This window comes from Pseudomonas sp. GCM10022186 (assembly GCF_042656385.1).
GTDB lineage: Bacteria > Pseudomonadota > Gammaproteobacteria > Pseudomonadales > Pseudomonadaceae > Metapseudomonas.
Genome location: NZ_JBHSOU010000064.1, coordinates 115,344 through 171,883 on the forward strand (window position 1 = coordinate 115,344; position 56,540 = coordinate 171,883).

General features: G+C 61.4%; 47 protein-coding genes and 9 pseudogenes (1 of these 56 only partly in view). 30 read left to right on the forward strand and 26 right to left on the reverse strand.

What is annotated here, in order from left to right:
• A protein-coding gene (locus ACFPU0_RS22885) for a class I adenylate-forming enzyme family protein (RefSeq protein ID WP_377695584.1) crosses the window boundary here: on the forward strand, positions 1-34 show its end. The gene continues 1,535 nt to the left of window position 1, outside the view; the window shows 34 of its 1,569 coding nt (coding positions 1,536-1,569); its start codon lies off the left edge, out of view; its stop codon occupies positions 32-34.
• Positions 35-199: 165 nt separating this feature from the next.
• Entirely contained in the window at positions 200-1,225 is a 1,026-nt protein-coding gene (locus ACFPU0_RS22890) for an AraC family transcriptional regulator (protein WP_377695585.1), read from the forward strand.
• Positions 1,226-1,270: 45 nt separating this feature from the next.
• Here ACFPU0_RS22890 and ACFPU0_RS22895 read toward each other — a convergent pair whose 3' ends face one another.
• On the reverse strand, positions 1,271-2,458 hold the full coding sequence (locus ACFPU0_RS22895) for a thiolase C-terminal domain-containing protein (protein WP_377695586.1): 1,188 nt from the start codon (positions 2,456-2,458) through the stop codon (positions 1,271-1,273).
• Between the two features lie 258 nt (positions 2,459-2,716).
• Here ACFPU0_RS22895 and ACFPU0_RS22900 point away from each other — a divergent pair, with 258 nt between their 5' ends.
• From ACFPU0_RS22900 to ACFPU0_RS22930, 7 genes are all read left to right on the forward strand, one after another.
• The gene (locus ACFPU0_RS22900) at positions 2,717-3,475 is read left to right on the forward strand and encodes an SDR family NAD(P)-dependent oxidoreductase (protein WP_377695587.1); all 759 of its coding nucleotides are present in this window, start codon (positions 2,717-2,719) and stop codon (positions 3,473-3,475) included.
• Between the two features lie 189 nt (positions 3,476-3,664).
• Positions 3,665-6,505: a helix-turn-helix transcriptional regulator gene (locus ACFPU0_RS22905; RefSeq protein WP_377695588.1), complete on the forward strand. Its 2,841-nt coding sequence runs from the start codon at positions 3,665-3,667 to the stop codon at positions 6,503-6,505.
• Between the two features lie 516 nt (positions 6,506-7,021).
• Positions 7,022-8,191, forward strand: coding sequence for a thiolase C-terminal domain-containing protein (locus tag ACFPU0_RS22910; RefSeq protein ID WP_377695589.1), 1,170 nt, complete (start codon positions 7,022-7,024; stop codon positions 8,189-8,191).
• Between the two features lie 59 nt (positions 8,192-8,250).
• Positions 8,251-10,089: a DUF1302 domain-containing protein gene (locus tag ACFPU0_RS22915; RefSeq protein WP_377695590.1), complete on the forward strand. Its 1,839-nt coding sequence runs from the start codon at positions 8,251-8,253 to the stop codon at positions 10,087-10,089.
• Positions 10,090-10,121: 32 nt separating this feature from the next.
• Positions 10,122-11,483, forward strand: a complete 1,362-nt coding sequence (locus tag ACFPU0_RS22920; RefSeq protein WP_377695591.1) for a DUF1329 domain-containing protein — start codon at positions 10,122-10,124, stop codon at positions 11,481-11,483.
• 74 nt (positions 11,484-11,557) lie between these two features.
• Positions 11,558-12,631, forward strand: coding sequence for a WD40/YVTN/BNR-like repeat-containing protein (locus ACFPU0_RS22925; protein ID WP_377695592.1), 1,074 nt, complete (start codon positions 11,558-11,560; stop codon positions 12,629-12,631).
• A gap of 30 nt (positions 12,632-12,661) precedes the next feature.
• Entirely contained in the window at positions 12,662-15,094 is a 2,433-nt protein-coding gene (locus ACFPU0_RS22930; RefSeq protein ID WP_377695593.1) for an efflux RND transporter permease subunit, read from the forward strand.
• 178 nt (positions 15,095-15,272) lie between these two features.
• On the opposite strand, the gene ACFPU0_RS22935 is transcribed toward ACFPU0_RS22930, so the two are convergent.
• The 7 genes from ACFPU0_RS22935 to ACFPU0_RS22965 form a co-directional block, all read right to left on the reverse strand.
• A complete protein-coding gene (locus tag ACFPU0_RS22935) occupies positions 15,273-16,547 on the reverse strand; it encodes an anaerobic sulfatase maturase (protein WP_377695594.1) in 1,275 nt (424 codons plus the stop codon).
• A 147-nt stretch (positions 16,548-16,694) separates the two neighbouring features.
• Positions 16,695-19,067, reverse strand: a complete 2,373-nt coding sequence (locus tag ACFPU0_RS22940; protein ID WP_377695595.1) for an arylsulfatase — start codon at positions 19,065-19,067, stop codon at positions 16,695-16,697.
• A 70-nt stretch (positions 19,068-19,137) separates the two neighbouring features.
• On the reverse strand, positions 19,138-19,614 hold the full coding sequence (locus tag ACFPU0_RS22945) for a 2,4'-dihydroxyacetophenone dioxygenase family protein (protein ID WP_377695596.1): 477 nt from the start codon (positions 19,612-19,614) through the stop codon (positions 19,138-19,140).
• 143 nt (positions 19,615-19,757) lie between these two features.
• Positions 19,758-20,162, reverse strand: coding sequence for a hypothetical protein (locus ACFPU0_RS22950; protein ID WP_377695597.1), 405 nt, complete (start codon positions 20,160-20,162; stop codon positions 19,758-19,760).
• Positions 20,163-20,218: 56 nt separating this feature from the next.
• Complete coding sequence (locus ACFPU0_RS22955) at positions 20,219-21,352, reverse strand: saccharopine dehydrogenase family protein (protein ID WP_377695598.1); 1,134 nt, start codon at positions 21,350-21,352, stop codon at positions 20,219-20,221.
• A 63-nt stretch (positions 21,353-21,415) separates the two neighbouring features.
• Positions 21,416-21,577 (reverse strand): hypothetical protein, encoded by a 162-nt coding sequence (locus ACFPU0_RS22960; protein ID WP_169720226.1) that lies wholly within the window; start codon positions 21,575-21,577, stop codon positions 21,416-21,418.
• Between the two features lie 228 nt (positions 21,578-21,805).
• Positions 21,806-22,828 carry a helix-turn-helix transcriptional regulator gene (locus ACFPU0_RS22965; RefSeq protein WP_377695599.1) on the reverse strand — a complete coding sequence of 341 codons (1,023 nt, stop codon included), beginning with the start codon at positions 22,826-22,828 and terminating at the stop codon, positions 21,806-21,808.
• A gap of 559 nt (positions 22,829-23,387) precedes the next feature.
• On the opposite strand from ACFPU0_RS22965, the gene ACFPU0_RS22970 reads away from it, so the two are divergent.
• From ACFPU0_RS22970 to ACFPU0_RS22985, 4 genes are all read left to right on the forward strand, one after another.
• On the forward strand, positions 23,388-24,656 hold the full coding sequence (locus ACFPU0_RS22970) for an OmpP1/FadL family transporter (RefSeq protein ID WP_377695649.1): 1,269 nt from the start codon (positions 23,388-23,390) through the stop codon (positions 24,654-24,656).
• Positions 24,657-24,753: 97 nt separating this feature from the next.
• Positions 24,754-25,416 (forward strand): DUF3313 domain-containing protein, encoded by a 663-nt coding sequence (locus ACFPU0_RS22975; protein ID WP_377695600.1) that lies wholly within the window; start codon positions 24,754-24,756, stop codon positions 25,414-25,416.
• Positions 25,417-25,513: 97 nt separating this feature from the next.
• The gene (locus tag ACFPU0_RS22980; protein ID WP_377695601.1) at positions 25,514-26,923 is read left to right on the forward strand and encodes a DUF1254 domain-containing protein; all 1,410 of its coding nucleotides are present in this window, start codon (positions 25,514-25,516) and stop codon (positions 26,921-26,923) included.
• Between the two features lie 427 nt (positions 26,924-27,350).
• Positions 27,351-28,913 carry a DUF1254 domain-containing protein gene (locus ACFPU0_RS22985; protein WP_377695603.1) on the forward strand — a complete coding sequence of 521 codons (1,563 nt, stop codon included), beginning with the start codon at positions 27,351-27,353 and terminating at the stop codon, positions 28,911-28,913.
• Between the two features lie 819 nt (positions 28,914-29,732).
• On the opposite strand, the pseudogene ACFPU0_RS22990 reads toward ACFPU0_RS22985, so the two are convergent.
• From ACFPU0_RS22990 to ACFPU0_RS23015, 6 genes and pseudogenes are all read right to left on the reverse strand, one after another.
• Positions 29,733-30,104 (reverse strand): annotated as a pseudogene (locus ACFPU0_RS22990) (amino acid ABC transporter ATP-binding protein); the annotation flags it as partial.
• 36 nt (positions 30,105-30,140) lie between these two features.
• Positions 30,141-30,905, reverse strand: coding sequence for an ABC transporter ATP-binding protein (locus ACFPU0_RS22995; protein WP_377695604.1), 765 nt, complete (start codon positions 30,903-30,905; stop codon positions 30,141-30,143).
• 16 nt (positions 30,906-30,921) lie between these two features.
• Complete coding sequence (locus ACFPU0_RS23000) at positions 30,922-31,632, reverse strand: ABC transporter permease (RefSeq protein ID WP_377695605.1); 711 nt, start codon at positions 31,630-31,632, stop codon at positions 30,922-30,924.
• On the reverse strand, positions 31,629-32,357 hold the full coding sequence (locus ACFPU0_RS23005; protein WP_377695606.1) for an ABC transporter permease: 729 nt from the start codon (positions 32,355-32,357) through the stop codon (positions 31,629-31,631). The genes ACFPU0_RS23000 and ACFPU0_RS23005 overlap by 4 nt, the downstream gene beginning before the upstream one ends.
• A 62-nt stretch (positions 32,358-32,419) precedes the next feature.
• Positions 32,420-33,202, reverse strand: coding sequence for a transporter substrate-binding domain-containing protein (locus ACFPU0_RS23010; RefSeq protein ID WP_377695607.1), 783 nt, complete (start codon positions 33,200-33,202; stop codon positions 32,420-32,422).
• 130 nt (positions 33,203-33,332) lie between these two features.
• The gene (locus ACFPU0_RS23015; protein ID WP_377695608.1) at positions 33,333-34,463 is read right to left on the reverse strand and encodes a succinylglutamate desuccinylase/aspartoacylase family protein; all 1,131 of its coding nucleotides are present in this window, start codon (positions 34,461-34,463) and stop codon (positions 33,333-33,335) included.
• Between the two features lie 218 nt (positions 34,464-34,681).
• Between ACFPU0_RS23015 and ACFPU0_RS23020 the strand changes: the two genes are divergently transcribed.
• On the forward strand, positions 34,682-36,052 hold the full coding sequence (locus tag ACFPU0_RS23020; protein WP_377695610.1) for a PLP-dependent aminotransferase family protein: 1,371 nt from the start codon (positions 34,682-34,684) through the stop codon (positions 36,050-36,052).
• A gap of 26 nt (positions 36,053-36,078) precedes the next feature.
• Here the strand turns inward: ACFPU0_RS23020 and ACFPU0_RS23025 are convergent.
• From ACFPU0_RS23025 to ACFPU0_RS23035, 3 pseudogenes are all read right to left on the reverse strand, one after another.
• A pseudogene (locus tag ACFPU0_RS23025) lies at positions 36,079-36,563 on the reverse strand (hydrolase or metal-binding protein); the annotation flags it as partial.
• Between the two features lie 88 nt (positions 36,564-36,651).
• Positions 36,652-36,900 (reverse strand): annotated as a pseudogene (locus ACFPU0_RS23030) (alkaline phosphatase); the annotation flags it as partial.
• A 109-nt stretch (positions 36,901-37,009) separates the two neighbouring features.
• Positions 37,010-37,465, reverse strand: a pseudogene (locus ACFPU0_RS23035) (IS66 family transposase); the annotation flags it as partial.
• A 197-nt stretch (positions 37,466-37,662) separates the two neighbouring features.
• Between ACFPU0_RS23035 and ACFPU0_RS23040 the strand changes: the two are divergent.
• From ACFPU0_RS23040 to ACFPU0_RS23055, 4 genes are all read left to right on the forward strand, one after another.
• Positions 37,663-38,463, forward strand: a complete 801-nt coding sequence (locus ACFPU0_RS23040) for a gamma-glutamyl-gamma-aminobutyrate hydrolase family protein (RefSeq protein ID WP_377695611.1) — start codon at positions 37,663-37,665, stop codon at positions 38,461-38,463.
• A 12-nt stretch (positions 38,464-38,475) separates the two neighbouring features.
• Positions 38,476-39,564 (forward strand): M14 family metallopeptidase, encoded by a 1,089-nt coding sequence (locus ACFPU0_RS23045; protein ID WP_377695612.1) that lies wholly within the window; start codon positions 38,476-38,478, stop codon positions 39,562-39,564.
• Positions 39,565-39,608: 44 nt separating this feature from the next.
• Positions 39,609-40,934 carry an MFS transporter gene (locus ACFPU0_RS23050; RefSeq protein WP_377695613.1) on the forward strand — a complete coding sequence of 442 codons (1,326 nt, stop codon included), beginning with the start codon at positions 39,609-39,611 and terminating at the stop codon, positions 40,932-40,934.
• Positions 40,935-41,200: 266 nt separating this feature from the next.
• The gene (locus ACFPU0_RS23055; RefSeq protein WP_377695614.1) at positions 41,201-42,559 is read left to right on the forward strand and encodes an OprD family outer membrane porin; all 1,359 of its coding nucleotides are present in this window, start codon (positions 41,201-41,203) and stop codon (positions 42,557-42,559) included.
• 331 nt (positions 42,560-42,890) lie between these two features.
• Here the strand turns inward: ACFPU0_RS23055 and ACFPU0_RS23060 are convergent, their stop codons facing one another.
• Together ACFPU0_RS23060 and ACFPU0_RS23065 are read right to left on the reverse strand one after the other, a co-directional pair.
• Positions 42,891-43,829 (reverse strand): LysR substrate-binding domain-containing protein, encoded by a 939-nt coding sequence (locus ACFPU0_RS23060; protein ID WP_377695615.1) that lies wholly within the window; start codon positions 43,827-43,829, stop codon positions 42,891-42,893.
• 356 nt (positions 43,830-44,185) lie between these two features.
• Positions 44,186-44,287: pseudogene (locus ACFPU0_RS23065) on the reverse strand (hypothetical protein); the annotation flags it as partial.
• A gap of 129 nt (positions 44,288-44,416) precedes the next feature.
• Here ACFPU0_RS23065 and ACFPU0_RS23070 point away from each other — a divergent pair.
• From ACFPU0_RS23070 to ACFPU0_RS23100, 7 genes and pseudogenes are all read left to right on the forward strand, one after another.
• Positions 44,417-44,650: pseudogene (locus ACFPU0_RS23070) on the forward strand (LysR family transcriptional regulator); the annotation flags it as partial.
• Between the two features lie 461 nt (positions 44,651-45,111).
• A complete protein-coding gene (locus ACFPU0_RS23075; protein ID WP_377695616.1) occupies positions 45,112-45,462 on the forward strand; it encodes a hypothetical protein in 351 nt (116 codons plus the stop codon).
• A gap of 105 nt (positions 45,463-45,567) precedes the next feature.
• A complete protein-coding gene (locus ACFPU0_RS23080; RefSeq protein WP_377695617.1) occupies positions 45,568-45,999 on the forward strand; it encodes a hypothetical protein in 432 nt (143 codons plus the stop codon).
• Positions 46,000-46,088: 89 nt separating this feature from the next.
• Entirely contained in the window at positions 46,089-46,340 is a 252-nt protein-coding gene (locus ACFPU0_RS23085; RefSeq protein WP_377695618.1) for a DUF2933 domain-containing protein, read from the forward strand.
• Positions 46,341-46,415: 75 nt separating this feature from the next.
• Positions 46,416-47,521 (forward strand): annotated as a pseudogene (locus ACFPU0_RS23090) (heavy metal-binding domain-containing protein).
• Between the two features lie 88 nt (positions 47,522-47,609).
• Positions 47,610-47,879 carry a heavy-metal-associated domain-containing protein gene (locus ACFPU0_RS23095; RefSeq protein ID WP_377695619.1) on the forward strand — a complete coding sequence of 90 codons (270 nt, stop codon included), beginning with the start codon at positions 47,610-47,612 and terminating at the stop codon, positions 47,877-47,879.
• Between the two features lie 34 nt (positions 47,880-47,913).
• A pseudogene (locus ACFPU0_RS23100) lies at positions 47,914-48,268 on the forward strand (DUF411 domain-containing protein).
• Here ACFPU0_RS23100 and ACFPU0_RS23105 read toward each other — a convergent pair.
• The 7 genes and pseudogenes from ACFPU0_RS23105 to ACFPU0_RS23135 form a co-directional block, all read right to left on the reverse strand.
• Positions 48,252-48,440: pseudogene (locus tag ACFPU0_RS23105) on the reverse strand (IS5/IS1182 family transposase); the annotation flags it as partial. The pseudogenes ACFPU0_RS23100 and ACFPU0_RS23105 overlap by 17 nt on opposite strands.
• Before the next feature lie 39 nt (positions 48,441-48,479).
• Positions 48,480-49,076 carry a cytochrome c3 family protein gene (locus ACFPU0_RS23110; RefSeq protein ID WP_377695620.1) on the reverse strand — a complete coding sequence of 199 codons (597 nt, stop codon included), beginning with the start codon at positions 49,074-49,076 and terminating at the stop codon, positions 48,480-48,482.
• A 7-nt stretch (positions 49,077-49,083) separates the two neighbouring features.
• Positions 49,084-49,560 (reverse strand): nitrate reductase cytochrome c-type subunit, encoded by a 477-nt coding sequence (locus ACFPU0_RS23115; protein WP_377695622.1) that lies wholly within the window; start codon positions 49,558-49,560, stop codon positions 49,084-49,086.
• Positions 49,561-49,571: 11 nt separating this feature from the next.
• Positions 49,572-52,076, reverse strand: a complete 2,505-nt coding sequence (gene napA, locus ACFPU0_RS23120; RefSeq protein WP_377695623.1) for a nitrate reductase catalytic subunit NapA — start codon at positions 52,074-52,076, stop codon at positions 49,572-49,574.
• On the reverse strand, positions 52,073-52,333 hold the full coding sequence (locus tag ACFPU0_RS23125; RefSeq protein ID WP_377695624.1) for a chaperone NapD: 261 nt from the start codon (positions 52,331-52,333) through the stop codon (positions 52,073-52,075). Before ACFPU0_RS23125 ends, napA begins: the two co-directional genes overlap by 4 nt.
• 17 nt (positions 52,334-52,350) lie before the next feature.
• On the reverse strand, positions 52,351-52,518 hold the full coding sequence (gene napE, locus ACFPU0_RS23130) for a periplasmic nitrate reductase, NapE protein (protein WP_377695625.1): 168 nt from the start codon (positions 52,516-52,518) through the stop codon (positions 52,351-52,353).
• A 223-nt stretch (positions 52,519-52,741) separates the two neighbouring features.
• Complete coding sequence (locus ACFPU0_RS23135) at positions 52,742-53,044, reverse strand: hypothetical protein (RefSeq protein ID WP_377695626.1); 303 nt, start codon at positions 53,042-53,044, stop codon at positions 52,742-52,744.
• A 133-nt stretch (positions 53,045-53,177) separates the two neighbouring features.
• Here ACFPU0_RS23135 and ACFPU0_RS23140 point away from each other — a divergent pair, with 133 nt between their 5' ends.
• The 5 genes from ACFPU0_RS23140 to ACFPU0_RS23160 all read left to right on the forward strand — a co-directional run bounded on the left by ACFPU0_RS23140 (position 53,178) and on the right by ACFPU0_RS23160 (position 56,485).
• A complete protein-coding gene (locus tag ACFPU0_RS23140) occupies positions 53,178-53,312 on the forward strand; it encodes a hypothetical protein (RefSeq protein ID WP_377695628.1) in 135 nt (44 codons plus the stop codon).
• A gap of 627 nt (positions 53,313-53,939) precedes the next feature.
• Positions 53,940-54,110, forward strand: a complete 171-nt coding sequence (locus ACFPU0_RS23145) for a YhfG family protein (protein ID WP_377695629.1) — start codon at positions 53,940-53,942, stop codon at positions 54,108-54,110.
• Positions 54,110-54,706, forward strand: coding sequence for a putative adenosine monophosphate-protein transferase Fic (locus ACFPU0_RS23150; protein ID WP_377695630.1), 597 nt, complete (start codon positions 54,110-54,112; stop codon positions 54,704-54,706). Before ACFPU0_RS23145 ends, ACFPU0_RS23150 begins: the two co-directional genes overlap by 1 nt.
• 262 nt (positions 54,707-54,968) lie before the next feature.
• Positions 54,969-55,991 (forward strand): MBL fold metallo-hydrolase, encoded by a 1,023-nt coding sequence (locus ACFPU0_RS23155; protein ID WP_377695631.1) that lies wholly within the window; start codon positions 54,969-54,971, stop codon positions 55,989-55,991.
• A 149-nt stretch (positions 55,992-56,140) separates the two neighbouring features.
• Positions 56,141-56,485: a hypothetical protein gene (locus ACFPU0_RS23160; protein WP_377695632.1), complete on the forward strand. Its 345-nt coding sequence runs from the start codon at positions 56,141-56,143 to the stop codon at positions 56,483-56,485.
• Positions 56,486-56,540 lie beyond the last annotated feature (55 nt).

Here is a 56,540-nt window from a genome sequence, read left to right on the forward strand (position 1 = left end):
GTACTGGTCGGGCAAGGCTCGCGCGGTGAATTGACCAGCCGCTCCGTCGCAGCCCCCCAGCCAAGGGGGGCTGCCTCCAGCCGCAGCTGACCTATGGTGGCGCCGACAACGCTGCGTCACCGGACCTGCTTCCCCAGCTTTCCCGGGCCCCATGCGCAGTGACTGATACTCGCACTGAGCACTGGCGGAGAGCAGCCGAATGAAAGAGGTCACGCACAACTCATCGATCATCGGCGCCTACGCCATCGCGATTGCCGAAGCCCTGGAAAACCTGGGTATCGTCGCCGAGGACATCTTCCACACCTGCGGCTTGTCATTGCCCACCACCACCGATCCCCTGGTCCGCATCGACAACCCGACTATCTCGCGACTCTACGCCGCTGCGGTGCAGGCCAGCGGCGATTCCGGTTTCGGCTTGCGAGTCGGAGAAACCATGCGTCCGGCCAATCTGCACGCCATGGGCTTCGCATTGCTGTCCAGCATCTCGATTCGAGATTTTGCCCAGCGCCTGAGTGCCTTCTACCGGGTCGTTTCGCAGAACGCCGATATCCGTTGTGAAGAACGCGGCGACCAGTTCCTGCTGATCAGTACCAGCACAAAAGGGGCAGGTACCTGTTTCGAGACGCAGGATGCCTACATTGCCCTGGTCACCAACCTGCTGCGAACCATCTCCGGCAATCGCTTCCAATTAAGGAGGCTCGAACTGACGCGGCCGCAGCCGGAAGGCCAGGCACAGAGGTATCGAGACTATTTCCAGTGCGATATCGAATTCGATCGGCCTGAGATCATCATGGTGATGGACGTCGCACAGGTGGACAAGCGGTTGCCCGGTGCCAACGAGGAGCTCGCCCTTGGCCATGATCGAACGGTGATGGAGTATCTGCAGCGGATTGACCGCAGCGACATCGTCAATCGCGTACGGTCGCTCATCAGCGAAGAGTTGCCCGTGCGGGCCCTGAACAAGGACCGGGTGGCCGAGCAGCTGCACATCAGCACCCGCAACCTGCAGTTGAAGCTGGCTGCGCGGGACACCAGCTTCCAGGAGATTCTCGATAGTACCCGCCGCACGCAGGCCCTGGCGATGATGTCGCGCAGCTCGGTTTCGGTAACCGAAGCGGCCTTCTCCCTCGGCTACACCGAAGTGAGCAATTTCACCCGCGCCTTCAAACGCTGGACAAACCAGTCGCCGCGACAGTACCGCCAAGGCCTCGGGCTGGAGCGCTGAGCCGGGTGGGCCGGGCGGCTCTGCGCTCCAGCCCGCCCCGGCAGGTCAGTACTTTTTCAGGATATGCACGAAGCCGGCGCTGCCCAGGCCGCCGTTGTGCTGCAGCGCGACCCGGGCCCCCGGCACCTGCCGTAGGCCGGCCTCACCGCGCAGCTGCCAGGTCAGCTCGGTCAGCTGGGCCAGTCCCGTCGCACCCAGCGGATGCCCCTTGGCCAGCAGGCCGCCCGAGGGGTTGATCACCCAGTCGCCGCCATAGGTGCCGCGCCCGGCTGCGACAAAAGCGTTCAGCTCGTCCTGCCGGCACAGCCCCAGCGCGACATAGGTGGCCAGCTCGTTGCTGGCGAAACAGTCGTGCAGTTCGATGACGTCGACATCTTCCGGGCCGATGCCGGCATCCTCGTAGGCTTTGTTCGCCGCATCGCGGCTCAGGGCCTGGAACATGACATCCATCACGCTGCCTTCGAAGAAACTGCTGCGGTCGCTGCTCCAGCCGCGCCCGGCCAGGCGTACGTCGGCGCGGACGCCATGGGCACGGGCGAACTCCGGGGTGCAGACGATCACTGCGGCGGCGCCGCAACTCGGCGGGCAGGCGTAGTTCTTGCGCAGCCCACGGAAGAGGGGCGGTGTGGAAAGTATCTCTTCGACCGTCAGTGGCGTGCGGAAGATGGCGTTTTCATTATGGGCGGCGTGCCTGCGGGAATTGACGCAAACCGCCGCCAGGGTCTGCTCGGTCACGCCCATTCCGAGCATGGCATCGACCTGTGCGCCGAACATGCCGACCGCCGGCGGCACGGCGCGCTCCTCGGGGCTCATGTCCATCATCCTGAAGATGGCCTGCTCATGCCGCGCGATCGGGCTTGGCTTGTCGGGGAAGAGCATGTTGATCGCCCCCGGCGCCATCTGCTCGAAGCCCAGCGCCAGCGCGCACTCCACCTGCTGCCCCTGGACTGCCTGGACAGCCAGGGCGAAGGCCGACGAGCCGCTGGCGCAGTTGTTGTTCACGTTGAAGATCGGGATGCCGCTGATATCCACCCGGTAGAGCGCCGCCTGCCCCGCGCAACTGTCGCCGTAGACGTAGCCGCAGAAGGCCTGCTCGACCAGTGCGTAGTCGATGCCGGCGTCCTTGAGCGCCGCGCGTGCGGCCTGTTCGCCCATGACGTCGTAGCTTTCCGATTGACCCGGCTTGCGGAAGGGCACCATGCCCACTCCGGCGATAACGATTTCGGTACTCATAGTGACCTCCTGGCTGTTCGTGGACGCTGGTTCTGCCTGCGTGCAACCGAGTATCCACAAAGCCCCGCGCCTTGGAGCCCGCGCGTGTCGAGCTGATAACAAGTCAGGCCTCCAGGGACAAATCCGTCTGCCGGGCGCCCGCAATCCGCTCGTTTCGGGATAAGCGTTCTGCTTGGAAGGACAAGTCCGGGGGCCGGGCGCGGGATTAACGTCAGGGCCAACAAGAACGCCAATGTGGCCTGTGTGAGGAGAATCAACGTGGATTTCACTGGAAAGGTTGTCATCGTGACCGGCGCGGCCGGCGGCATCGGCCGTGCTTCGGCGATCCGGTTTGCGCGCCTCGGCGCCAAGGTGGTGCTGGCGGATGTCAATGAACGAGGCCTTCAGGAAACCCTGGAGCTGATCGGCGGCGAAGCCCTGGTGGTGCTTACCGACGTGGCCGATGAGGCGGCCTGCCAGGCCATGGTCGACAGCGCCATGAACACCTTCGGGCGCGTTGACGTGCTGTTCAGCAATGCCGGCATCTCCGGTGTGCGCGGGCGGACCGCCGAGTTGTCCCCGGCACAGTGGCGCCGGGTCATCGACATCAATCTCAACGGTGTCTTCTACTGCGCACATGCGGCGATTCCGGCCATGCTCGCCGGTGGCGGCGGCGTGATCATCAACACCGCCTCCGTCGACGGTCTGGTGGGCATGTCCACCCTGTCGCATTACACCGCGGCGAAACACGGTGTGATCGGTCTGACCAAGGCCTGCGCGCTGGAGTATGGCAAGCGGAACATCCGCAGCGTCGCCATCGCGCCCGGCTTCATCCAGACCTCGATGACCACCGACAACCTCAGCGAGAGCGAGCGTGCGCTGTTCGCCTCGCTGGCCTCCCACGTGAGCCGCGCGGGTCAGCCGGAAGACGTGGCCAACCTGGTGACCTGGCTGGCTTCGGACCAGGCGGCTTATGTGAATGGTTCGGTCCACACGGTGGATTCGGGCCTGATCGCCGGATTCGCCCTGCCGGAATGACTCCGCGCGGCCGCTGCCCGTCCCCTGGTGGGCGGCGGCCGTTTCTGCTTCGCATACTCCTCGCCGCTGGGGGGACAGATGTGCGGAGCTGCTTTATTCTCGTGCGGCTAGCCCCTGGAGAAGGGCCCACGCACATCAGGCTGTCGCAATGCCCGGAGACCTTTCCCGCCAGGAGACAGCCTGGATGAAGTGGCGGGCCGGCGCATCGCGTGCCACGCTGAACGGCGGTGCAAGATCGCAAAGTGCCCAGAGCATGACCTTCTCCCCATAACAAGAAGATGCCCAGGCATTGGAGTCGTCGGCCATCGCTGGCCCGGCCCGATCACCCAGTGCACGGGACCGCAGAGAGGCATCGCCAACGTGTATCGGATAGAGCCCGAACTGGTTCTCAAGACAACGCCGCCGCGCAATCAGAAGGGTACGCAGATGCGCGAGCGGCTCAGCATCGATTCGCCCGATCTGGCCGACCGCCTGGCCATTTCGGTGCACGCTCCGGCCGGTTTCGGCAAGACCCTGCTGCTGGCGCAATGGCGCCGCGAGTTCCTCTCCCGCGGTGCGGTGGTCGCCTGGCTGACCCTCGATGCCCATGACGATGGCAGCCGCTTCGTCCATGGCCTGGCCGTCGCCATGACGCTGGGCAGCGGGCGGCAGTCTTTTGCGGTGAACGCCGGGCGGACGATGCCCCCTGCCAGGGACGGGCTCGACGGCCTGACCGACTGGCTGGCGGAAGTCGCCGACCTCGGAGTGGAAACCGTGCTGATCCTCGATGAGGCCGATACGCTGCCCGAAACCACCACCCGTCATTCGTTGACCTATCTCCTGCACAATGCACCGGCCAACCTGCGCGTGATCATGGCTTCGCGCAGTCGTCTGAAGCTGCAGGTGGCGGATTTGCTGGCGCGCGGACTGTATGTCGGCATCGCGGCCGATGCCCTGCGTTTCCGCGTCGAGGAGACCGTGGCGATACTCGCCAGCCGCTTTGGATCGCGCATCGATCCGGACGGCTGCGTGCATCTGCACGAGATCACTGAAGGTTGGCCGTTGGGCCTGCAACTGGCGGTTGCCGCCATTGAGAAGAGCAGCAATCTGATAGCCGCCATTGACGAGCTTTCGGCCTGTTCGGGCGATATCCAGCGTTACTTCGTCGATAGCCTGGTCGCCCAGTTGCCGGCCGAGCAGGTGGAGTTCCTTACCTGCATTTCGCTGCTGGACATGGTCCATCCATCGCTGTGCGCGGCGCTCACCGGCGATGAGCGCGCGGATCAGCTGTTGCGCGGCTTGTGCGCGTCGACGCCGATTTTCGCCGAAGGGCTCGACAGCGACTGGGTGCGTATTCATCCCCTGGCGCGGGAGTTTCTCCAGGCACGCTTTGCCGGTCTGTCGGCCGAGCACCGCCAGTTGCTGCATGAGCGGGCGGCCAGCTGGCTCGAGGAACACGGATTCTTTGAGGAGGCTGCGCGCCAGTCCCTGCAGGCCGGCCAGGCAGAGCAGGCCTATCGCAACATCGAACGCTGCCTGTACGAGATCACGATACGTGGCCAGTTCGGCCGGGTTAAGGACTGGCTCGACGAGCTTCCCGCCGAGGAGGTGGAGTCGCGTCCGAGGATGTGTGTGGCCGCCGCGTGGGTTCTTGCGTTGAGCGAGCGGCATCTGGAGGCGCTGCGCCTGGTGGACCGTATCCAGCAGGACCCGGCCGCCGACGAGGACATGCGCAGGGAAGCAACGGCCATCGCCGCCGCGGCCTATTACTTTGCCGACCGCCCGGACGAGTCGTTGCGAATCGCCGCGCCGTGGATGGACAAGCTGCCGGCCGGCTCGATCAAGCTGCAAGCCATGCTCGCCAACCAGGTCGCCGTGCTCCTGCTGCTCCAGGGGCAGCCCGAGAAGGCGCGGCGGGTCTACCAGCGGACCCCCAACTACGTCTGGACGCCACAGCTCGATGCCATCCGTGGATTCGGTAAATGGGTGTTCGGCATGTCGTATCTGTGCGAGGGGCGCATCCTGCAGGCCGAAGCCGCGTTTCGCGATAGCCTGGCGCACGCCGAAAAGGACATCGGGCGGCGCAGTTCGGTGGCGGTGATCCTGGCCTGCGGCCTGGCCACGGCGTTGCTCGAACGTGGTGAGGTTCAGGAAGCGACCACGGTGCTGGCCAACCGGCTGGATGTGATCGAGCGCCTCGCGTCGCCGGATGCGATCTCAATGGGTTTTCTCACCGCGGCGCGGCTGGCCGCGTTGCAAGGGCAGCCGCATCGTGGCCACGACCTGCTGGAAGCCTTGTCGGCCCTGGGCGAGGAGCGCGGCATCCCGCGCTTCTGCATAGTCGCCCTCGGCGAGCAGATCCGCCTGAACGCATTGCATGGCCGGGGCGACACCTGCCAGGCACTGTGGCGACGATTGGAGAAATGGATACCCGAAGCTGTGCGCCAGGGGCATGGGCTGCTCGGATCGGAGCTGGGCATCTCGGTCGGCCTGGCCAGGGTCTATGTCCACCTTGCGGCGCGGGACTGGCCGGCCATGCTGGTGGAGCTGAACATGACCAACGAGATCGCCGAGCGCTTGCGTCGTGGCCGCGAAGTGGTCCAGTTGAAGCTGCTCAAGGCGTTGGCCCTCAAGGAATCCCGGCAGGACGGGCTGCCTAGCCTGAAGGAGGCGATCAGCCTCGCCGATGAATACGGCTTGCGACGCATCGTCCAGGACAGCCACCCCGACCTGGTCCGCTGGGCGGAGCAGATCCGCCGCGACGGCACCCCTGCACCGGCGGAGAACTTTCCTCCAGCGGCACAGTCGGCGCGTCCGGAGGCGGCCCCCATGGCCGTGTCGCCCAGCCGACTGCTCACCCCCAAGGAGCGCGAGGTTCTTCAGCTGCTGGCGCGCAACCTGTCGAACAAGCAGATCGCCCAGGCGCTGAATGTCGGCGAGGAAACCGTGAAGTGGCACCTGAAGAACCTCTTCGGCAAGTTCCAGGCCGGCACCCGCAAGCATGTGGTCGATCGCGCCTACATGCTGGGCATTCTCGAATCGGTGGGTTGAGCTGGCCACTGTGGGAGCGACTTCAGTCGCGATGCGGGCCTGACGCGACGATTCGCGAGTAAACATCCACGTTCGTAGAACGTGGACTTGCGATAGCCCCCTGGAAGGGGGCGAATCCTCCCCGTGCACAAGGCCACCCCTTTCGCCTGGCCTGGACCCTAGGGTGCGCTGTGCGCACCGATTCCGGGTTCGGCTTCGGCACCACGTCAAACCGCCGGTGCGCACGGCGCACCCTACAACAGCGCTCGGTGGCCCGGATGCCATCCGGGGAAATCCAACCGCCGCTGCTGGATTTCATCCGGGCTGCTGTTCTCTCCTACCTCCTGCACAAGCCCCCGCAATCCATGCCCCCCAGGCACCACCCATACCCCCTGCCGTTGGGGGTGGCGACAGGGGGAACTACCCATAGTCTGACTCGCAAGTCGAGGCACTGCTCCCCAAAGGCGGGCGGGGTGCCTCATGCATCGGGTCGGCGAACGACCTTCCGCTGAATGCGGGTAATCGAGGGGTAGGGTCATGGCAGATAGCGTGCTGGTCGCAGGGGTGGGGATGACGCCGTTCGTTCCGCTCGGCACTCGCGACAGCGCCGCTGCGCTGGCAGGCCGGGCGATTCGCGCGGCGCTCGAAGATGCCCGCATCGACTACGACCTGGTCGACCAGGTGTTCACCTCGTGCGTGCAGGGCAAGGCAGGAAGCGGCGAGCGGGTTCTCGCCCACGTTGGCCTGACCGGCGTGCCGATCTTCAACGTCAGCGATGGCTGCGCGTCGGGCAGCAGCGCCCTGCAGTTGGCGCGCAACGCGGTGCTCTGCGGCGAAGCCGAATGTGTCCTGGTCCTGGGCTACGAATGCATGCCGGTGGGCGTGACCAACCGCGCATTCTTCGGCATGGATGAATACCCCAGCGTGGAGTGGGACAGCCTGCACCATCGCAGCGACCCCTTGGCATCCCTTCACCGCCGGCAGCATCCGGCGGCGCTGTTCGCCGCCCAGACCAACTGGCTGCTGACCCGCATGGGGATTGCCGAAAGCAGTTTCGAGCAGGTGCTCAGCCATGCCCGAGGCCAGGCCGGGATCAATCCCTATGCCGTGCTGAATCGCTCGTCCTGCCTCGACGGCTGGCTCGCTCGCTACCTCTGCCCGCCGGCCTGCGGAGCTGCGGCGGTGCTGCTCTGTTCTCGGAGCTTCGCGGCCCGCTACGGCGCCCGTCGCGACGTGGCCCTGCTGAGCTGCGCCCGCAGCAGCGACACGACCTCGGAACTGGAGTCTGCCAGCGTGCTCGACGTGCTCGGGCGCGCCGCCACCCGCCGGGTGGCGCAAAAGGCCTACGAGCAGTCCGGTATCGGGCCCGACGAGATCGAGGTGGTGGAACTCCATGACCAGAGCGTCGGCGACTTCATGGTCAACAGCGCCGCCCTGGGTTTTTGCCGTGAGGAGGAGCTGGACCAGTTCGTCCGGCAGAACTTCAGCACGCGTGGCCGCCAGGTCGCGGTCTGTCCCTCGGGCGGCCTGCTGGGACGCGGCCACGCGCCCGGCGCCACGGGGCTGGCGCAGATCACCGAGCTGGTCTGGCAACTGCGCGGCCAAGCCGAGGGCCGCCAGGTCGCCGGCGCGCGTACCGCGCTGCAACACAGTTCGGCATTGGGCCGATCGGTATCGGTAACCGTCCTGCAACGCACATCGGGCTGAGCGGGTATGGGACGCGTGAATGTCGTTTGGTGAAACAACAGAGAAGGTGAGCAAGCTAGATGAACAACAACAATAAGATCTGTCACACGAATCTGCACCGGGGCCTGCTGGCGACCGCGATCACGGCGGGGCTCGGACTCTCGCCGGTGCACGCGTTCCAGTTCGACACCGGGAGCGAAGACTGGGCCGTGCGTTTCGACAACACCCTCAAGCTGAACTACGCGCAGCGGGTGGAGAGCGCCAACTCCAAGCTGGCCAATTCCTTCAACAACAACGACGGCAACCGCAACTTCTCCGCCGGCAGCGCGGTGTCCCAGCGCATCGACCTGCTCACCGAACTGGACGTGGTCTACAAGGAGCGGATGGGCTTCCGGGTCAGCAGCAACAGCTGGTACGACCACGCCTATGACAAGGTCGGCAGCGCCAACGCCGCGACCAACCAGCTCAATGACGGCCGTCCGGATTCGCGGACCATCAGCGGCTATGCCGACCGTTACTACAACGGCCCGTCCGCCGAGATTCTCGACGCCTTCGTCTTCGGTAGCGTGGAATTCGGCGAGCAATCCCTGCTCAGCGCCAAGCTCGGCAGCCATACCCAGTACTGGGGCGAAGCCATCCTCGCCTTCGCCCACGGCAACAGTTACGGCCAGTCGGGCCTGGATATCTCCAAGGCGCTGGCGGTGCCCGGCACCGAGGCCAAGGAGCTGTTCATCCCGCGCAACCAGCTGTCCGCCAACCTGACGGTGACGCCGGAATTCAGCGTGGGCGCGCAGTACTTCCTCGATTGGGACCCGTCGCGCCTGCCGGAATCCGGTACCTACCTAGGCTTCAACGACGGCATCCAGCACGGCGGCGACGACCTCTCGCTGATCGGCGGCGTCAACCCGTTCTTCGGCGCACCGGGGCCGATCGGCGCCAACCAGTTCCTGCGCCTGACCAATGGCCACGCTTTCACCCCGGACAAGCGCGGCGACTTCGGCCTGATGGCCAAGTGGAGCCCGGAGTGGCTCGACGGCACCCTGGGCGTCTACTACCGCAATACCTCCGATGTGCTGCCGAACCTGGCCTTGCAGCCTGTTGCCGTCGGGCCTGCCCAACTGGTCTCCGGCAACATCGGTACCTACAACCAGTTCTACGTCGACGACATCGACATCTACGGCATCAGCCTGTCGAAAAGCATCGCCGGGGTCAGCGTCGGCTTCGACCTGAACTACCGCGAGAACATGCCGCTGGCCAGCGTGCCCGCCACTGTCAGTCCGGCGGGTGCGGCGGCCGGGCTGCCCGGGTTCATTGCCAGCTTCGACGGCGACAACGCCGTGGCCCGGGGCAACACGCTGCACGCGGTGGTCAACGGCCTGGCCACCTTCGGCGACACGCCGGTCTGGGACTCCGCGTCGCTCCTGGTGGAACTGGCCTACAGCCGCTGGCTGGACGTGACCGAGAACGAGCAGCTGTTCAAGGGCGAGAGCTGGTACCGCGGCGTCGACAAGGTGACCAAGGACAACTACGTCCTGGGCATCAACTTCAACCCGACCTGGTACCAGGTCTTCCCCGGCATCGATATGTACCTGCCGGTCAACTACAACGTCGGCCTCAAGGGACATTCCGCCGTGCAACTGGGCGGCAACGAGGATGCCGGCAGCTACTCGGTCGGGGTTGGCATGGATGTGCGCAACCAGTACCGCTTCGACCTGAAGTACGTGGACAACTTCGGGCCCTTCGACACCTGCGACGCGGCCGGAACCGCCCCCGCAGGCGGCATCCAGGGTGAGGGCGCCACCCCCGGCGCCAACGGCATGTACAACTGCACGGTGGGGCAGCCCACGGCATTCGCCGGCGTTCCGTCGCAGCTCAAGGATCGCGGCATGGTCACCCTGACCTTCAAAACGACCTTCTGATCGAACCACTGCCTGATCGCAGGAGAATACCGATGAAACTCGTCAATACACTGCTGGCCGCCAGCCTTGCGGTTGCCTTTGCCAGCGTCGCCCACGCGGCGGTATCCCCGGAAGTCGCCGCGAAGCTCGGCACCACCCTGACGCCGGTCGGCGCGGAGAAAGCGGGCAACGCCGATGGCAGCATCCCCGAGTACCAGGGTGGCCTGAGCACTCCGCCGCCCAGCTACCAGCAAGGCAGTACCATGCGCCCCGATCCCTTCGCCGGCGAATCGCCGAAGCTGGTGATCGATGGCAAGAACGCTGCCGAGCAAGCGAGCAAGCTGACTGCGACGACCCTGGAACTGCTCAAGCGCTTCCCCAGCTTCCGTGTCGACGTCTTCCCGACCCACCGCACCGTGGGCCTGCCGCAGAAGCTGCTCGACAACACGGCGAAGAATGCCGTCGGCACCCGCATCGCCGAAGGTGGCCTGGCCCTGGAGAATGCCCTGCCAGGCGTGCCGTTCCCGATTCCCAACGACGGCAATGAAGCCATGTGGAACCACCTGCTGCGCTACCAGGGGCATGCCACCAGCCTCAAGTACGACTCCTGGAACGTCGATTCCTCCGGTCACGCGACCTTGGCGACCACCGGCAACGTCTTCATCGAGTACCCGCTGTACGACCCGAGCCGCAACGAACCGGCGAAGGCCAGCGATCTCTTCTTCAGGACCAAGATCAGCTACACCGGCCCGGCCCGTCGTGCCGGCGAGGCGATCCTGGTGCAGGATGCGGTCAACCCGCTCAAGCAACCCCGTCGCGGCTGGCAATACCTGCCAGGGCAGCGCCGGGTGAAGCTGGCGCCGGATATCGCCTACGACACGCCGAACCCCGGTTCCTCCGGTAGCTCCACCTATGACGATGCCTGGGTGTTCAACGGTGCGCTGGATCGCTACGACTTCAAGCTGCTGGGCAAGAAGGAGATGTACGTCCCCTACAACACCTACAAGCTGAACTACCACGAGAAGGCGGCCGATATCACCACGCCGAACCACGTCAATCCCGACCTGGTGCGCTGGGAGCTGCACCGCGTGTGGGTGGTCGAGGCGACGCTGAAACCCGGCAAGCGCCACATCTACAGCAAGCGCACCTTCTACCTCGACGAGGACAGCTGGATCGCCCTGGCGTCCGACGAGTATGACGCCAACGGCCAGCTCTACCGCGGCTCCTTCGCCCACCTGGCGTTCAGCTACGACGTGCAGGCGCCCAACTCGGACAACCACATGATCTACGACCTGGTCTCCGGCAGTTACAACATCACCGGCATCTACGGCCCCCATGGCGGCCTGAAGTACATCCAGCCCTTGTCGAAGGCGCAATGGTCGCCTGAATCCCTGGCCGGCACGGGCATCCGCTGATGCGACACCTTTGAGCGTGGTTTTCGTCACCGTGGGGCGCGCCCCCGGTGGCGCATTTTTTTGAGATGCAGTCGATGAATATCTACAAGTGGATGGTGCTTGCCGCGCTGGCCCTGGCAGTGGCGCTGCCTTTCACCCGGCAGGTGGTGGCAGGGGAGTTCGCCGATACGCTGGACACCCCCGCGCTGCACAGCGACCTGGCCGCCCAGGGCCCGCTGACCGGGCTGGCGAGTGCGGGTGAGCGTCTGGTGGTGGTTGGCCAGCGCGGGCACATTCTTTATTCCGATGACGCCGGGCGGCGTTGGCAGCAGGCCGAGGTGCCGGTCAGCTCCGACCTGGTAGCGGTGCACTTTCCCAGCGCCAGCCAGGGCTGGGCGGTCGGCCACGATGGCGTGGTCCTGCACAGCGCCGACGCCGGCACCACCTGGACCCGGCAGTTCGACGGCCGCCAGGTCGGCCCGCGCATGCTCGCGCATTACCAGGCCATGGCCGCGGCCGAGCCGCAGAACGAGGCCATCGCCGCGCTGGTCGCCGAAGCGCAGCGGATGACGGAGGAGGGCGCGGACAAACCCTTCCTCGATGTCTGGTTCGAGAACGAGCGGGTCGGCTATGTGGTCGGCGCCTTCAACCTGATCTTCCGTACCGATGACGGCGGCCGCAGCTGGACGCCCTGGATGGAGCGCACCGAGAACCCCGGCGCGTTGAACCTCTATGGGCTGCGTGCGGTGGGCGATGACCTCTACATCGTCGGCGAGCAGGGCCTGGTGCTGAAGCTGGACGCAGCTGGTGGGCGGTTCAAGGCCGTGGTGACGCCCTACGAGGGCTCCTATTTCGGCGTCATCGGCAAGCCGGGGATGGCCCTGGTCTACGGCCTGCGCGGCAACCTCTATCGGAGCCTCGACCGTGGCGCCAACTGGCACAAGGTCGAGCTCGGCCTGCCGGTCAGCATCGTCGCCGCCACCCTCGATCCCGCTGGACGGGTCGTCCTGCTCAGCCAGGCCGGCCATGTGCTGGTCAGCACCGACGACGGTGCCAGCTTCGCCGTGCAGCCGCAGGATGCCCTCGCCCCGGTTTCGGCAGCGTTAGCCAGCGGCGACTCGCTGGTGCTGGCGGGGACCCGTGGCGTGCGCCTGCTGCCCCTCCAATGAGCCAACCCGACTTTCAGAGAGCCGCCAACCATGGGCAACTACGAACTCGACACCATGCCGGTGATCCAGGAGCTGAAGGGCTTCGATGCGCGCTCGGGCAATCTGCTGGAGCGCCTGATCTTCAACAACCGGCTGCTGGTGGTGCTGGCGTGCCTGCTCGCCACCCTGACGCTGGGCTACTACGCCGCCACGCGCCTGACCCTCAGCGCCAGCTTCGAAAAAATGCTTCCGCAGAGTCATCCTTTCATCAAGAACTACCTGGATAACCGCCAGTCCCTGCGGGGGCTGGGCAACTCGGTGCGGGTGGTGGTGGAGAATAGCGGCGGCGATATCTTCGACCCGCGCTATCTGCAGGTGCTCAAGGAGGTCAACGACGAGCTGTTCGTCACCCCCGGCGTGGACCGCGCCTGGATGAAGTCGCTGTGGACGCCGGCCGTGCGCTGGACCGAAGTGACCGAGGAGGGCTTTCGCGGTGGCCCGGTGATGCCGGACTCCTACGATGGTTCGGCGCAAGGCGTCGAGCAGTTGCGCATGAACATCGCCCGCTCGGGCATCGTCGGCAGCCTGGTGGGGAACAACTTCAAGTCGAGCATGATCTTCGTGCCGCTGCTGGAGACCGACCCGGTCACCGGCAAGGCCATCGACTACCAGGCGTTTTCCCGCACCCTGGAAGAGCAGTTGCGCAGCAAGTACGAATTCGGCGGCGACCAGGCGCGGGCCGCGGGGGAGGAGGGCAAGGGCCCGATCAAGATCCGCGTGATCGGTTTCGCCAAGCTGATTGGCGACCTGCTCGACGGCCTGGTGCAGGTGATGATGTATTTCGGCGCCGCTGCCCTGATCGCCACCATCATCATCTACTTCTACACCCGTTGCGTGCGCAGCACCGTTCTGGTGGTCCTCTGCTCGGTGATCGCCGTGGCCTGGCAACTGGGCCTGGTGGCGCTATTGGGCTACAACCTCGATCCCTTCTCGATCCTCGTGCCCTTCCTGGTCTTCGCCATCGGCGTCTCCCACGGCGCGCAGAAAATGAACGGCATCATGCAGGACGTCGGGCGTGGCACCCACCAGTTGGTAGCCGCGCGCTACACCTTCCGCCGGCTGTTCCTTGCCGGCCTCACGGCGCTGCTGGCCGATGCCGTGGGCTTCGCCGTGCTGATGCTGATCGACATTCCGGTGATCCAGGACCTGGCCATCACCGCCAGCATCGGTGTGGCGGTGCTGATCTTCACCAACCTGGTGCTGCTGCCGGTGCTGCTGTCCTACTTCGGCGTCAGCCGCCAGGCCGCCGAGCGCAGCCTGCGTGGCGAGAACGACGAGCTGCGCGGCAAGGGCCTGGGTGCCCTGTGGAGCTTGCTCGATCGCTTCACCGAGCAACGTTGGGCCACCGCCGCCCTGGTGGTGGCGGGCCTGCTCGCGGTGCTCGGCTTCGTGGTCAGCCTGCAGTTGAAGATCGGCGACCTCGACCCCGGTGCGCCGGAGTTGCGCCCGGACTCGCGCTACAACCGCGACAACGCCTACATCACCTCCAACTATTCGCTGTCCAGTGATCTCTTCGCGGTGATGCTGAAGACCCCCACGGAGGGGTGCCTGAAATACGAAAGCCTGGTGGAGGCTGACCGCCTCGGTTGGCTGCTGCAACAGCAGCCGGGTGTGCAGACCACGGTGTCGCTGGTGAACGCCGTGCGCCAGATCACCGCCGGCTCCTACGAGGGCAACCCGAAGTGGCTGACCATCGCGCGTAACCAGAACGTCCTCAACTACGGCGCCCAGCAAGCTTCGGTGAACAACCCGGAACTGTTCAACAACGACTGCTCGATGATGCCGGTGGTGGCCTACCTGACCGACCACAAGGCCGAAACCCTCGACCATGTGGTGAAGGTGGCCGAAGGCTTTGCCCGCGAGCACAGCACCGAGGACCGCCAGTTCATGCTCGCCGCCGGCAGCGCCGGGATCGAGGCGGCGACCAACATCGTCGTGCGCGAGGCCAACCGCACCATGCTGCTCTATGTGTACGGCGCGGTGATCCTGCTCTGCTTCATCACCTTCCGCAGCTGGCGCGCGGTGGTGGTGGCGGTGGTGCCGCTGATGCTCACCTCGATCCTCTGCGAAGCCCTGATGGTCTGGCTGGGCATGGGGGTGAAGGTGGCCACGTTGCCGGTGATCGCGCTGGGGGTGGGCATCGGTGTCGACTATGCCCTGTACCTGCTCAGCGTCCAACTGGCCCAGCAGCGCGCCGGCCTTTCTCTGGGCGTGGCGTACCGCAACGCGGTGGCCTTCACCGGCAAGGTGGTGGCGCTGGTGGGTATCACCCTGGCCGCCGGGGTGGTCACCTGGGCCTGGTCGCCGATCAAGTTCCAGGCCGACATGGGCATCCTGCTGACCTTCATGTTCATCTGGAACATGGTCGGCGCTCTGGTGCTGATCCCGGCGCTCTCTCACTTCCTTCTGCGCAAGGTTCGCTAAGGAGGCGAAAAAGCCCGGCACGCAAGCGCGTGCCGGTTTTTTTTGATGGGCTTCGCTTCGCTCTAGCGGGAGCGCCGTAGCGTGGGCTTTGTGTAGGAGCGAGCTTGCTCGCGAATGGTCTCGCTCGGATCGTTCGCGAGCAAGCTCACTCCTACAGCTACTGCAAACCTGGCGATTCTCAGCCTTTCGTCCCCAGCGGCACCAGCAGCGGTCCCGAAATCGCCTGCATGATCAGCGAGGCTGGTTGGCCGTGGCTGACCAGCTTGGCCATGGCGTTCATGTAGGGCGTCAGGTGGCGGAAGTACTTCTTGTACCCCGGGCACAGGTAGTTCAGGCCGGGTTCACCGTCCGGCGCGGTCATGAAACGATTCTTCGGGCACTCGCCATGGCAGGCGAAGCGGTAGTCGCAGTCGCGGCAATAAGCCGGCAACGCCTCTTCCTTGGCCGCGCCGAAGGCCTGCTGCGCGGGGGAGGCGAGGAGAGTGGCGGGATCGTCGGTCTGGATGTTGCCGAGGCGGTACTCCGGATACATGTAGTGATCGCAGGAGTAGAGGCTGCCGTCGTGCTCGACGATTGCCGCCTTGCCGCAACGCGGGGCGAACAGGCAGACCGAAGGCGGCAGCTGGCACCAGGAGGCCAGCGCCCATTCGAAGTTCATCACGTGGACCTGGCCGACGTCCTGGCGCACCCATTCGTCGAATACGGAGATGAGAAAGTCGCCAAAGCGCTCGGGTTCGACCGTCTGCGCCGTCACCGGCGCGGAATCGGGCAGGGCGCGCAGGCGCAGCTCCGGCGGCGTGGCGAAATGCAGGCCACGTTCACGCTCGGTTTCGGCGGGCTGTCGTTCCACCACCGGGTTGAACTGGATGTGCCGCACTCCCTCAGCCTTGAGGAAGCGATAGACCTCCAGCGGGTAGAGGGCGACCTCGCGGGCCACTGTAACCAGCACGTTGAATTCGACCCCGTACCTTTGCAGCACATGGAGACCTCGCATCACCTGGTCGAAGCTGGAGCGGCCGCGCTTGTCCGGACGATGGAGGTCATGCACCTCCCGTGGGCCATCCAGGCTGAGACCGACCAGGAACCCCTCGCGGGCGAGGAAGGCGCCCCAATCGTCATCGAGCAGGGTGCCATTGGTTTGCAGGGTATTGCGGATGGCCTTGCCGCCGGCGAAGCGGCGCTGGTAGTCCACCGCGCGCTGGAAGAACTCCAGGCCGAGCAGGGTCGGCTCGCCGCCCTGCCAGGTGAATTCCACTTCGGGGCCGGATTGCGCCGCGATGTAGCGCTGCACGTAGTCGCGCAGCACCTTGTCGTCCATGCGGAAGCGCTCGCGGGGCGGGAACTGCTGCTCCTTCTCCAGGTAGAAGCAGTAGCTGCAATCGAGGTTGCAGATCGGCCCGACCGGCTTGGCCATGAGGTGCAGGCCCTGGGGCGTGGCTTCGGGATTGTGCATCGCTGGTCACCGCTGTGCCGACCGCCTGGCGATCTGCCGCGGTCCGATGCAAAGACTAAGCGGCAGCTGCGCCAAGGCCACCCCCCATGGCCGGGGGTATTGGCGAGCAGTAACCGCCCCGGCCAGGCCGGGACGGTTGATGGGGCGTCAGGGCATGTAGGCGACGCTTACCCGGTTCACCTTGCCGTTGAAGGGGAAGGGCGCACGTTCGAAGTAATCCAGGGTCACCGGCGATCCGAGGTCCGTGGCCACGTCGAAGGTTTCGCTGGCGGTGAAGGTGAAGGGCGGGGTGAAGAGGGTGGTGCCCTTGGCCACTTCGCGGCCATCCAGCAGCAGACTGAGGTTGGCCGCCGCGCCTGGCTTGGGCGCAGCCATGCGGGTGAGCACTTCGATGCTGGCCTTGCCGGCCGGCAGCCGCTCTGCCGAACGCAGCACGGTGCGGGAGATCGCCAGCGAGTTGTACTCGTACACCAGGTAGCCGTCGTCCAGATACAGGCTGACGCCACCACCAATGCCGCCCATGGCGTAGAGCACCCCGCTGGCCTTGTCCGGCAGCTCGGCTTCCACCAGCACCCGGTTGTCCTGGCTGCGCAGGTTGGGGGCGGCGAACTCCGGAAGGCGCGTGACCCGGTCGCTGAAGGTCCATTCCCGCTGGTTGGGGGCGATCTTTTCGCTCGGATGGAGGAAGGGATAGAGCCCCGCACCTATGGGGTATACCTTGTTGGACCTGGCCTGGGCGTCGAACTCCGCCTTCAGTTCGGCCAGCTTCTGCGGGTTGCTGGCAGCCACGTCGGTGGCTTGCGAGTAGTCCTTGCGCAGGTCATAGAGCGCCCACTGGTCATTTGCCGGATTCCAGCCCATCACCTGGGAGAAGCCCTGCACCCAGGGTTTGCGCGGACCGAATACCGAGGCCATCCAGCCGTCCTTGTAGATGCCGCGGCTGCCGAGCACTTCGAAGTACTGCGCCGGCTTGCGCGACTTGGCCTCGGCGTCGGCGAAGCTGTAACGCATGCTGACACCGTCCAGCGGGTCCTGGGCGATGCCGTTGACCTGCTTGGGCGGGGTGATGGCGAGGATGTCGTAGACGGTCGGGGCGATGTCGTTGACATGGTGGAACTGGCCGCGGACATTCGCGTCTGCCTTGATCGCCTTCGGCCAGGACACCGCCAGCGGCGTGCGGGTGCCGCCGAAGTAGCCGGCCACCAGCTTGGTGCCGGGGAAGGGACCGGAACCGGCCCAGGCCCAGGCGGCGTTGTACATGTTCTCCAGCTTCGGTCCGCCGAGGGCGGGGAGGCCGCCGTACATGCCGTCGAGCACCTTCAACTGCTGTTCCTTGGGCACCGGGATGCCGTTCTGCGCCAGCAGTTCGTTGATGGTGCCTTCCATGCCTTCGGCCGAGGCGCCGTTGTCGCCCAGCACGTAGAAGATCAGGGTGTTGTCGCGCTGGCCGGAGCGCTCCAGCTCGTCGATGATCTTGCCGGCCTGGGTGTCGGTGTGTTCGAGGAAACCGGCGAACACCTCCATCAGGCGCGCCTGGTAGCGCTGCTGCTCGGGGCTCAGGCTGTCCCAGGCCGGCAGTTCGGCGGGGCGCGGGGTGAGCTTGGCGTCGGCCGGAATGAAGCCGAGGGCCTTCTGGCGGACGAAGGTCTGCTCGCGATAGACATCCCAGCCGGCGTCGAACTTGCCCTTGTATCTGTCCGCCCATTCGGCGTTCACCTGGTGCGGGCCATGCACGGCGCCGGGCGCCCAGTACATGAAGAAGGGTTTGTCCGGCGCGTAGGTCTGGTGATCCTGCAGCCAGTCCACCGCCTGTGCGGCGAGATCCTCGCTGAGGTGGTAGCGCGGATCACGGGGCGGCTCGATCGGCGTGGTATTGCGGTACAGACGCGGTTCGTACTGAGAGGTTTCGCCGGCCAGGAAGCCATAGAAATGCTCGAAGCCGTAACCGGTCGGCCAGGTATCGAAGGGGCCGGCGGCGGTGGTGTGCAGTGGCGGTGTGTTGTGCCATTTGCCGAAGGCGGCGGTGTTGTAACCATACTGCTTGAGCACCTCGGCCATGGTCGCGGAGCTCTTGGGAATCTCACCGGTGTAACCGTCCCAGTCGGTGGCCAGTTCGGCGATCACGCCGTTGCCGACCCGGTGATGGTTGCGCCCGGTGAGCAGCGCGGCGCGGGTGGCCGAGCTGATCGCCGAGGTATGGAAGGCGTTGTAGCGCACGCCGCTGTCGGCGATGCGGCTCAGGGTCGGCGTATGGATACCGCCGCCGACGGTATCGGCCTGGGCGAAGCCGACATCGTCGAGCATGATCACCAGGATGTTCGGCGCATCGGCCGGCAGATGCGACTGTTGCTCGCGCTTCTGGTGCCGGGAATCCTGCAGCGTCGGCTTGGCGTCGCTGGCCGAAGGCGTCGGCGGGAATGGCAAGGTGTCCTGGGCGCCAGCGATGGAGCTGATGGAGCTGGCTAGCAGCAGGCTCAGCTTCAGGCTGAAGTGCCCGGGCAGTGGCAGCTTCTGGGGCATGGGCGGGTCCGTTCTTGTTGTGTTTGGCTATGGTGTGGGGGCTGCGCGATGGGCGCAGCCGCCACGACGGTCAGATCGAGAAACTGGTGATATCCCTGGCTTCGATGCCGTTGGCCGCGCAGAAGGCGCGGTAGCGTTCGACCCCGGATTTCCAGTTCTCGATGGCGAAGAGGTTGTCGTTGTCGTCGAAGTACAGCAGGTCGCCCTGGGTGATGTTCAGGGTGATGATCTCGTCGCCGTACTCGGGCAGCGTGGTGGGGGTGTGGCTGGTGCCGGCGGTTTCGAACACCACGCCGCCCTCGCGGGAAACCCAGTCGTGTTCCAGATACTTCCAGCCGCCCTTGATGGTGTAGACGATCACCGTACCCGAGTGGTGGTGCCGGGGCAGGGTAGTGCCGGCGGGCGCCTTGAGCAGGGTGATGGTTTCGCCGCGAACCGGGTCGCACTTGATGTACTTGACGAACACCTCGTTGCTGTAGGGTGCGAACGGTACCCAGGGCAGGTCTTCGTCGTTGATGGCGGCGGTATCGATGCTTTCGTACAGCATTTTTGTCGTTCCTCGGGATGGGTTGGAATCGGTCGCCCGCCTGGGCGATTACCCGGACATGCTGGGCGTACCCTCCAGGCATCACCCCCCCAACGAAGAGTAGGGTGGGCGGCGCCGGGCTCCAGGTGTGGTGCGTGTGGGGTTCAGGTCCTGCCGTGCAGTAGCGGTGCCGGCAGGGCGGTGCGCTGGTAGTAGCGCCAGAACAGCAGCGCATAGACGATGTCGCCGATTGCCAGCGCGGCCAGGGGCCAGTCGAGGTTTCCCGCCAGCCAGTGGCCGTGGATGACCAGGACGACGAGCAGCTTCAGCACTATCCCCAGCGGGATGTAGGGGCGGTAGCGCAGCGGGTCGCGGGCGATCATCCAGTAGGCCAGGGCGAACACGAGCACGACTCCCATGCTGATCTGGATGAACAGTGTGGAGGTGGGTGTTATCTCCAACCCCATAACCCCGGCGACAGAGCGCATGGCCACCAGTAGGGGCAGCCCGGCCAACAGGTTGAACCAGGCGGCGGAAAGAAACAGCCAACGAACATGACCGTCGGACATGGGGTATTCCTTGGCAGGAGACAGCGGCGGGGCTCGCCGCCGTCAGGTCGGCGAGATCAGAGCTTGCTGACGGTGGCGCGGGCCAGGCCGCGCTCTTCGCAGAAGCCCAGCAGATAGCGGTGGCCGAAGGCCTTGGAACCGGAGGCGAAGCCGACCCTGGCGACCTCGCCGTCGAGCAGCTTGATAACGCCTGCGGTCTGCAGCGCACCGGTGGCGATGTAGGGCGTGGTGCCGAACACCTCGGCGCGCACGGCAGAGAGCTGGCCACGGCCGATGGCGGTATCGACGGTGCGCGTCAGGGTGGTGCGCTCACGCGGCGGCATGCTCGGGGTGGTCGCCTCGACAATGCCCTTGAGCACCTGGTCCTGGGCTTCGATTGGCAGGTGCTTGTACTCGGCCTCCCACTTTTCGCCGAGCGCATGGACCATCTTCATCGCATCGTTGTCGTAGAAGCCGACGCAGGAGACGCAGGAACGCACGCGCGGATCGTTCTCCAGGTAGATCGGCAGCGAAGTGCCGCCCCAGGGCAGAGCGAATACCGGTTGCATGAAGTGCGGCGAGTGGATCTGGAACGAAGCGCCGACCGGGTGCGGTACCAGTTTCTTCTCCCAGAGGTAGCAAGGCTCGGCGCGGTACATCTCGAATATCGACGCAGTGGAACCCACGGTCACCCCGGCGCCCACACCGCGAGGGCCACGGCACAGGGCCGAGGTTTCCAGGGCGTCGATACCGGGCTGTTCCAGCGCGAGTTCGGCGGCGATTTCCGAAAAGGTGTTCATGTACGCAAGCGAAGGGGAGACCAGCAGCCCGGCCTGGCGGTAGAGCTCGCCGAATTGATCGCGGACTTGCCGCACATAGGCTTGCTCGCCCGTGGTGTCGAGGTGGTGGCAGCCAGCCTTGAGTGCGGCTTCCACTGCGGTCAGGCCGAATCTGGAGAAGGGGCCGACGGTGTTGCAGACGACCTTGGCACCCTTGAACGCCTCGACCAGCGATTCGACATTGTGCTCGGCCTCGATGATCTCGTAGGTGGCCGACTCCAGGCGTACCACGCGTTGCGCCATCATTTCGCGCACCCGCCCGGTGTTGCGCGCCACGGCGGTGAAGGGGATGTTCTGGTCGATCAGCCAATCCATGGTCAGCATGCCGGTGTAGCCACTGGCGCCGTAGACAACGACGGGGTACTTAGCCATTTCGTGTGTTCTCTTGTTCTTGCTGCTGTTGAAGGAATACGGGGCAGGGGAGCGATGCAGGTTTCAGTGAAGGGACGCGAAACTCACTGCGGGTGGGAAGCAGGCAATTCGGTTCGCCTGGCATTCATTCGCGGCAATTTGCCGGGACGGTATCCAAGCGGCGCCGAGGAAGGTGGCGATCACGACCAGTGAGGCGACGGCCGATAGCACGATTGTCGTTTTCATCTTCTTCACCTGCTGTTCGAGCAATGTCTGAGCTCAGCAGGTGCGGCTCGCCGCGCCGGGTGGAGTCGAATCCAGCACCTGTTGACTGGACTCAAAGATAGAGAGCGGGTGTTTTTTGAACCCCCCCACGCCGAGGGGGACCATGGACGCACGCATCCGGCGCGCGAGTGCCGCCGGAGATGTTTCCGCAAGCGCAGATTTCAGTTCTTCTCGAACGCAGAGTGGGGCTTAGCGCGCAGCTTGCCCAGTTGGGGTTGTCGAGCTCCATGCGGACTTCACCGTACTCGACGGAAGTTCACCGAACGCTCTGCGATAGTCCATTGCGAAATTGCCAAGATTGCCGAATCCGCACTTATAGGCGACCGCCGCTACGGTCGTCCCCGGTTGGCCGCCGAGTAGCATCTGGCGTGCGTGGCGAAGGCGCACCTGCTTCACGAAGCCCATAGGAGAGTAACCGCGATTCTTCTTGAAGGAATGAAACAAGCTGCGCACGCTGACACTGGTAAGCTGCGCCAGGCGTTCCACCGTGATGGGCTGGTCCCAGTGAGCCTCGATGTACTCTTCCGCAAGCCGGACTGTTCTGGGTGCGACATCGCGGTGCTGGCCATTCAACAAGTGGCTGAGACTATGGCGGCTGGCCTTGAGGAACATGACGATCAGCGCCTGCTCGATCTCACTCAACGAGGTCAGCGGAATACCGGCCTCGCACGCCTCGGCCTCCCCGATGAGAAAGCACAACAGCCGCCACCATTGTCGGCCGACCGGATTTTCGAAGTCGAAGGCCGGGTCGAAGATGACCCCCCCGTTGACTTCGGCTCCGACCAGGCAGGCGAGCTTCCGCTCTACTACAGAGGCGTCCAGTAGGACTGCGATCTCCTCGAAGTCGGGACCGGAGTGCAACTCGGCCCGCTCACCCGGTGATGCAATCAAGCCTTGTCGTCCGGCAAGACTCACCTTCTTGCCCCGCGTTTTGCCCCAGCCGGTTCCGGCAATGGCAATCGGTACGGCGTAGCTGGCCGAAATGTCAGGGTAATAGGCCTGATCCACTGCGCTCCCAAAGCTCACATAGGAGATTGCCATATCGTTGAGCTGGCAATGGTTGGCGTGGGCGCGAAAGTCTCTGTAGTCATCGGCGACGGAAAAATACAGCTCACCGTAAAATGGGGTGGCCGCCACTCTCATCTCTTCGACGTCGTCGGTCCGGATGACCGCAAATCGATCGAGTGGTTTCCTTTCTATCTGAGTATCCATTGGTGTCCCCAGCGACCTGACGCTGTCGTCTGCAACCGGATGGCAACCTCCGGCGCGAATCACGTGTTACGCAAACCCTTTCACAATTCGGGCAAAGTTTGCACTCGAATGGTAGACGGGGTCTTTTCCCCGGCGAAAGAATATGGCGGCTAGTTGCCATATGCACGGCACCCCTCGAATCAGGACGGAACGTGCTTTTGACCAGCCCCAGGAACAGGCGGTTGCTACGATAACGGCTCAGTTGCACTACGCTGGCAGTGGGGTACGCACTGTCCCCATATTTCAAAAAATGGGAGTTCATACGAGTGACGGGGCTACGGGTAGCGCAGAAGGGGCAGTTGCGCACGCCGAATCGGACTGGAGCCTCACTCACAGGAAGCCCGGTTTGTTCAACGCCGGATTTCTGACCGGCTTTATACCTGTCTTGCGTCTCTTCAACCCGCTATAGGCTTACTTCGACAAGCCCTGGCCACCAGGTGACATCGAGTTGGTGAAGCAGGAGAGCCGCATGGCTGCACGTATCGCAAACAAGGATAAAAGGATGACTCCACGTCTTTACATGGCAGTTTCAGCCGCCCTCATGGTGTTGCCCGGCCAATTGCTGGCGGGAGGCCTGATGCTCTATGAGATCGGCACGGATAACGTGGGGCTGGCCAATGCGGGAGCCGCAGCCAGAGCCCAGGGACCCGCCACCCTCGCCAGCAACGTGGCTGGAATGGCTTGGTTGCCCGGTACGCAGATCACCGCTGGCGCCCAGGTGCTGCACGGCAACCTGGACTTCGAGTTGGACGAAAACACCAACGTCGCAGGGGGCGGCAGCGGCAACGCGATGGAGTGGTCCCCTGGCGGAAGCTTGTTCGTGACCCGGGAAATCGGCGATGGCTGGTCGGTCGGGTTTGCCAGCTACGGTGACTTCGGCCTCAATCTCGATTATGAGAATGACTGGAGCGGCCGCTACTTCCTGCAGAACGGCGAACTGCTCGGTATGTCGCTCATGCCGGCACTGGCCTATCGCCTCAACGAGCAGTGGGCATTCGGGGTCGGTCTGCGTGCTTTCTATGCCACGCTGGATAGCCAGTTGGCCGTGAACAACGATCCGCTGGGACTGCTCCAGCGCCCGGACGGCCAGTTGAAATACCAGGATCATGACTGGGGCTATGGCGGCAATCTGGGGGTTATCTATGCCCCTGCTCCCGGGACGCGATTGGGCCTGAGCTATACGAGCGAGATCGACATCGAGTTCGAGGATGGCCTGGACCTTCAGGGTGTCGGCCCCGTGACGACGCGTTTGCTGCGCGATCGCGGGCTGCTCGATGCCGCCACCCGCATCGATATGCATGTGCCACAAACCCTGACCTTCAGCCTCTACCACCAGCTCGATGAGCAGTGGGCACTCCTGGCCAGTGCCAATTGGCAAGACTGGTCCAGGTTTGGTGAGGTGGGCGTCGATCTGGACAGCAATCAGCCTCGCTCGGCAACGCTTGAGGCGAATTATCGCGATACCTGGCACCTCTCTGTCGGCACCCAGTACCGGTTCGATCCACGGTGGATGTGGAGTTTCGGCGTGGGCTACGACAGCTCACCGGTGGATGACGAGGATCGCACGCTCACGGTGCCGATGGCCGAAACCTGGCGCATCGGCACGGGCCTGACCTATGCATTGGATGCCCAGACCGAGATGAACCTGAGCTATGAAATGGTCTGGCTCGGGGACATGGAGATCAGCCAGGAGAAGTCGCTTCCCGTTAATGACCCCCAGCGGGTTTCCGGCGAATTCGACAATGCCTGGATCCAGGCGCTCAGTGCCAGCGCTACCTGGCGCTTCTGAGTGTTGTGAATGGTGGTCCGTGACGCGGTTGGATGCACAACGCATGCATGTACAGGGACTCATAGAACCTAATGTCCAACAAGGAGAGAGCACGATCATGATGAAGACCAGGACCCTGATGGCAGGCAGCCTCGTGGCTGCCGCAGTACTACTGAATGGCTGCACCAGCAAAACGGTGAGCCAGGAGCAGTATTCAGGGTTTCTTCCCAGCTACGACGGGTTGAAAACCGTCGAAACCGCCAGCGGCCAGAAGGCCCTGCGCTGGGTGGATCCCGCGTTCAATGTGGCCAACTACGACAAGCTGATCTTTCAGCCGCTGCGCTTTTATCCCACCCCGCAAACGACAGATCGCATTGGGCAGCAGACCTACGACGAACTGTTGAAGTACGCCAACGCGCGCCTGGGCGAGGCGCTTTCCAGCAGGTTCCAGCTGGTGGGCTTCTCCACCGGACCTCGCACCCTGGAATTTCGCGGGGCCATTACCGGCGTCAGTGCCAACACCGAGGGGCTCAAGCCCTATGAGGTCATCCCCATCGCTCTGGTGGTGGCCGGCACCATGGCAGCCACCGGCGAGCGCGACCAGGATACCGAGCTGTACCTGGAAGGGGAGCTGATCGACACCAGCACTGGCAAGGCCGTGCTGCGCGTCGTGCGCAAGGGCTTTGGGAAAACGTTGAGCAATGACCGGCAGGCCGTTGGATTTGCCGATCTCAAGCCCGTTATCGATGAGCTCACCACCGACGTTTTGAAGTTCCGTTAGCCCTGCAGGGGACTGTGCGCGAGTAAGTGATTCGATACCCAGACCGCCGCGCTGTGTCCCTGTGCGCAAAACCGTCTCATAGCCAAGGAGAATGCATATGAGAATTGCATCTACAGCCATGCTGGCTGCCGCTATCAGCCAGGGGCTGGCCGGCCATGCATCGGCTGCCGATCAGGACGAACTCCTGCAGATTGCCAAGGACGCCTACGTCTACGGCTATTCGTTGATGACTACCGAGGTCACCCGTGTGCAGATGACCAACGTAGACAAGGTGGACAACGAACATGCCCCCATGGGGCAGTTCTTCAACGTCAAGCGTTATCCGCCGGCGGAGTACCGCGGCGTGTCGGCACCGAATGCCGACACGCTCTACTCGATTGCTTGGGCGGATCTGAGCGAGCCGCAGGTATTCAGTCAGCCCGACATGGGCGATCGTTATTACCTGATGCCGATGTACAACCTGTGGATGACCATCTTCGACTCGCCTGGGGCGCGCACCGCGGGCGGCGCTGCGGCCAACTATCTGCTGACCGGGCCGGGCTGGGAGGGCAAGGTGCCCGAGGGTATGAAGCAGATCAAATCCGCCACACGCAAGATGTTGATTCTGGGGCGCACCTACGCCAATGGCACCGACAAGGATTACGCGACCGTCAATGCCTTGCAGGCGCAATTGAAGCTCACCCCGCTGTCGGCCTGGGGTAAACCGTATACACCCAAGGCTCCAGCAGTGGATCCGAATCCGGGCTTCAGCATGACGGCCAAACCGCAGGAAGTCATTCTCGGCATGAGTACCGAGACCTATTTCAACAAACTCGCCGAACTGATGTGTGAAGAGGCGCCTCCCGCCGCTGCGGACGGCGCTATCCTGGTCCGCATGGCCAAGCTTGGCATCGAACCCTGCAAGCCGTTCAAGCTCGGCAACCTGGACTCGGCGCTGCAAGCGAAGTTGAGCGACCTGCCGGCGGTCGCCCTGAAGGATATTGGTGCTGGTCAATCGACCTTGGGTCGCAAGGTCAACGGCTGGACCTACACCAAGGGGCTTGGTGTATACGGCACTGACTATATGAAGCGTGCCGTAGTCGCAGCCTTCGGCTGGCCCGCAAACGTGGAGAGGGACGCGGTGTATCCCTATACCGAGGTGGACAGCGACGGACAGAAACTCAATGGCGCAAACAAGTACACCCTGACTTTCCCCAAGGGGCAGACGCCCCCGGCGAACGGCTTCTGGTCCATCACCATGTATGAGATCGACAAAGGTTGGTGGTTCGTGCCGAACCCGCTCAACAAGTTCACCGTCAGCGCGCGCAACGATCTGCAATACAACGCCGACGGCTCGCTGACGCTGTACTTCCAACACCAGTCTCCCGGCAAGGACAAGGAGGCCAACTGGCTGCCGGCACCTCAAGGTGATTTCCTGCCAATGATGCGAATGTACTGGCCGAAGGAGGGTACCCCCTCGATCCTGGATGGTAGCTGGACTCCGCCGCAGATCGTCCGCGTCAATTAACTGCCTTGGTGAGATGCCCCAATGCAGTTGGCATTGGGGCCCATTGGGCTACTCGTTGTTCGCAAGCCTGATTCGGAGGGGGCGGTAATCTCCTTGTCTCACCTTCGGCACTCCCAGATACCTCGCGGCCGCGTATGTCATGGCCTCATCCTAGTACAGCATCGGCGCCCCGAGGCCTGAGCTCTGGCTGCTTTCCCGTCTTGCTCAACGTCATGCCCCCTCGTTGCTGGGGGTGGAACCTGAGCCATGGCTTTTTATGTTCTGCAGAATGCTGTCGCGCTTTGCTAGTGGCCGCCACTAGTGAGCGCGACCAGGATACCGAGCTGTACCTGGAACCGATTGTGTGCCCCCCATATAACGTAGAGCCGCTGAGTCGTCTCAGCGTGTCCTGTCAGATAGCCAAGAGAATGAAAGGGAGTAAGTTCCAATGACGCCCAAATACAGGATGTGCCTGGCCGCGTTGGCCATGCTGAGTTGCGGATCAGTTGCCGCAGCACAGGACAAGACACCGGGTTACAACTATCGGATTCCCGACAAGGTCATGACCCCGGACTCTGTCGAAACCCGACTGGGCACATTGCGTTTCTTCGACGGAATGCCGGACGCGGCGACGGTCGAGGCGCTGTACGACAACCTCGACCTCATGCGCGGCGTGGAGACCTTCCTCAATGGTATCCCCGCCACCTCCATCGAAGGGCTGCGCCTGGGGCACCTCAGCATGGGGGTGGATGCCTCGAACAAGGCACTCATCATGGACAAGTTGCTGGATTCGGCTCCGCTGATGCTGACCGGCAACACCGACACGGTCTATTTGTCGGTGTTCCTGAATCTCGAGAAGGACGGCGCAACCGTTGTCGAGATTCCGCCAGGGTCAGGCCCCGGCACCGTCAACGACGCGTACTTCCGCTTCGTAACGGACATGGGCGCCCCCGGCCCTGACCGCGGCAAGGGAGGTAAGTACCTGATCCTGCCACCGGACTACAAGGGGGATCTGGATCCGCCAGTGGGCGGCATGGAAGCTGTCGTCGAAGGTGAGAAATACTTCGTTTCCAAGTCGACCAGTTATGTCAACTGGTTGATCCTGCGCGGCTTCCTGGTGGACGGCAAACCCGATGCCGCAACCAGGATGTTCGAGAGCGGGGTAAAGGTCTATCCGCTGTCCAGCAAGGGCAATCCTCCGAAGATGGAGTTTGTCAGCGCCTCGCGGAAATTCTTCAACACCATCCACGCCAACAACTTCAAGTTCTACGAAGAGCTGCATACCGTGATCGATCGCGAGCCGGTGTCGATGCTTGACCCGGAGCTCCGTGGGCTTTTCGCCGCTATCGGCATCGAGAAGGGCAAACCCTTCGCGCCGGACGCGCGGATGCAGAAGATCCTCACCGAGGCGGTCGCCATCGGCAACGCGACCGCCCGGGCAATCAGCTTCCGGCCGCGTTTTGAAGACGCCCCTCTCTATCCGGGTAGTGCATGGACTCATGCATTCATCGGAGGCGATTATCAGTGGCTATCAGACAAAGGCATGGGCGGCCGTAATCTGGATGCGCGGACATTGTTCTTCTACCAGGCCACGGTCAATACCCCGGCCATGGTGTTGAAGATGGTCGGGGCGGGCTCGCAGTATGCCTATGCGGCGACTGACAGGAAGGGTGCCTATCTGGACGGCAGCAAAACCTACAGGCTGAACATCCCCGCCAACGCACCCGCCAAGAATTTCTGGTCCATAGTGGTCTACGACCCGCAAACCCGGTCCGAGCTGCAAACAGGCCAGACATTTCCCAGCAAGAACAACAAGCGCGATGACCTGATCGCCAACGCAGACGGCTCCATCGACCTGTATTTCGGCCCGCAGGCGCCGGAAGGCAAGGAAGCGAACTGGATCCAGACAGTACCTGGAAAGGCCTGGTACACGCTGTTCCGGCTTTACGGCCCGCTTGAGCCCTGGTTCGACCGGACCTGGCGCCCCGGTGAAATCGAAGAGGTGAAATAGCGACGCCAATAGCCGTTTACCTGAATACGCAGGACCGGGGGCTCCTCATCGTTTGGCTTTTCCCTTGTGCCTGCGGTTCTGGTGGAGCCGCGGTAGTGCTCGACAGCACTCCAGCGGGGCGTCATCCAGGCCAATATGCTGATTGGATTTCATTTGAACTTGGGAAACCACGTCCTGAGGACGTGGTCATGAGTCACCGGCTCTGCCCGTGACGATCGAAATGGCCAACTAGCAGGATGAAGTGCGTAGGATGAAATCCGGGGAAAGTCCGACCCTGACTTTGAAAACCAAAGGAAAAAGCAGCATTGCCAGGAATTTCCATGCGACCTGTGCAATAGCAGCGTGCGTTTGACACGTTGGCATCGTGCTGGCCGCGAGCGTACGAACGATCAAATCACCAATTCGAAGCTCGATAGCAGCCTCTCAGTCTGGGTTAGCTCCTGCTAAAGCAGTTTTGGCATTGCCCAGCGGGGTGCCAGGGACGTCGTGGATGCTGACCTGTCCGACTACTTCAACACCATTCCCCACGGCCGCCTGATGCGCTGTGTTGCGCGTCGTGTCGCGGATGGAATGGTACTGGCGGTGATTCGCCAATGGCTTGCGGCCCCGGTGATCGAACGTATACGAAAGGGTGGAGAAATCCGCACGACCGTGGCGCGCGACACGCGTCGGGGTATTGGACCCGCGGCACCACGTACGGCACGCCGCGTAGCTACATGCTGACCTTGCGTGGGGATTTCTGACAGGACGCCCGGAAAAACCAAACCCCTTTCAAGCGTGAGCCTCAAGGGGTTTGCTGGTGCTGCAGATTACCGCGCCTCAGCTGTGGGTAACGCGGCTGAGGAAGTCTCTCATACGTTCATTGGTTGGGTTGCCGAGGATCTCGGCAGATGGCCCCTGAGCAACGATATTACCCCCCTCCAGAAACAGGGTGCGATCGGAAACGGCGCGTGCAAAGCCCATTTCATGAGTGACGACGACCATGGTCATCCCTTGCTGGGCGAGGCTCTTCATCACACTTGACACCTCGTCGACAAGCTCCGGATCAAGCGCAGACGTGGGCTCATCGAAGAGGATGGCTTTCGGATCCATGGCCAGGGAGCGGGCGATAGCCACACGCTGTTGCTGGCCCCCTGAAGGTTGAACAGGGTAGGCATCGTATTTCGTCGCAAGGCCAACCCGATTCAGCAAATCCTTGCCACAACGCTCCTGGGGCAGATGAGAGGGCTACTTCAGGTTGCCACGGAGGAACTGTTGCAGGCGTTCGCTTTTCGGGTTGCCTAATACATCCTCAGGCGCGCCTTGCTCTTCGACCCGCCCTTGGTGCAGAAACAGCACCTGGTTCGACACTTTCCGTGCAAACCCCATTTCATGGGTGACCATGATCATGGTGCGCCCCTCTTCGGCCAGCCCCTGAATAACCTTGAGCACCTCGCCCACCAGTTCCGGGTCCAGGGCCGAGGTCGGTTCGTCGAACAGCATGATTTCCGGTTCCATGTTCAGGGCTCGGGCGATGGCGACGCGCTGTTGCTGGCCTCCGGAGAGAAACGCCGGGTACTGATCGGCGACGCGTGCTGGCAAGCCCACCTTGTCAAGATAGTGCCGGCCTCGCTCCTGGGCATCCTTCCTGCTGATGCCCAATACCCGACGCGGGGCCATGGTGATGTTGTCCAGCACGGTCATGTGGCTCCACAGGTTGAAGTGCTGGAACACCATGGCGAGTCGGGTGCGCAAGCGTTGAAGCTCATCGGCGTCGGCCACGCGCATGCCATGCCTGTCATGGATCATGCGGATCGGCTGGTTGTCCAGGCTCATGGCGCCGTCGTTGGGTGTTTCCAGGAAATTGATACAGCGCAGAAACGTGCTCTTGCCCGAGCCACTGGCGCCGATCAGGCTTATCACATCACCGGACTTGGCGTTAAGGGAAACGCCTTTGAGGACTTCATGATTACCGTAACTTTTTTTCAGGTTTTCAATGGTCAGTTTGTACATGTGCAAATATCCGGAATTAATGACTTGGCCCAAGGAACGCCAGCCAACGGCGTTCAGCGAGGCGGAACAGGCCGACGAGAGAAAAAGTGATCGCCAGGTAGATCGCCGCGGCGATACCGAAGGACTGGAAGGTCAGGAAGGTGGCCGAGTTGGCATCCCGTGCAATCTTGAGGATATCCGGCACGGTGGCAGTGAAGGCCAGGGTGGTTGAGTGCAGCATTAAAATCACCTCGTTGCTGTAGTAAGGCAACGATCGGCGCAAGGCTGACGGTATGATGATGTATGCACAGAGTTTCCAGCCCCGTAAGCCATAGGCTTTTGCGGCCTCGACTTCGCCGTGGTGCATGTTGCGGATCGCACCGGCGAAAATCTCCGTGGTGTAGGCGCATGTATTCAGGCTGAAGGCCAGGATGGTGCAGTTCATGGCATCACGAAAGAAGCTATCGAGGAGCGGCTGCTCCCGTACTGCGGCAATGCTGTAGATCCCGGTGTAGCAAATCAGCAACTGGATATACAGGGGAGTACCCCGGAACAGGTAGGTGTAGAACTGGACCGGCCAGCGCACCCAGGCATGGGGTGAAACCCGAATGATCGACAGCGGGATCGATAGGATGAAACCAAAGAAGAGCGAAGCGCTGAGCAGCCACAGTGTCATGGCCAGGCCGGTGAATTGACGACCGTCGTGGTAAAGGAAGGGCTGCCAATATTCCTGCAAGAGTTCGATCATCGTGCGGCCTCCCGAGCGCCAGCCGAATAGAAGGTTTCCAGGCGTTTGAGGACATGGTTTGAGAGCGTGGTGATCAACAGGTAGATCAACGCCGCCACCAGCAGAAAGTAGAAGGGTTGATAGGTGCTCTTGCCTGCCTCCTGGGCCGCCTTGACCAGGTCGGCCAAGCCGATGATCGAGACCAGTGCCGTGGCCTTGAGGACCACCATCCAATTGTTGCCGATGCCCGGCAGGGCGAAGCGCATCATTTGCGGAAACACCACAACGAAAAAGCACTGGGTGCGGCTTAGGCCATAGGCAATTGCAGCTTCCTTTTGCCCACGGGGCACGGCGAGAATCGCGCCGCGAAACGTCTCGGTGAAATAGGCACCGTAAATGAAACCTAGAGTAATGACCCCCGCGCTGAAGGGGTCTATCTCGATATGGTCCCATCCCAGCAGGGTGGTGAGGTCGCTTAGCCAGGTTTGTAGGCTATAGAAGATCAGCAACATGAGTACCAGGTCCGGCACCCCACGAATCAGCGTGGTGTAAGCCTGGGCGGGTATACGCAAAAGCACGGACTTGGACAGCTTGGCACTGGCGCCGAACAGGCCCAGTACAACACTCACCAACAAGCACAAAAAGGACAATTTGACCGTCATCCAGGTCCCTTGGAGCAACAGCGGGCCAAAACCTTCAAGGCTTGAACCAGAGAGCCCTGGCGTTTGTAATAGGTTTTCCAACATCGAACACCCCTATGCCAATCGAGAAAGCGCCCATCACGCATCCAGCGATGGGCGCAAGGCCATTAGTTGCCGCTGTATATGTTCAGATCGCCAAAGTGCTTCCGCTGGAGCGCGCTATAGATACCTTTGTCGTGCAACGCCTGGATCCCTTTGTCCAGCAAAGCCTTGAGTTCTGCGTTGCCCTTGCGGATGCCCACCGCCGTTTTCGCTGGCAGCAACTCGCTCTCGACTGGCTGGCTGACGTCGAAGCCGGCGCCTCGTGGGGATTTCAGGAAGCCCAGCCTGGCTTGCAGCATGTCTTGGAGAGAGGCGTCGAGACGGCCGGAGATCAGGTCGGCGTAGACCTGGTCCTGGTTTGCGTAAGCCCGGATCTCGGCGCCGGCCTTGTCCAGTACGGCCTTGGCATAGGCTTCCTGGATGGTGCCTTGTTCGTAACCGACTCTCTTGCCCGCCAGAGAGGCCGGGTCGTTGTTGATGGCCGCACCCTTCTTGAAGACCAGCCCCGTCGGGCCAGAGAAAAGCTCATTGGAGAAATCGATGACTTTCTCACGGGTGGGGGTAACGCTCATGGCAGAGATGACGCCATCGAACTTGTTGGCCTTGAGACCGGGAATCATGCCATCGAAGTCGCTTTCGACCCATTTGCACTTGGTGTTCAATTCGGCACAGATTGCATTGCCGAGGTCGATATCGAAACCGACCAGGCTGCCATCGGCTGCTTTGGACTCGAATGGCGGATAGGAGGGGTCGACGCCAAAGCGCAGTTCTTTGTACTCCTTGGCCAAAGCGGAACCAGCTGCGACACAAAGCGCCACCGCAGAAAGGGACAGAAGGGTTTTTTTCATTGTTTTATTCCTATTGAGCGCTTGTAGCGCCTGAATACTGCGACTGGAAGTGCATGACGCAAAGTAGCGAAACCGAATGTTTATCTTGTGGTTATGGCTATCACCTCGCTCGGCATTGCTGGAATCATCGTCAGGCACATAGCAGCGAGCCCGAACGTAATGGTTCGTGTCCGGCGACAAAGGTCAGCTCGGTGTTGCTTTCGGTGAAGCGCTCGATGACCCGCGCATAGAAAACGCCAGTGACATTGCTATAGAGGGTGGTGACCTGGCCGCTGATGGGATCGATGACATCGGCCAGTGCGCAGCCCGGCTCGACCTTGCTGCCAAGCGGTGCGCGGTATGCGACCACGCCGGAGTGGGGGGCATTGAGTATCTCCACCCCGGCCAGAGGCGTCGGGTCGCACAAGGGGGTTGGCACCTTGACCTGCGCATCGGCGATCAGCCCCACGTGCATCAGATAGGCCAACAGCGCGTCGGCATCGTGCATCGCCTGCTCCTGGCTGACATCATGCCGTCCGCGCAGCTCCAGCGTGGCGGAAAAGGTAGCCAGCGGAATCGGAAAATCCGGGAACTGCCGTTGCAGCCTGTCCCAGAGGGTGGTGAAGGACTCGTCGAAACAATAAGTCCTGGCGTCCGGGCCTCCTTGCTCGGTGGTATGCAGAACCGCATGTGCGCCGGTGAAACCTGCCAGGACTCGTGCTTGCTCTTGCTGTTCGCTGTGTACATAAAGATGCACCATGGCCTCGCTGTCACAGTGCAAATCGATGACGTAGTCGGCATCGCCGGCCAGTCGCAACAGCGTGTGTCGCAAGGATTCAAGCTCGGTGCCTGGCTTGAGGGCGTCAAGGCGTTTGCGGATACAGCGACGGATCAGCGCGACATTGGCATCAGGATCGCTGCCCAGAGCATTGGCGATCTCCTCGCGTACCAGGGCGGCGAGATCCAGATAGTTGCGGTTGAAGTTCTCTCGGCCGGACAGCTCGAAGCGCCCTAGTTGGCGGCCGAATACATAATTGCCAAGGCCGATCGGGTTGGCGATGGGTACCAGTACCACTTCGCCTGTCAGGCGGCCGGCAGCCTCGAGTTCAAGGAGGTGATGTTTCAGGTGATGCAAAGCCAGCATGCCGGGATGCTCGTCGGCGTGCAGGCCGGCCTGCAAGTAAACTTTCTTGCCTTGTCGCTGGGGGCCGAAATGGAAACTGATGATCTCACGCTGTGTGCCAAGGGTCTGCGTGAGAAGCGCATGTCGTTGTTGTTGCACGGCAGATATCCAGGTAGGAGGTTCAGACGAGTAATTGGCAAAGAAGCGAGCATTGCCCAGTTGATATTCGTGAGCGGTGTCAGCTTGCTTTGTAGAGCACGGTTGCTGAGTGCCAAGCTACCCGATATGCGCTTTCATTCCATACACAGCGGCTTCTAAAATGAGCGCACCTGTATTGGTCGAAAAGGCTACACACTTCAATGAGTTCGCCTCGAAAAATGTCGCGCATCGGTCAACTGGTAGAGCACTTCTCCCAGTTGATCGAGCAGGCCAAGTTGGCCCAGGGCGCGCGTTTGCCTTCCATTCGCGCTGCCGCCAAGGAATTCAAGGTCAGTACCTTTAGCGTGGTGCAGGCATACGATCGTCTGGTCGCGTTGGGTTATGTCGAGGTGCGCCGAGGGAACGGGTTCTTTGTCGCCCAGACCTCGCCCAGTATCGAGCAGCAGCGCAGCGCAGCGCCGTTGAGGGACGTCTATTGGCTGCTCGATGATGGGTTCAACCCGGATGAGGATGCCCTGCAACCGGGTAGCGGCGGTGTGCCGGAGGCATGGCTGGATGAGCCCGGACTGCGACTGGCCATGCGAAGCCTTGGGCGTGGCTCGGGGCTGATTGCCGAGTACGGCAAGTCTCATGGCGTGCTGGCGTTACGGCAATGGCTACAGCGTCACTTGGGGGAACGAGGGGTGCCCGCGCAATGCGAACACATTGTGCTCACCCATGGCGCCAGCCAAGCCCTCAATATGGTGATCAATACCTTGCTGCAACCCGGTGATTGCGTGTTGGTAGATGACCCGGGCTATATCAACCTGCTGGCCAATCTGCGCGATCAGAAGGTCAAGATCATCGGGGTGCCCTGGACGCCGCAGGGGCCGGATGTGGTGAAGCTTGGCGAACTGCTGGCGTGTCATCGCCCCAAGGCCTTTTTCACCAACCCGTGGTTGCAGAACCCGACCGGGGCCAGCTACGGCCCGGCGGTGACTCATCGTGTACTGCAACTGGCCGATGCCCATGATTGCTGGATTGTCGAGAATGACGTGCATGGCCAGCTCGCGGAAAACAATCAGCCACCGCTGGCGGCCCTCGACAACCTGCAGCGGGTGATTTACATCGGCAGCGTTTCTAAAGACATGGCGCCTTCGCTGCGAGTTGGCTTCGTCACTGCCGAACCCGCGGTGGCCGAAGCCTTGTTGCACTACAAGATGACCACTGGGCTTTACAGCTCGCAGGTTTGCGAACAGCTGGCGTTGCAGATGCTGACCGATGGTACTCACCGCAAACGTTGCCAGAAACTGCGTGATCGGCTGCTGCAAGCCCAGGTGTTCGCCCGCCAGCAATTGCAGCAGATCGGCTGGCAATGCTGGGCGCCCATCGCACCGGCGCCGTACCTGTGGATTGGTAGCGGGCAGGAAGGCTTTGATCCTGTGGCGCTGACCCGGGCAGGGCTCAAGCAGAATATCCTGCTGTCGCCCGGCTGCATCTTCCGGCCGGACCTGGAGGCCTCACCCTGGCTGCGTTTCAACGCGGCTTTAGGGGAGGACCCGGCAGTCTGGCGCTTTCTCGCCGAAAGTCAGGAACATATGCTGAAGTAGCGCTTGCTGGAAAAGAAAAACCCCTTGCGGATGCTGTTGAAATCGGTAGTGCGGAAAACGAAGCTACCCAGCGGATCCTCGTCGCCAATGAGCACGTTCAGTCGTTCGTAAGGCTTGCAGGCGCCTCCCTTGGCCAGCGGGCAGGCATCCGGTGAAGGGCAGGGCAGGGCAGGGATTGCCTGCCATCCGGGGTGACACGCTTACAGGATTCGCCATTGCCGACACACAGTGGTCGTCCAGATAGCCGGTCGAACAAGGTGTAGTCAGCACGAAAATTCAGCTCTGGTTCGTTGAACAGCAGGCCTACCGGGATGCTGCGTAGCTTGTCTTCCTTGCCCTGGCGCAACTCGTCGTTGAGCGGATGCAACAGCCAGCCATCTTTGCTCTGTACTTGGGAGGTGATGGTGAACTGGTCATCCTTCTCCGGCAGGCGCTTACCGTTTCTCTCGATGACCTTGCCGATGGAAATGCGACCGAGCGCTGGTGGGATGAGTGCGAGACCTTTCAACATGGTGGTTCTCCTGGAAATGAAAAAGGCCATCCCCACAGCGCGAGCCGCAGAGATGGCCAAGGGGGAAGGGGATGAAAAGAGGGACGAATCAGCCGACTAGGAAGCGCCGGGCGCCGGGTTTCAGCAGCGGGTACTTGGCCTGCAGGTATGGCTTGTCCTTGAGAAGCTGGGCGACATCGAGACAGACGCTGTCCTTGGCCTTGCGCCAACTGACATAACCGCTGGAGAAGGTCGCCCGACTGGCGTTGCCCATGGCCTGCTGCAACATTTGCTTGAGTTCGGCTTCGCGCTTTTCCTTGTCGGCAATCGACTGCCGCATCGCCTTCAGCTCGATGTACCTGGAAGGCCGCTGAAGACAATGAGCATTCCCTACCCCACGAGTCATGAGTCAAGCCAGCAGGCGGTGGCCAGTTATGCGGTAGTAATTGCGTAGTCTCAATAGCCCGCTACGTTCGCAGCCGCGTGAGCACATCCTTCAAATAGACATATGGATCGTGCCCATTCATCCGCGCCGGCTGAATCAGGCTCATGATCGCTGCCGCCCGCTTGCCACTGCGCAGCGACCCGGCGAACGGCCAGTTTGAGCGCCCCAGTGCCCACGGCCGGATAGTTGTTGTCGATGGGCACCGCGCCGTCATCCAGGTAGCGCGTCAGCGCTACCCAGCGTTTCAAGTTGTAGTCCAGCACCTTTCAGGCACCAAGTCGCGCTGGGCCAGCCTCCAGGTATGCAGTGTTTCGAGGATGGGAGCTGCGTTCTCCTGCCGTATTCGCCGGCGCTCTTCATCGCTCTAGTCGCACGCTTGCCATTCGATTTCGTACAGGTCGGTAATTGCGTGCAGTGCCTGCTCGACCAGTTGGCTTTTGTTCGCCACGTGCAGGTCGAAGAACTTGCGCCGGGCGTGCCTTTGTCGATCGCCTGGGCCGGTACCAGCGCATGGATCTGCATCTCTCCGGGCACCGTGGGCCGGATAAGCAGCGCGTCTGGGTGCGCATTTTGTTTGCATGAATTGCAAATGTTATTGCAGAAAATTGCAATTTACTTAAATTTAGCCCACTCCTAGACTCGGGCCACTTCAATAAGACGGCCCAGTACTTTTTTATGATCAAAGAATCAGTGCCTTCAGCTATTACCAAGCCGCTGGTAGTAATTGCTTCTGATCGGGTGGAACGCTATGGCCATCCAGCTCATTCTCTTCTTCACGGATATGTTGACGCGGTAGCGCATGTTGCGGATGCGCTACCGCTGGCGTTGCCTGCTGCCCCACTGGAAATCGACATTGCGAGTTTGATCGCGAATGTCGATGGAGTGGTACTGACAGGGAGTCCTTCGAATGTTTCACCCTGTCACTACGGAGAAGTGCCAAGCCCAAATGACGAGCTCTTGGATCCGGCGCGCGACGCTATTGTCTTGCCTCTTGTGAAGAGCCTGGTTGCGGCAGGTATACCGCTATTGGGGATTTGTCGCGGATTTCAAGAAATGAATGTTGCTTGGGGCGGAACATTGGATGTCGCTGTCCATGAACGCCCCGGCGCTATCGATCATCGGGAGGGAGACCGGTCCAGGCCGATCCTGGAGTGGTATCAGGACAGTCATTCGGTAGATATCACCCCAGATGGTGTTCTCGCTCAAATTCATTCTGAGAGTAACGCTCAAGTAAATTCTCTTCATCATCAAGGAGTGGCCAGGTTAGGCCTGGGTTTGAAGGTTGAGGCCGTAGCCGGGGATGGACTCATCGAAGCGTTCTCGGTTGAGGGGGCGACAAGTTTCGCCTTGGCCGTTCAATGGCATCCTGAAATGCGAGTCAATGATAGCGTTCTGGCTCGTGAAATATTCAAAGCCTTTGGCGATGCATGTCGAAGACGTTCGCTTGTTCGCTTGGGTCTTGGAAGTGAAAGCTGAAGCGGGACTTCAATGAAAAAGAAAAACATATCTGAAATATTCAGCAAGACTTATGCAGAGTCGCGGGAGAAGTTCCTGGCTTCAGCGCAGGCAAAAGGATTTCTTGTTGATAGCTATGAACTGGATCTGCAAGGCGCGGAAGGTGAAGCACTTGCCTGCGATGTGGCAATAGATGGTCCACTGGATGCATCAAAGCTCCTCGTCATTATCAGCGGTGTGCATGGCGTAGAAGGGTTTGCAGGTTCGGCGGTGCAGACAGGCTTGATTCGGGCCGATTATTCCAGGCCGGCCGAAACAGCGATTTTATACGTTCACGCCATAAATCCTCATGGGTTTTCGCATCTGCGAAGAGTGACTCAGGAAAATGTCGACCTGAACAGGAATTTCGTGGATTTTGTATCCGCACTACCTGAGAACCCAGGTTATGCGGAGCTTCATGATGCTCTGCTGCCAGAAAATTGGCCTCCCCGCAGCGACGAAGCACTACATGACTATCGCTTGAAAAATGGCGAAAAGGCCCTGCAGCATGCGATCTCCATGGGGCAATATCAGTTTCCCGATGGGATGTGGTTCGGTGGAAAGGAACCTGTCTGGAGTAATTCTACGGTAAGGGCGGTTTTTAGAAAGTACGCATCGAAAGCGAAAGTGCTTGCGTCAATAGACATCCATACTGGCCTAGGTCCTTATGGCTATGGTGAAAAGATATTCGCCAGCTTTGATGAGTGCGCTCTGGATCTTGCCGAGAAATGGTGGGGAGAGATTACCAACGTAAATGCCGGAACATCTACCAGCGTGCCAATGAGTGGGCCCGTGCAAGTGGCTTTGACTGAAGAGTGCAGCAAAGCAAAGCACGTCGGGATTTGCCTTGAGTATGGTACTTACCCACTGGAGAAGATCATCAGTGCACTCCGGGCAGATCATTGCTTGTACCGGTACGGTAATTATTCCATTCCACAAGCTATGGAAGTCAGGAGTCGCCTCAAGGAAGCCTTCTACCCAAATGAGCCCGAGTGGAATGCCAAGGTCTGGGAACAGGCTGAGGTGGTGTTCACTCAAGCTCTAAAAGGGCTTGAGGGCGAGACGTGTGGCTATCCTGAATAGGATTCTTGAGTGGCTTGATGATTTGATCGCCAGGAGATCGTGGCATGGTTAACTTAGCAGTATCTTCATCTACAGACGGCGGGCAGGATGTGTCTGAAGCAGACCTTGGCCGTGCAGTTATCAGCAAGAGGGCGGTTGCGGCCGCGGTGGCTGGAAATGCGCTCGAATTTTATGACTTCGTTATTTATGCGTATTTCGCAGTTTATATCGGAAAGGCATTTTTCCCGATTGCCGGAGAGTACGGCAGCCTCATGGCCGCTGTAGCGACCTTTGGCGTTGGCTTCTTTGCACGCCCCCTGGGAGGGATTCTGATCGGGGCATATGCCGACCGGGCAGGTCGTAAGCCTGCGATGATCCTCACTGTGGCACTTATCACGATTGGCACGATTGGCCTGGCTGCAACGCCCAGTTATCAGGCTATCGGTATTGCCGCCCCGCTCATAGTAGTAATTTGTCGCTTGATTCAGGGTTTGGCCCTTGGAGGGGAAATCGGTCCGGCCACTGCGCTGTTAATCGAGGCGGCTCCGCCGGCGCGCCGAGGCTTTTATTCAAGTTGGCAAATCGCAAGCCAAGGGCTTGCTGTTGCGGTAGGTGGTCTATTTGGTGTCGCCCTGTCAATGAACTTGAGCCAGGAACAACTGGAAAGCTGGGGTTGGCGGGTTCCGTTCTTTCTGAGTCTCGTCCTGATTCCTATCGCCATCTACATTCGTAGAACCTTGCCGGAAACCCATGAAGGTCCTCAAGGTAGAACCAGCACTCAAGTTGTTGGAAGTGTGATCAAGGATCATAAGAAAGTTCTTATCCTGGGTGTTCTGCTTTTTGCGTCCATTGGCGTCGCGTCCCAGATTGGTAACTACATGGTCAGCTATGCCGTTCAGGTTTTGAAACTGCCGGCTGTAGTTGCGCAAGGTAGTGTTCTGTTGGGAGGGCTCGTTACATTTGTTTTTGCCCTTATTGGAGGAGCGCTTTGCGATAGATATGGGCGCAGGATCGTCAATGCGGTTCCCAGGATTGCACTGACTCTGCTCATCGTTCCGCTCTTCTTGTGGATGGTGAATGCACCGGGGCTGCCTGCGCTATTTGTTGTCAATACGATGATTGCGGCCTTGAGCGCGATGTTTGCTACCGCTGGACTTGTACAGGTTCCGGAGTTGCTTCCAGCATCGGTTCGTAGTACTGGCTTGTCGATGGTTTACGCTTTTGGTACGGCAATATTCGGTGGTACTACCCAATTCATTGTCACTTGGTTGATCTCTACCACCGGCAGCCCTCTGGCACCTGCATGGTATTTTGTCGGCATGAGCATCATTAGCCTTCTTGCCATGCGTTTGCTGCCTGAGTCCAAGAATGTCGATGTGCATTCTAATTAATGGTTGATGGGCAGTACTTGCTGAAGAATTGCGGGTGGTGAGTGCTGTCATAAAATTCTCCAAGTGATTTTCAGAAGAAGGTTCGCTTCGCAAGCTGAAAGCGGGCCTCCCATTTAGTTTGTCGTTAATCCAGTTGGCTCGTCACAAAATAACGAATCGCCGAGCGGATCTCGCTTGGGCGCAACGGGGCTTTGTGTAGAAGAAGAATAATAGGCAAATAAATTTCTGCCTGTTCATGATAATTAATAATTACAAAGGGTGTATTTATGAATAGGGTTGGCTTGTTCGGCTGTGCATGTGTGATTTCGGCGGTGGCTGCACCGGCATTTGCGCAACAGGACGAGATGAAGAGCAATCAGGCCCGGGCCAAGGGCTTTTTCGAAGAAGACAGCCTGTCGCTCACTACTCGCAACTGGTATGCGCGGGAAGTCGCCAAGGGCAGCAGTACTTTCGTCATCAAGAAAGATGGCTGGCTGGAGCCAACCCATGATCGCAATACCTGGGTGCAGGGCTCGATTTTCAAGTACAGCTCCGGATATACCCAGGGGACAGTCGGCTTCGGCCTGGACGTGGCTGGTTTCAATGCCCTGGCGCTGGAAAGTGGCAAGGGGGCTGTGGCCGGCGGGCGCAACCGCACGCTGACTGAAGACGACGGCGATGTAGTGGCCAACTGGGGAAAGCTGGGTGTCGCGAACCTGCGCTTTCGGGTTGCCAATACCGAACTCAAGGCGGGTCGCTTCAACGTCAAGAATCCAGTCATGGGATTCTCTGACTCTCGTGCCCTGCCGTCGACCTACGAGGGGTTCGCGCTTACCAGCGAAGACTTCCGCAATCTGTACATCCAGGCCGGCACCTTTGATCGCGCCAGTCCGCGCGTAGGGGCGGGCAGTGAGAAACTCAGAACCCAATACACCCTGGCCGACATCCCTAGCGATCGGGTGTCGTTCGCCGGTTTCGACTACAAGCCCTGGGCCGGTGGCCAGTACTCGCTCTGGTACGAGAATCTGGATGACATCTGGGATCGCTATTACCTGGGGGCGAGCCAAGGGTTCGGCGACGGCGCATTGCGTCACCGCTTGGCAGCCAACTATTACTTCACTGAAGACTCAGGTAGCGCCAAGGGCGGCCCCATCGACAACCACGCCTACAGTCTGGCTTATACCAGTCAGTACAAGAGTCACTCGCTCACCCTGGCTTGGCAGCAGATCGATGGAGACGAGTACTTTGACTATGTGCGCGACTCCGGTGCGATCAACTTGGCCAACGCCCTGGTCTCCGAATACAACGGGCCGAACGAGAAGTCGCTCCGCCTGACGTACGGTTTCGATTGGGCCGCCCAAGGCATCCCCGGGCTGACCACTTCGATCTGGTACGTCAAGGGTTGGGACATCGACGGTAGCCATTATCGTGGCGGCGCGGGTGGCCTGTATGGCATCGGCCTGCTGCAGAAGGATCTGGATCATCATGAAGTAGCTGGCATGTTGAACTACGTGGTGCAGTCGGGGCCGATCAAGGGCGCCAACTTCATGGCCGCTTATGCCCAGCACCGCGCAAGCCAGAGGCACGCCGACGGCAGTTTCAACGAGTTGCGCATCGTTTCGACCTTTCCCTTCTCCCTGTTCTGAGCCGGGTTGATTTGACCTTGGGAAAGTGGTCATGAGTTACAGGCCCTGCCTGTGACGATCGAAATACCCCGAGTAGCAGGATAAAGTCGGAGTCTCTGTTGGAGTGAGCTTGCTCGCGAAAGATCATGCGCGGACCGTTCGCGAACAAGTTCGCTCCTACACGCCGGTAGCCTGCCCCGAGGTGCCCCCCTTATAGGGGACTAAAAGAAAGTCCACGTTCTACGAACGTGGACTTTTATTCGTGATGCCGCCCAATAGCCGATGATCAAAAGGTATGAACCGTCCTCTGATGAATGGGCCTAGTCTTCCGCCCGGGCGGTTAGCTGAAGACTCAATTCGATAAAATATATTGCGATATTTCGCCTTCAATGTTTGAAAAATAGTTCCTTATGATTTCAAACGCCTGATGGGAGGACGGCACAAGCGTGCGAAGTGCCAGTCTGATAATGCCCAGCTTCATGTCGAGGTTCAGCGCCGGAGTAACATCGAGGGGCGCAACGGACTTGACCCTCAGCGGTTGGAGCATCGCCACGTAAGTAGAAGGGGCGATCATGTCCGTGGACGCAATCAGTTTGTGGAGGGCCTCAACATTATTTATGTTCACGGAGAAGTTTTTCTCCAGCGGAAGCTCCAGGCCATAAAGCGAGGCCATGCTGTATGCCAGGATGTCACTGGCATAACCTGATCCTATAATGGGATACATCTTCAATTGATCGATTGTAATGCCCTGCTTACCTGCAAGTGGATGGTCGGGCCTTGCGAACCACCCGAACGTACACTGATGCAACGGCTCTGAATGGAGATCTGTCGAACTAGCCGCCGAGCTGACGTCGCCAATAAAGAAGTCCAACTTCTCTCTACGTAGAAAATCCAGCAGGACGTCAGTGCTTTGAACCTGGGCCTGAATTCTCAATGTCGGGCCGCTTGAGATCAATTGCTGGATCAAAGGAGCAAGCAGGTCATTCGCTATGGATGACCCGAGCCCGAAGGCAAGCGGTCCATAGGCACCGTTCTTCATCAAGCCAAGAGCCCGGGCTCCTTCCCGCTCATCAAAAACGATACGGCGAGCTCGTTCCACATACACCCAAGCGTAAGGGGTGGGGCGCAAGCGACGATTGGTTCGGTCAAAAAGAGATACCCGGAGCTCCTCTTCCAAGGTCTTGAGGCTTCTGGAAAGTGCGGGAATGCTCAAGTGGACTGCTTCGGCAGCAGCGCTCAGCGAACCCGTATCCATAACGGCCAGGAAATGTTGAAGCTGCCTGATGTTCATTTTTGCATCCTACTTTTGTCTTGGCAGTCATAGGCGCGGCTCTTGATCGTTCCTCAGGACGCGAGCCTCTCCATAGTTAACGCAAGTGACTGCCGGTCCGTGGCTTCTGGCGTCGGAAACTACTATGTCAAGACTTGTATCGAGCTATGCCGGATGCTCGTCCAGTAGCGGATCCGGGAGCGCGTGGCTTGTTGATGTTCGAGCATACTTTGACCAAAGGAAGGTTGGAGTTGCCGTTATTTTATCGCTGATGATAAGTCGATACTGCTGCAATATTCGATGAAATATTTTTACGCATCGAACGAGTTACCTCAGAGTTGGCAACATCCTCGATGTCGCGCCGGCTGCAGATCATGCAGGCCATCGCTGCGGATTGCCGGCGAATAGCGATTCCGCTCGTACAGCGCCTGGCGCCCGGAGGGGAAAACAACTTGCGCATTGCCATCGATTTTCTCCATCAAGGGGCCGAAGCGGCCCCGGTTTCAACGATGGAGCGAGGTTGAGGCGGTACCTTGGGTGGATAAACGAGCAACCCCGGCCATCACTTTTTTTAAATTCCAAACAATTCCCGAGTCACCGGAGCGTCAATGGACCGTTTCGATGCAATGCAGGCATTTGCGCGTGTGGTGGAAACCGGCAGTTTCACCAAGGCTGCCGAAACGCTGCACATGAGCAGGACCAGCGTGACGCAACTGGTTCAGCAGTTGGAGGCGCGGCTGCGCGTCAGGCTGATCAACCGCACTACGCGCAAGCTGAATGTGACCGCCGAGGGCGCCGTCTACTACGATCGCGTGGTCCGCTTGCTGGTCTCCCTGCTCGATGACTGGCAACTCGACCCCATGCCGTTGCACCTGGCGTTCCCGCCGAACCGGCACGTGAGCACCAAGCTGCGTGTATTCATCGAATGGATGGTGGAGCTGATGGCCAGGCACGCGCCCGCTGCCACACCACCGGTGTGACTCCGTAGCGAGAGCATGGCGACGCGCCCATTGGCTTGGGCTAGCGCAGGGCACTCGTTACTCGGAGACCGCTCCGGACCGGCATCGGCAGGCAGCGAACGGCTGCCATCGACCGCTTTCGTTGGAAAAGGCGGTTTGCGGCGGCCGCCGGGCCTTCGACCCAAGGCGAGCCTCCAAACGAGCAGCTTGACTGTCGCAAAGCCAACGGCTTCCCTTGATGTAGATCAAATGGCACAACGCTGCGGGCGCTAGCGTTGAGCTTGATTTTTCGGCGGGCTGAACAGATGTCCTGGTTCCGGATCCATCAACGCACGTTACTCCGCATGGCCCTGGTGCTGTGGTTGCTGGCGTTCGGGCTCGCTGCAAGCCATGGCTGCCTTTCCTACCCTCCGCATGATCCCGTGTTCACTCATGCGGAGGTGTTGGCCAGCACGCATGATCAATCGCACCAGCTTCATGCCAGCGGCTGTCTGCAATTCTGCGAGGATGGTGCGTCCACGTTGAACCTGTCGCCGGGCAATGTTTCCTTCGACCTGGGCTCCTGGGTTCTCCTGATACTTCCGGCATTCCTCCTGTCTGCCGTCATCCCCCCGCGCTTCGGCGCGCGAGCCATCCATCTGCCTGCACCACCTCGACCGCCGGCGCGCCTGAGTTTCGTCCGCTTCGACGATTGACCTGTCTTCCGTGCGCCCGGTCCTCCGGGCGCGCAGTCTCGCTGCGCCTGTACGACAAGGCGTGGCCGTGCTCCATTCCACTCGTTCAAATATCCGGAGATCGTCATGCACACGACCATCAGATCGCTTGTCGCCGCCCTGTTGATCAGCAGCCCACTGTTTGCCGCGGCTGCCGATGAACATCACCCCGACCAGGTTCCGGCGAAAGCCGAAAGCAAGTCGGTACCGGACCAGGGCCAGGAAAAGGCCATGGCTGAGCAGATGGAGAAGATGCAAGCCATTCACGACAGGATCGCTGCCGCCAAGACCCCGGAGGAGCGGCAGGCGGCGATGCACGACGGCATGCTGGCAATGAAGGACGGCCTCGGCATGATGCAGAACGGCTGCGCCGGCAAGGACATGGAGCGGCACATGAAGATGATGGAAATGATGATGCGGATGATGGATCAGCAGGCCGGCATGATGGGGCAGTCGGGCATGAACGACATGCCCATGCATCACTCCATGGAGCAGCCGACCCGGACGCCCGTCCAGTAATCGCACGGCGTGGCCCCAGTCATGGCCTGGTGGCGGAGGCATCCCCAGGCCAAGGCGGGGCACACCGCATCCGCCCCTGGAGAATGCTCATGAACGCTTCCCCTCCATCCCATCGGCCTCGGCCTTCCTTCTGGCGCAGCAAGCCCGGCATCGCCCTGGGCATGTTGCTGATCATCGCCTTGTTCTACCTGGCCCGTGAGCACTATGGCCACATCTCTCTGCTGTTGCCGTACGCGATCCTGTTGCTGTGCCCCCTGATGCATCTGTTCGGCCATCACCACGGCGGCCACGGCCATCGGAGTGGAACGGACAACGCCCCCAGGGACGACGAAAGAGGCTGACTCATGCACGATCACGAACACCCATTACCCGGGAACGGCACCGCCCTCGGCGAAGTGAAAGACCCGGTCTGCGGGATGGCAGTCAAAACAGACAGTTCCCACCACCTGCAGTACGCCGGGAGGACCTACCGGTTCTGCAGCGAAAAGTGCCTGTCGAAGTTCAAGGCAGCACGGGAGCTCTATGGCGCCGCCGCACGCGAGGAGGTGGCCAACCCCCCGCCGGTTGCGAGCGGCACCTGGTACACCTGCCCTATGCATCCTGAAGTGCGCCAGCAGGGACCTGGGAACTGTCCCAAGTGCGGCATGACCCTGGAACCGATGTTTCCGGAACTGGGGCAGGAAGAGAACCCCGAACTCAGGGACTTCTCCCGGCGCTTCTGGTGGACCCTACCGCTGACGATCATCGTCACGCTGCTGGCCATGGGCGGACATGCCCTGGGCCTGTTCCATGGCGCCACGCAGAACTGGGTCGAGCTGGCGATCGCCACCCCGGTCGTGCTCTGGGCGGGTTGGCCTTTCTACGTTCGCGGGGTGCGCTCGGTGTTCCAGCGCAGTCCCAACAAGTGGACCCTGATCGGCCTCGGTACTTCCGCTGCCTATCTCTACAGCGTCGTGGCCACCCTGGCGCCGGCGGCCTTCCCGGCGAACTTCATGATGGAGGGGCGCATCGGCGTCTACTTCGAGGCCGCTGCCGTCATCATCTCGCTCACCCTGCTGGGGCAGATGCTCGAACTCAAGGCACGCTCGCAGACCTCTGCGGCCATCAAGTCCCTGCTCGGTCTGGCGCCCAGGACGGCGCGGCGGGTCAACGCCGACGGCATCAACGATGCGCCCGCCCTGGCACGCGCCGATGTCGGTATCGCCATGGGCACTGGCACCGATGTGGCGATGAACAGCGCGCAGGTCACCCTGGTCAAGGGCGATCTGCTCGGCATCCTTCGCGCCCGCAGCCTGCCCATGGCGACTGTCCGCAACATGCACCAGAACCTCACTTTCGCCTTCGCCTTCGCCTACAACGCCATGGGCTTCCGTTGGCGGCCGGGCTGTTCTACCCGCTGACCGGACATCTGCTGTCGCCGATGGTGGCGGCGCTGGCCATGAGCGTGAGTTCGGCATCGGTCGTCTTCAATGCTCTGCGTCTGCGCAAGGCTTCGCTCGACGGCGAGGTTCGGCTGGCTTGACCTTCCCGCCGTGGCAAGGTCGAGGATGGTTTCAGGGCCCGGGCTGCGCTGCGGGCAGAAAGGGTTTTCTTGCTCAGGAGTTACCACGATGAAAAGCGTCGAACTGCAAGTTGAAGGTATGAGCTGCGCTTCCTGTGTCCGCCACGTGAGTGCCGCGTTGGCGCCAATCGCCGGGGTGGCAGAAGTGTCGGTCGATCTCGCTGCAGGCCGGGTGCGCGTCAGCGGTCACGCGGATGTCCAGGCGCTGCTGGCTGCACTGCAGGACGCCGGTTATCCCGCCAAGGTAGAAGCCTCGGCCCGGGCTCCGGAAGCTGGCAAGGCCGGCGGCTGCGGCGGCAGTTCCTGCTGCTGTCACTGAGAGGGGAGCATCATGCGCAAGGCACTTCGCTTGACTGCCCTGGCCGTGCTGTTCATGGCCTCCATCGCCCACTACCTTCGGCGTCTACCGCGACCCCTGCTACGGTAAGGGCTGGATCAGGTATCTGGAGGCCAACGGCTTCAGCGTGAACGACCACGTCGGGCCGAATATGAGCACGCTCAAGCAGTGCCCGGGCTTAGTACCGCACCTGTTCTCCTGCCACACCGCAGTGATCAATGGAAATTCGTCGAGGGGCACGTCTCGGTGGCGCAGCTCCGTGAGCTGGAAAAGCATCCGGAACTGCTCGGCATCGCGGTTCCGGGCATGCCCCCGGCTCGCCTGGCATGGAAATGCGCCAGGCGCAGTGGGGCTGGCGGAGCGGTAGATGATGGTGTTGGCCTTGGTCACCCGCGATATTTCTCGGGTGAAGGGGCGCCATGCGCCGCGTAGTGGTTTGCCGGTTGGGCAGTGGTATTGGTTGGTCTCCTGATTTCAGTGAAAATCGCTTCTGGAGAAGTTATCGTGCTTGTGCTCGGTCTTGTCCCACACAGTTGGCAGCGGCGATCAGTGCAGTGCGCGAGACCTGGCTACGGATAGGTGCTACCAGCCCTGAACCCCGCTCATGTCCGGCAGCCGATGGGCGATCCCCTTGTGGCAGTCGATGCAGGTGGCCTTGCCGCCGGCCAATGCCGTCGAGTGCATCTGCCGTGCCCTGACGCTCTGCCGGGTGAAGTCCATGAACTCGAAGTTGTGGCAGTTGCGGCACTCCAGCGAGTCGTTGGCCTTCAACCGTGCCCATTCGTGCTCCGCCAGTTCACGCCGTTTTTCGAGGAATTTGTCGCGGCTGTTGATGGTGCCGAAGATCTTTCCCCAGACCTCCTTGGACGCCTGCATCTTGCGGGCGATCTTGTCGGTCCACTGATGCGGCACATGGCAGTCCGGGCAGGTGGCGCGCACACCGGAGCGATTGCTGTAGTGGATGGTGTCCTTCAGCTCGACGAAGACGTTTTCCCGCATTTCATGGCAGGAAATGCAGAAGGTCTCAGTATTGGTCGCCTCCAGGGCGGTGTTGAAGCCACCCCAGAAAACGATGCCCGCGATGAAACCTCCCAGGGTGAGAAAACCCAGGCTGTAATGCACGCTCGGTCGGCGCAGGACGGTCCAGTATTGGCGAAGCAGGGCTGACAAGGCTTTCATGCACACCTCACGGCGTTTGCCCGGCGCGCTGCACTTCGTCCTGCAGCACTTGGTCGATGGTGCGGAACCGGTTCTCCACCAGCGGCTTTACGTCCGTCTGGGGCACATGGCACTGGTTGCAGAAGTAGCGGCGCGGGGAAACCGCAGCCAATGCCTGGCCGTCACGGTCCATGTAATGGGTGATGCTGATCATTGGTGCCTGGCTGCGCGGGGCGTTGGCGCGGCTGTGGCAGGACAGGCACTTGTTGCTGTTCTTGTCCACCTGGTAGCTGCTGATGGAGTGGGGAATGGTCGGCGGTTGATCCGGGTAGATACGCTCGCGCTTGATGTCCTTGTTTTCTTCGGCGGCCAAGGGCGGCGCCGGTTGCGTCCGGGTCAGTGTGCCGCCGGGGCGACGACCGTCCGGGGCGGGGGCATCCAGCGGATAATCGGCGGCCTGTACGCCGGCAACCAACAGGACAAGCAGCAGAGGCAGGATCTTCATGGTCGTGCTCCTTACGCCAGGCTGACCAGTTCGATGCGCACAGCGCATTTCTTGAAGTCGGTCTGCTTGGAGATCGGGTCGGTCGCATCCAGAGTGACCTTGTTGATCAGCTTGTTTGCGTCGAAGAACGGCACGAACACCATGCCGCGTGGCGGCTTGTTGCGCCCACGGGTTTCCACCCGGGCGCGGATTTCACCGCGCCGGCTGACCAGCTTGATCTCGCTACCCCGGCGCGCCTTCAGATCACGGGCATCGTCCGGGTGCATGTACACCAGGGCATCTGGCACGGCCCTGTGCAGTTCGTCGACACGCTGGGTCATGCTCCCGGTGTGCCAGTGTTCGAGGACGCGGCCCGTGCTGAGCCAGAACGGATAGTCCTTGTCGGGCACTTCGGCTGGCGGCTCATAGGGCAGCGCGAAAATGATCGCTTTCTTGTCGGGGTAGCCGTAGAACTGGACGCCGCTACCCTTCTCCACGTAAGGGTCGTGACCCTCGCGGTAGCGCCAGCGTGTTTCCCGGCCATCAACCACCGGCCAGCGCAGGCCACGCTCCGCGTGATAGGCATCGAAGGGCGCCAGGTCGTGGCCATGCCCCCGGCCAAATGCGGCGTACTCTTCGAACAACCCTTTCTGCACGTAGAAGCCGAAGGCCTTTGCCTCATCGTTGGCATAGCCCTCGGTTATTTCGCTGAGGGGGAAGCGATCGACCTGACCATTCTTGAACAGCACCTCGAACAGGTTCTTGCCCTTCAGCTCTGGAGCCTTGGCCAGCAACTCGGCAGGCCACACCTCGTCGGTGTTGAGCCGTTTGGAAAACTCCATCAGTTGCCACAGGTCGGACCTGGCATCACCCGGAGCCTTGACCAGTTGGTGCCAGAACTGCGTACGCCGCTCGGCGTTGCCGTAAGCCCCTTCCTTCTCCACCCACATGGCGCTGGGCAGGATCAGGTCGGCGGCCTGGGCCGAAACGGTGGGATAGACGTCGGATACGATCACGAACGCATCCGGGTTGCGCCAGCCGGGAAGAATCTCCTGCATCAGGTTGGGCCCGGCCTGCATGTTGTTGCTGACCTGCGTCCAGTACACCTTGAGCACGCCGTCCTTGAGCTTGCGGCTCTGCTCCACGGCGTGAAAGCCGGGTTTCTCCTGGATGGTGCCTTCCGGCAACTTCCAGATTTTCTCGGCAGTGGCGCGGTGCTTGGGATTGGCCACCAGCATGTCGGCCGGTAGACGGTGGGAGAAGGTGCCCACTTCCCGCGCGGTTCCGCAGGCCGAAGGCTGGCCGGTAAGCGAGAACGGACTATTGCCTGGCTCGCTGATCTTTCCGGTGAGCAGATGGATGTTGTAGATCAGGTTGTTGGCCCAGACCCCACGGGTGTGCTGGTTGAAGCCCATGGTCCAGAACGACACCACCTTGCGCTTGGGATCGGCATACAGCTCGGCGAGCGCCTTGAGGCGCTCGGCCGGCACCCCCGACTCCTTGGAGGCTCGTTCCAGGCTGTAGGGTTTGACGAACTCGGCAAACTGCTCGAAGGAAATGTCGCTCCAGGTATTGGCCTTGTCAGCGTTTTTCGCCTTCTGCTCCAGCGGGTCGGTAGAGCGCAGGCCGTAGCCGATGTCGTCGACACCCTTGGCGAAGCGGGTGTGCTTGCTCACGAACTCCTGATTGACCGCGCCGCTCTGGATGATGTGGTTGGCGATGTAGTTGAGGATGATCAGGTCGGTCTGCGGGCTGAACACCATGGGAATATCGGCCAGCTCGAAACTGCGATGCTCGAAGGTCGACAGCACCGCGACCTTGACGTGGGGATAGCTCAGACGGCGGTCGGTGACCCGGGTCCAGAGGATCGGGTGCATCTCGGCCATGTTCGAGCCCCACAGCACGAAAGCGTCGGTGGCCTCGATATCGTCGTAGCAGCCCATGGGCTCATCCATGCCGAAGGTGCGCATGAAACCCATCACCGCCGAAGCCATGCAATGGCGGGCATTGGGGTCGATGTTGTTGGATCGCAGGCCGGCCTTCATCAGCTTGTTGGCGGCATAGCCTTCCCACACCGTCCATTGCCCGGAGCCGAACATACCCACCGACTCGGGACCGTGCTCCCGGATCGCCGCCTTGTACTTCTCGGCCATGATGGCGAAGGCCTGGTCCCAGGAAACAGGCTGGAACTCGCCTTGCTTGTGGTAGGTACCATCCTTCATGCGCAGGAGCGGCTGGGTCAGGCGGTCACTGCCGTACATCACCTTCGACAGGAAGTAACCCTTCACGCAGTTGAGGCCCCGGTTCACCTCGGCCTTGACGTCGCCGTGGGTGGCCACCACACGGCCGTCCCGGGTCGCCACCATGACACTGCATCCGGTGCCGCAGAACCGGCACGGCGCCTTGTTCCAATCCAGCTTCGTATTCTCGGCGTCGGTGATCAGGTTGCTGGCGGTGGTGGCAATCGGCAGGCCGGCGGCAGCGACGGCGATGGCCGCGGCCTGTGCCTTGGCGAATTCACGGCGAGTCATGCTCATGGGGTGTCTCCTTCTGCGCTGAGGAGCTCGTGATAGACCAGTGCGGCGTTGAGTACGCCGGGCAGTCGCTGGATCTGATCGATGCAGTCCAGGATTTGCCGCTCATGCTCGACCTCGAGGACTACCACCAGCTTTCCCTCCGGGGAGTGGCGGTGAACCTCCACACCCGGCAACCGGGCGAGATTAGGCAGCAGAGCGGGCATCAGCTCGGGGCGGCAGTGAACCAGCAGGCTGGCGATATGCAGGGTGCCGGGCATAAGGACATCTACTCCCTTCAAGCCGGCGGACCGGGCGGTCCCATGATCAGCTGCAGCATCCATACGACAAAGCCGTAGCCGCCCACGAGGGCGACCGACAGCAGCGGAAACAGCAGGATGACCAGAAAGAGGAAAAGGCGGGTTTCGTGTCGCTTGTCCAGGCTGGATCTGTCCGTATCTGCCATCGTGGCAAGCCTCTCGCAATTGTCCCTTGCAAGCCTAGCAGCTCGTTGAAATTCGCCCACGTCATGTCGGAGCTGAGCCTCCACAATGACTCGGATTCCGATCTCGGCCGCGCACTTCCGTGAGCAAGAATTCCCAAGGGCTGTTCCTGCTTTGCTACGGGTGAATCGCCCCGGCTTTCCTGGACACTCTCCAGGCTATGTCAGCGGCGGATAATCCCTGGCGTTAGCCGAGGCGTTCGCGGATCTCGTCGAATGCTCGTTGAATCACTTTCTGTTGCTCGGAGTCGATCTTCAGTTCACGGCATCGAGGGTCTGCTCGATGGTAGATATCCGGGTTTAGGTAGCGGAAGGGCGCGCAAACCTGTTTCAGCTTCTTGCGGGTGGCCAGGCCGGTACCGTTGAAAGAGGTTGTGTGCTCATCCGCATATCCCCGGACAGGGGCATAGGTCAGGTCAATATCATCCTTGTCGGTGGTGCGCTCGATGACTGGGCGATACTCCAATGCCCCCATGCCTCTGTCGGCCATGTAAGCCAGCTGAATGCGTTGGACCCGTTTGGGCCGAGTGTATTGACCCCGCGTGAGTGTCAGGTCGCCCGCTTGGCATTGCAGGGGTACACCTGGCGCGAATGCCGGGTTGTCGGGCGTCAGGCCGGGGACGGTGAAGATGCACCGCCAGAACCTCTACGAGAAGCTCGGGGTTGGCAATCAGGCGGAGCTGCTGGCGGTGTTTATCAGGGAGCTCAAGGGCGGGGTGTTCGCGTCAATAGGCAGATGGATTGGCGACCTGCAATAGCCCCGTACCAAACGGGGCTTTACCAGGTAGCACGATCACGCACATCTCGTCCTGTTGTTCAGCCTTTCGCACTCATCATGCGCCAGGGCTTGTTCTGCATGCCTTCCACCGACGAAGTCGCCAGTTGCTCGGTCGATGATCCGGTACCAGCAGGCATCCAGCGCGTTTGCTCCGTGATCCTCACCCTTCTTGATCCCTCTGACGCCTACGCGTGGGACCCGTTTCACCGAAAAGCGTGCACTCATGGCGGACCTCCTGATTTGGGGTGATGAACCGAACAATTCTGATAGCTGCGAATAGCCGACGTCGCGAACATGAAGTTGAAACCGATCGTTTCCGAACCGTCGAAGTCGCCTTCGTGTATGCACATGGAGCATGTCATGGTTCTGCGAGGTGTCCATTGCGACCAGGTGTCGCATCTATGACAAAGCTCGCTGATCTCGGCGCGCGCAAGCTCCCGGTAGTCATCCAACTGCCTGGAGCTGTCCACTTATCCCGCCACGCTGCTGCGTGATGACCTCGCCGGCAGGGCAGGGGCCTGCATCGAGCTTGCGCACTTTCTCCCATTGGGTTGTCCAAAACCTCATCCGCTATAATTGCGTCCTCGAATGCGAGAGAGGCCCGCCGATGCCAACCCCGTCCCTGCAGGCCAAGAAGGCCTACTACGCCAAGGCACGCCAATCCAATTACGTGGCCAGCCTGCGACTGGAGGGCTTTGATGTGACGCCGGCCGATGCCGAGCGCAAGCTGCCTTCCCGTGAGTCCGTGCTGAGTACGTACCGCGCCAGGCAGGACTGATGGCCGACAAGCACGGTACAGGCCAGGACCCGTACTGCTACCCCGGTACGATGGTCCTTCGCAATCGCCTGGGCCTGCTGGATGACCAGGCGCTCAATGAAGCGGAGCGCAGCCTTTCTGAAATCGCTGCCAGCGAAATCGAATTCTCCCCACCTCCCTACGATCTGCCCGCGCTCCAGCGCATTCACCGCCAGTTGTTCGGGGACCTGTATGACTGGGCGGGGGAGTTGCGCAGCGTGGATATCTCCAAGGGCGGCACTCACTTCTGCCATGTGACCCGAGTCGAGGCCGAGGCCAACAAGATCTTTCTGTCCTTGGCCGATGCCAATTGGCTCGAAGGGCTCGACCGTGGCGACCTGGTTGCCGCAGCCGCGGAGCACTTTGGCGACCTGAACATGATCCACCCTTTCCGGGATGGTAACGGCCGGGCCCAGCGCATTCTGTTCGAGCATCTCATTATCAATGCGGGCTACGAGATCAGTTGGTGGCCGGTGGAGGAGGGCGAGTGGCTGAGCGCCAACATTGATGCGGTGTTCTGTGATTACGGGGCGTTGGTGCGCATCTTTGAGCGGTGTATTGGGCGGCCGATTGGGTGAGTAGTTTGCAGTTACCCCTTGTTGAGGTCGTTGCTTTGGCTTGAATGCCCGGAGCGGTTGGCTACCGCATGGGTATCGCTTTGCTACACCCATCCTACGGAACTAGCGCTGCGCGTGCCTCGGGGTTTCACTTCGCTCTGGCGGAACGCTTCCCGCATTAGCCTAGGCATCTCCACTGGTCCCGGGAACACCGACCTTTGGCTGGGCGATAAACCACGGATTGATGCGCTAGCCTTCTCCGGACTCAAGGGAGGGGGTGTTCATGCGTGTCGTCGTACTGGTTGTGTTGCTGTGCCTGGCGGGCTGCGCCAAGGATCTCACCGGGACTGAGCCTACGACTTGGTCGGTCGGGCTGGCGGAGCCGAAGATCACCTATCTCGGTGTGGGCGGCTGGCTGTTGCACTGGAAGGGTGAGGCGCTGTTGTTCGCGCCGTCTTTCAGCAATCCGGCCTTTCCGCCTGTCTTCGTATCGGCCGACCCCGAGCGGATCGACCGCTACATGCCTCATGTGCCCGACGCGACGGTACTGCTGATCGGCCACGCCCACTACGACCATCTGCTCGATGTCCCCTTGATCCTGCAGAAATATGCGCCGAAGGCGGTGGCCTACGGCTCCGCCACCGCCGGCCACATCCTGGCGGGCGCCAAGCCGCCGCCCAGGTTCGTGAACATGGAGCCGAAGATGGTTCCCGTCATGTGCGGCGGCCGCGCCTGCCCGCAGGTGAATCCCGAACAGAAGTGGGAGCGGGCCGGTCACTTTCGTTTCATGGCCATCGAGAGCCAGCACGCGCCGCACATCGCCGGTATCGACCTGCTGCCGGGCCGCTACGGCAGGGACCTGGATTCGCTACCGACCTACGTGCGTGCCTGGCGCGAGGGCACGACCCTGGCCTGGCTGGTGGACCTGCTGGATGACCAGGGCGAGCCGGTATATCGCATTCACTACCAGGATTCGGCGAGCAACCCGCCCTATGGCTTTCCGCCGATCCTGCAGGATGGCAAGGGCGTGGATGTGGCGATCATCTGCGCTGCTTCCACCGACCAGGTGGCGCAATACCCGGATGCCTTGCTGAAGGTCCTCGAGCCACGGCTGCTGCTGGTCGGCCACTGGGAAGATTTTTTCGGCAACGACCCGGAGACTCCGCAGCTGATTCGCCTCCAGGGCCGGCAGCAGGTCGAGCTGGTCGACCGGCTGCGCAAGGCCTACCCCAATACGGTGATGCCGTATCCCCTCACCGAGGTGGCACTGCCGCCGCCGGAGACTGGAAATGCAGAGAGGCGGTGAGGTGGTACCGGGGTTCGCCGGGTCTGGCAGCCCTCCAGGTCGACTTCTCCGACCGGGGGCGCTATGGGGGCGTTGCGCTTGGTCACGCATGGCGGGGTATGATCGGATATTACCCGATACCCGGTAATCACCACTTGGAGGGTGCAGGCATGGTCATCAAGCAATCCAAAGAGTTCGAAGATGTTGTCCGCGCGGTCTTTGGCCGCCTGCTGGAGAGTTTCCCGGTTCCTGTGCGTCTCGATGCCTCAGTGGCGGGCTACGAGGTCGCCGCGAACGAACCCGTCGAATGCAGTGGCTTGTCCGAAAGCGCAGAGCACAAACCGAGCAGCGAGGAATTCCTGTTCGCTTACAGCGTGCGCTGGCTGGCTGCCGAGGGCTACATCCGGATCAACCAGGAGTACTACACCTGCTTCGACGGCGTGACCCTGACGGAGAAAGGCCTGGCGGTACTGAGCGCCACCCCGCCTTGCCTTGGCAAAGCCTTCTACGCCTGATTTCTGAGGCCGCTGAAGCCAGCGGTCTCTCAGTTTTCTACCGGCGTCATCGCCC

Bases quoted from the DNA above. Each gene is read 5' to 3' on its own strand.
- ACFPU0_RS22890 (WP_377695585.1), top strand. From the start codon at position 200: ATGAAAGAGGTCACGCACAACTCATCGATCATCGGCGCCTACGCCATC.
- ACFPU0_RS22895 (WP_377695586.1), bottom strand. From the start codon at position 2,458: ATGAGTACCGAAATCGTTATCGCCGGAGTGGGCATGGTGCCCTTCCGC.
- ACFPU0_RS22910 (WP_377695589.1), top strand. From the start codon at position 7,022: ATGGCAGATAGCGTGCTGGTCGCAGGGGTGGGGATGACGCCGTTCGTT.
- ACFPU0_RS22915 (WP_377695590.1), top strand. From the start codon at position 8,251: ATGAACAACAACAATAAGATCTGTCACACGAATCTGCACCGGGGCCTG.
- ACFPU0_RS22920 (WP_377695591.1), top strand. From the start codon at position 10,122: ATGAAACTCGTCAATACACTGCTGGCCGCCAGCCTTGCGGTTGCCTTT.
- ACFPU0_RS22925 (WP_377695592.1), top strand. From the start codon at position 11,558: ATGAATATCTACAAGTGGATGGTGCTTGCCGCGCTGGCCCTGGCAGTG.
- ACFPU0_RS22930 (WP_377695593.1), top strand. From the start codon at position 12,662: ATGGGCAACTACGAACTCGACACCATGCCGGTGATCCAGGAGCTGAAG.
- ACFPU0_RS22935 (WP_377695594.1), bottom strand. From the start codon at position 16,547: ATGCACAATCCCGAAGCCACGCCCCAGGGCCTGCACCTCATGGCCAAG.
- ACFPU0_RS22940 (WP_377695595.1), bottom strand. From the start codon at position 19,067: ATGCCCCAGAAGCTGCCACTGCCCGGGCACTTCAGCCTGAAGCTGAGC.
- ACFPU0_RS22945 (WP_377695596.1), bottom strand. From the start codon at position 19,614: ATGCTGTACGAAAGCATCGATACCGCCGCCATCAACGACGAAGACCTG.
- ACFPU0_RS22950 (WP_377695597.1), bottom strand. From the start codon at position 20,162: ATGTCCGACGGTCATGTTCGTTGGCTGTTTCTTTCCGCCGCCTGGTTC.
- ACFPU0_RS22955 (WP_377695598.1), bottom strand. From the start codon at position 21,352: ATGGCTAAGTACCCCGTCGTTGTCTACGGCGCCAGTGGCTACACCGGC.
- ACFPU0_RS22960 (WP_169720226.1), bottom strand. From the start codon at position 21,577: ATGAAAACGACAATCGTGCTATCGGCCGTCGCCTCACTGGTCGTGATC.
- ACFPU0_RS22965 (WP_377695599.1), bottom strand. From the start codon at position 22,828: ATGGATACTCAGATAGAAAGGAAACCACTCGATCGATTTGCGGTCATC.
- ACFPU0_RS22970 (WP_377695649.1), top strand. From the start codon at position 23,388: ATGGCAGTTTCAGCCGCCCTCATGGTGTTGCCCGGCCAATTGCTGGCG.
- ACFPU0_RS22975 (WP_377695600.1), top strand. From the start codon at position 24,754: ATGATGAAGACCAGGACCCTGATGGCAGGCAGCCTCGTGGCTGCCGCA.
- ACFPU0_RS22980 (WP_377695601.1), top strand. From the start codon at position 25,514: ATGAGAATTGCATCTACAGCCATGCTGGCTGCCGCTATCAGCCAGGGG.
- ACFPU0_RS22985 (WP_377695603.1), top strand. From the start codon at position 27,351: ATGACGCCCAAATACAGGATGTGCCTGGCCGCGTTGGCCATGCTGAGT.
- ACFPU0_RS22995 (WP_377695604.1), bottom strand. From the start codon at position 30,905: ATGTACAAACTGACCATTGAAAACCTGAAAAAAAGTTACGGTAATCAT.
- ACFPU0_RS23000 (WP_377695605.1), bottom strand. From the start codon at position 31,632: ATGATCGAACTCTTGCAGGAATATTGGCAGCCCTTCCTTTACCACGAC.
- ACFPU0_RS23005 (WP_377695606.1), bottom strand. From the start codon at position 32,357: ATGTTGGAAAACCTATTACAAACGCCAGGGCTCTCTGGTTCAAGCCTT.
- ACFPU0_RS23010 (WP_377695607.1), bottom strand. From the start codon at position 33,202: ATGAAAAAAACCCTTCTGTCCCTTTCTGCGGTGGCGCTTTGTGTCGCA.
- ACFPU0_RS23020 (WP_377695610.1), top strand. From the start codon at position 34,682: ATGTCGCGCATCGGTCAACTGGTAGAGCACTTCTCCCAGTTGATCGAG.
- ACFPU0_RS23040 (WP_377695611.1), top strand. From the start codon at position 37,663: ATGATCAAAGAATCAGTGCCTTCAGCTATTACCAAGCCGCTGGTAGTA.
- ACFPU0_RS23045 (WP_377695612.1), top strand. From the start codon at position 38,476: ATGAAAAAGAAAAACATATCTGAAATATTCAGCAAGACTTATGCAGAG.
- ACFPU0_RS23050 (WP_377695613.1), top strand. From the start codon at position 39,609: ATGGTTAACTTAGCAGTATCTTCATCTACAGACGGCGGGCAGGATGTG.
- ACFPU0_RS23055 (WP_377695614.1), top strand. From the start codon at position 41,201: ATGAATAGGGTTGGCTTGTTCGGCTGTGCATGTGTGATTTCGGCGGTG.
- ACFPU0_RS23060 (WP_377695615.1), bottom strand. From the start codon at position 43,829: ATGAACATCAGGCAGCTTCAACATTTCCTGGCCGTTATGGATACGGGT.
- ACFPU0_RS23075 (WP_377695616.1), top strand. From the start codon at position 45,112: ATGGCCCTGGTGCTGTGGTTGCTGGCGTTCGGGCTCGCTGCAAGCCAT.
- ACFPU0_RS23080 (WP_377695617.1), top strand. From the start codon at position 45,568: ATGCACACGACCATCAGATCGCTTGTCGCCGCCCTGTTGATCAGCAGC.
- ACFPU0_RS23085 (WP_377695618.1), top strand. From the start codon at position 46,089: ATGAACGCTTCCCCTCCATCCCATCGGCCTCGGCCTTCCTTCTGGCGC.
- ACFPU0_RS23095 (WP_377695619.1), top strand. From the start codon at position 47,610: ATGAAAAGCGTCGAACTGCAAGTTGAAGGTATGAGCTGCGCTTCCTGT.
- ACFPU0_RS23110 (WP_377695620.1), bottom strand. From the start codon at position 49,076: ATGAAAGCCTTGTCAGCCCTGCTTCGCCAATACTGGACCGTCCTGCGC.
- ACFPU0_RS23115 (WP_377695622.1), bottom strand. From the start codon at position 49,560: ATGAAGATCCTGCCTCTGCTGCTTGTCCTGTTGGTTGCCGGCGTACAG.
- napA (WP_377695623.1), bottom strand. From the start codon at position 52,076: ATGAGCATGACTCGCCGTGAATTCGCCAAGGCACAGGCCGCGGCCATC.
- ACFPU0_RS23125 (WP_377695624.1), bottom strand. From the start codon at position 52,333: ATGCCCGGCACCCTGCATATCGCCAGCCTGCTGGTTCACTGCCGCCCC.
- napE (WP_377695625.1), bottom strand. From the start codon at position 52,518: ATGGCAGATACGGACAGATCCAGCCTGGACAAGCGACACGAAACCCGC.
- ACFPU0_RS23135 (WP_377695626.1), bottom strand. From the start codon at position 53,044: ATGGCCGACAGAGGCATGGGGGCATTGGAGTATCGCCCAGTCATCGAG.
- ACFPU0_RS23145 (WP_377695629.1), top strand. From the start codon at position 53,940: ATGCCAACCCCGTCCCTGCAGGCCAAGAAGGCCTACTACGCCAAGGCA.
- ACFPU0_RS23150 (WP_377695630.1), top strand. From the start codon at position 54,110: ATGGCCGACAAGCACGGTACAGGCCAGGACCCGTACTGCTACCCCGGT.
- ACFPU0_RS23155 (WP_377695631.1), top strand. From the start codon at position 54,969: ATGCGTGTCGTCGTACTGGTTGTGTTGCTGTGCCTGGCGGGCTGCGCC.
- ACFPU0_RS23160 (WP_377695632.1), top strand. From the start codon at position 56,141: ATGGTCATCAAGCAATCCAAAGAGTTCGAAGATGTTGTCCGCGCGGTC.